At 73.0% G+C, this 55,376-nt stretch carries 56 protein-coding genes (1 of these 56 running past the window's edge); 34 read left to right on the top strand and 22 right to left on the bottom strand.

Translation table 11 applies throughout. The annotated features are described in order from the left end of the window. From AB0J80_RS33900 to AB0J80_RS33875, 6 genes are all read left to right on the top strand, one after another. Positions 1–1,038, top strand: partial view of an NAD(P)/FAD-dependent oxidoreductase gene (locus AB0J80_RS33900; protein ID WP_364713339.1) — the 3' portion only. It extends 99 nt beyond the left edge of the window; the window shows 1,038 of its 1,137 coding nt (coding positions 100–1,137); the start codon falls outside the window, past its left edge; its stop codon occupies positions 1,036–1,038. Positions 1,039–1,089: 51 nt separating this feature from the next. Then, positions 1,090–2,442 (top strand): extracellular solute-binding protein, encoded by a 1,353-nt coding sequence (locus AB0J80_RS33895; protein WP_364713337.1) that lies wholly within the window; start codon positions 1,090–1,092, stop codon positions 2,440–2,442. A 1-nt stretch (position 2,443) separates the two neighbouring features. Further along, complete coding sequence (locus tag AB0J80_RS33890; RefSeq protein ID WP_364713335.1) at positions 2,444–3,349, top strand: sugar ABC transporter permease; 906 nt, start codon at positions 2,444–2,446, stop codon at positions 3,347–3,349. Positions 3,350–3,353: 4 nt separating this feature from the next. Next, positions 3,354–4,175: a carbohydrate ABC transporter permease gene (locus AB0J80_RS33885; RefSeq protein WP_364713333.1), complete on the top strand. Its 822-nt coding sequence runs from the start codon at positions 3,354–3,356 to the stop codon at positions 4,173–4,175. Positions 4,176–4,262: 87 nt separating this feature from the next. Continuing rightward, positions 4,263–5,060 carry a universal stress protein gene (locus AB0J80_RS33880; RefSeq protein ID WP_364713332.1) on the top strand — a complete coding sequence of 266 codons (798 nt, stop codon included), beginning with the start codon at positions 4,263–4,265 and terminating at the stop codon, positions 5,058–5,060. A gap of 104 nt (positions 5,061–5,164) precedes the next feature. Continuing rightward, entirely contained in the window at positions 5,165–6,721 is a 1,557-nt protein-coding gene (locus tag AB0J80_RS33875) for a diguanylate cyclase (protein ID WP_364713331.1), read from the top strand. A 1-nt stretch (position 6,722) separates the two neighbouring features. On the opposite strand, the gene AB0J80_RS33870 is transcribed toward AB0J80_RS33875, so the two are convergent. The 4 genes from AB0J80_RS33870 to AB0J80_RS33855 form a co-directional block, all read right to left on the bottom strand. Further along, positions 6,723–7,544 (bottom strand): tyrosinase family protein, encoded by an 822-nt coding sequence (locus AB0J80_RS33870; protein ID WP_364713329.1) that lies wholly within the window; start codon positions 7,542–7,544, stop codon positions 6,723–6,725. A 41-nt stretch (positions 7,545–7,585) separates the two neighbouring features. Then, positions 7,586–7,969: a tyrosinase family oxidase copper chaperone gene (locus AB0J80_RS33865; RefSeq protein WP_364713328.1), complete on the bottom strand. Its 384-nt coding sequence runs from the start codon at positions 7,967–7,969 to the stop codon at positions 7,586–7,588. 292 nt (positions 7,970–8,261) lie between these two features. Then, the gene (locus AB0J80_RS33860; RefSeq protein ID WP_364713326.1) at positions 8,262–8,627 is read right to left on the bottom strand and encodes a ferredoxin family protein; all 366 of its coding nucleotides are present in this window, start codon (positions 8,625–8,627) and stop codon (positions 8,262–8,264) included. After that, positions 8,624–10,237 carry an FAD-binding protein gene (locus tag AB0J80_RS33855; protein ID WP_364713324.1) on the bottom strand — a complete coding sequence of 538 codons (1,614 nt, stop codon included), beginning with the start codon at positions 10,235–10,237 and terminating at the stop codon, positions 8,624–8,626. The genes AB0J80_RS33860 and AB0J80_RS33855 overlap by 4 nt, the downstream gene beginning before the upstream one ends. Before the next feature lie 240 nt (positions 10,238–10,477). On the opposite strand from AB0J80_RS33855, the gene AB0J80_RS33850 reads away from it, so the two are divergent. Next, the gene (locus AB0J80_RS33850) at positions 10,478–11,971 is read left to right on the top strand and encodes a serine/threonine-protein kinase (RefSeq protein ID WP_364713322.1); all 1,494 of its coding nucleotides are present in this window, start codon (positions 10,478–10,480) and stop codon (positions 11,969–11,971) included. Positions 11,972–12,264: 293 nt separating this feature from the next. Here AB0J80_RS33850 and AB0J80_RS33845 read toward each other — a convergent pair whose 3' ends face one another. Then, positions 12,265–13,494 (bottom strand): MFS transporter, encoded by a 1,230-nt coding sequence (locus AB0J80_RS33845; protein WP_364713321.1) that lies wholly within the window; start codon positions 13,492–13,494, stop codon positions 12,265–12,267. An 81-nt stretch (positions 13,495–13,575) separates the two neighbouring features. Between AB0J80_RS33845 and AB0J80_RS33840 the strand changes: the two genes are divergently transcribed. Together AB0J80_RS33840 and AB0J80_RS33835 are read left to right on the top strand one after the other, a co-directional pair. Then, complete coding sequence (locus tag AB0J80_RS33840) at positions 13,576–14,973, top strand: serine/threonine-protein kinase (RefSeq protein WP_364713320.1); 1,398 nt, start codon at positions 13,576–13,578, stop codon at positions 14,971–14,973. A 25-nt stretch (positions 14,974–14,998) separates the two neighbouring features. Then, positions 14,999–16,039 carry a medium chain dehydrogenase/reductase family protein gene (locus AB0J80_RS33835; protein WP_364713319.1) on the top strand — a complete coding sequence of 347 codons (1,041 nt, stop codon included), beginning with the start codon at positions 14,999–15,001 and terminating at the stop codon, positions 16,037–16,039. Here the strand turns inward: AB0J80_RS33835 and AB0J80_RS33830 are convergent. The 3 genes from AB0J80_RS33830 to AB0J80_RS33820 form a co-directional block, all read right to left on the bottom strand. After that, positions 16,008–16,769: a hypothetical protein gene (locus AB0J80_RS33830; RefSeq protein WP_364713318.1), complete on the bottom strand. Its 762-nt coding sequence runs from the start codon at positions 16,767–16,769 to the stop codon at positions 16,008–16,010. The genes AB0J80_RS33835 and AB0J80_RS33830 overlap by 32 nt on opposite strands. 75 nt (positions 16,770–16,844) lie before the next feature. Next, positions 16,845–17,123: a hypothetical protein gene (locus AB0J80_RS33825; RefSeq protein ID WP_364713317.1), complete on the bottom strand. Its 279-nt coding sequence runs from the start codon at positions 17,121–17,123 to the stop codon at positions 16,845–16,847. A 9-nt stretch (positions 17,124–17,132) separates the two neighbouring features. Beyond that, entirely contained in the window at positions 17,133–17,447 is a 315-nt protein-coding gene (locus tag AB0J80_RS33820) for a DUF2867 domain-containing protein (protein ID WP_364713412.1), read from the bottom strand. A 98-nt stretch (positions 17,448–17,545) separates the two neighbouring features. Between AB0J80_RS33820 and AB0J80_RS33815 the strand changes: the two genes are divergently transcribed. The 3 genes from AB0J80_RS33815 to AB0J80_RS33805 are packed head-to-tail and all read left to right on the top strand — an operon-like array spanning position 17,546 to position 19,779. Further along, positions 17,546–17,938 (top strand): GntR family transcriptional regulator, encoded by a 393-nt coding sequence (locus tag AB0J80_RS33815; protein ID WP_364713316.1) that lies wholly within the window; start codon positions 17,546–17,548, stop codon positions 17,936–17,938. Then, positions 17,935–18,786: an ABC transporter ATP-binding protein gene (locus tag AB0J80_RS33810; protein ID WP_364713315.1), complete on the top strand. Its 852-nt coding sequence runs from the start codon at positions 17,935–17,937 to the stop codon at positions 18,784–18,786. The genes AB0J80_RS33815 and AB0J80_RS33810 overlap by 4 nt, the downstream gene beginning before the upstream one ends. 3 nt (positions 18,787–18,789) lie before the next feature. Further along, positions 18,790–19,779: a transporter gene (locus tag AB0J80_RS33805; protein ID WP_364713314.1), complete on the top strand. Its 990-nt coding sequence runs from the start codon at positions 18,790–18,792 to the stop codon at positions 19,777–19,779. On the opposite strand, the gene AB0J80_RS33800 is transcribed toward AB0J80_RS33805, so the two are convergent. From AB0J80_RS33800 to AB0J80_RS33785, 4 genes are all read right to left on the bottom strand, one after another. Next, positions 19,780–21,420, bottom strand: a complete 1,641-nt coding sequence (locus AB0J80_RS33800) for a glycoside hydrolase family 27 protein (RefSeq protein ID WP_364713313.1) — start codon at positions 21,418–21,420, stop codon at positions 19,780–19,782. 108 nt (positions 21,421–21,528) lie between these two features. Continuing rightward, positions 21,529–22,698, bottom strand: a complete 1,170-nt coding sequence (locus AB0J80_RS33795; protein ID WP_364713312.1) for an EAL domain-containing protein — start codon at positions 22,696–22,698, stop codon at positions 21,529–21,531. Between the two features lie 74 nt (positions 22,699–22,772). After that, a complete protein-coding gene (locus tag AB0J80_RS33790; protein WP_364713311.1) occupies positions 22,773–23,708 on the bottom strand; it encodes a sensor histidine kinase in 936 nt (311 codons plus the stop codon). Beyond that, entirely contained in the window at positions 23,705–24,583 is an 879-nt protein-coding gene (locus tag AB0J80_RS33785) for an MEDS domain-containing protein (protein ID WP_364713310.1), read from the bottom strand. The genes AB0J80_RS33790 and AB0J80_RS33785 overlap by 4 nt, the downstream gene beginning before the upstream one ends. A gap of 93 nt (positions 24,584–24,676) precedes the next feature. On the opposite strand from AB0J80_RS33785, the gene AB0J80_RS33780 reads away from it, so the two are divergent. The 9 genes from AB0J80_RS33780 to AB0J80_RS33740 all read left to right on the top strand — a co-directional run bounded on the left by AB0J80_RS33780 (position 24,677) and on the right by AB0J80_RS33740 (position 32,029). Further along, positions 24,677–25,456, top strand: a complete 780-nt coding sequence (locus AB0J80_RS33780) for an FkbM family methyltransferase (protein ID WP_364713309.1) — start codon at positions 24,677–24,679, stop codon at positions 25,454–25,456. A gap of 43 nt (positions 25,457–25,499) precedes the next feature. After that, positions 25,500–26,360, top strand: a complete 861-nt coding sequence (locus tag AB0J80_RS33775; protein ID WP_364713307.1) for an alpha/beta hydrolase — start codon at positions 25,500–25,502, stop codon at positions 26,358–26,360. A 74-nt stretch (positions 26,361–26,434) separates the two neighbouring features. Continuing rightward, positions 26,435–27,034 (top strand): RNA polymerase sigma factor, encoded by a 600-nt coding sequence (locus AB0J80_RS33770; RefSeq protein ID WP_364713306.1) that lies wholly within the window; start codon positions 26,435–26,437, stop codon positions 27,032–27,034. Further along, entirely contained in the window at positions 27,028–28,062 is a 1,035-nt protein-coding gene (locus AB0J80_RS33765) for a CU044_5270 family protein (protein ID WP_364713304.1), read from the top strand. The genes AB0J80_RS33770 and AB0J80_RS33765 overlap by 7 nt, the downstream gene beginning before the upstream one ends. Positions 28,063–28,087: 25 nt before the next feature. Continuing rightward, entirely contained in the window at positions 28,088–28,648 is a 561-nt protein-coding gene (locus AB0J80_RS33760) for a hypothetical protein (RefSeq protein WP_364713302.1), read from the top strand. Then, complete coding sequence (locus AB0J80_RS33755; RefSeq protein WP_364713300.1) at positions 28,645–29,730, top strand: peptidoglycan-binding protein; 1,086 nt, start codon at positions 28,645–28,647, stop codon at positions 29,728–29,730. The genes AB0J80_RS33760 and AB0J80_RS33755 overlap by 4 nt, the downstream gene beginning before the upstream one ends. Continuing rightward, positions 29,727–30,392 (top strand): ABC transporter ATP-binding protein, encoded by a 666-nt coding sequence (locus tag AB0J80_RS33750; protein WP_364713299.1) that lies wholly within the window; start codon positions 29,727–29,729, stop codon positions 30,390–30,392. Before AB0J80_RS33755 ends, AB0J80_RS33750 begins: the two co-directional genes overlap by 4 nt. Next, positions 30,389–31,585, top strand: a complete 1,197-nt coding sequence (locus AB0J80_RS33745) for an ABC transporter permease (RefSeq protein WP_364713297.1) — start codon at positions 30,389–30,391, stop codon at positions 31,583–31,585. Before AB0J80_RS33750 ends, AB0J80_RS33745 begins: the two co-directional genes overlap by 4 nt. A 42-nt stretch (positions 31,586–31,627) precedes the next feature. Beyond that, positions 31,628–32,029 carry a helix-turn-helix domain-containing protein gene (locus tag AB0J80_RS33740; RefSeq protein WP_364713295.1) on the top strand — a complete coding sequence of 134 codons (402 nt, stop codon included), beginning with the start codon at positions 31,628–31,630 and terminating at the stop codon, positions 32,027–32,029. Here the strand turns inward: AB0J80_RS33740 and AB0J80_RS33735 are convergent. Genes AB0J80_RS33735 through AB0J80_RS33715 form a run of 5 tightly spaced genes read right to left on the bottom strand, consistent with a single transcriptional unit; the run spans position 32,026 to position 35,871 of the window. Continuing rightward, a complete protein-coding gene (locus tag AB0J80_RS33735) occupies positions 32,026–32,490 on the bottom strand; it encodes an SRPBCC domain-containing protein (protein ID WP_364713293.1) in 465 nt (154 codons plus the stop codon). The two genes, AB0J80_RS33740 and AB0J80_RS33735, sit on opposite strands and share 4 nt — an antisense overlap. Before the next feature lie 8 nt (positions 32,491–32,498). Beyond that, positions 32,499–33,143 carry a dihydrofolate reductase family protein gene (locus AB0J80_RS33730; protein ID WP_364713292.1) on the bottom strand — a complete coding sequence of 215 codons (645 nt, stop codon included), beginning with the start codon at positions 33,141–33,143 and terminating at the stop codon, positions 32,499–32,501. 1 nt (position 33,144) lies between these two features. Next, the gene (locus AB0J80_RS33725; RefSeq protein WP_364713290.1) at positions 33,145–33,483 is read right to left on the bottom strand and encodes a metalloregulator ArsR/SmtB family transcription factor; all 339 of its coding nucleotides are present in this window, start codon (positions 33,481–33,483) and stop codon (positions 33,145–33,147) included. Further along, a complete protein-coding gene (locus AB0J80_RS33720) occupies positions 33,476–33,814 on the bottom strand; it encodes a hypothetical protein (protein WP_364713289.1) in 339 nt (112 codons plus the stop codon). Before AB0J80_RS33720 ends, AB0J80_RS33725 begins: the two co-directional genes overlap by 8 nt. Positions 33,815–33,873: 59 nt before the next feature. Next, positions 33,874–35,871, bottom strand: a complete 1,998-nt coding sequence (locus tag AB0J80_RS33715) for a serine/threonine-protein kinase (protein WP_364713287.1) — start codon at positions 35,869–35,871, stop codon at positions 33,874–33,876. 123 nt (positions 35,872–35,994) lie between these two features. Here AB0J80_RS33715 and AB0J80_RS33710 point away from each other — a divergent pair, with 123 nt between their 5' ends. From AB0J80_RS33710 to AB0J80_RS33670, 9 genes are read left to right on the top strand one after another with little or no spacing between them, the layout of a single operon-like run. Further along, positions 35,995–36,186 (top strand): Flp family type IVb pilin, encoded by a 192-nt coding sequence (locus tag AB0J80_RS33710; RefSeq protein WP_364713285.1) that lies wholly within the window; start codon positions 35,995–35,997, stop codon positions 36,184–36,186. Beyond that, positions 36,183–36,608: a TadE/TadG family type IV pilus assembly protein gene (locus AB0J80_RS33705; protein WP_364713283.1), complete on the top strand. Its 426-nt coding sequence runs from the start codon at positions 36,183–36,185 to the stop codon at positions 36,606–36,608. The genes AB0J80_RS33710 and AB0J80_RS33705 overlap by 4 nt, the downstream gene beginning before the upstream one ends. After that, entirely contained in the window at positions 36,596–37,702 is a 1,107-nt protein-coding gene (locus tag AB0J80_RS33700; RefSeq protein WP_364713281.1) for a pilus assembly protein TadG-related protein, read from the top strand. Before AB0J80_RS33705 ends, AB0J80_RS33700 begins: the two co-directional genes overlap by 13 nt. 13 nt (positions 37,703–37,715) lie before the next feature. Then, on the top strand, positions 37,716–38,522 hold the full coding sequence (locus AB0J80_RS33695; protein ID WP_364713279.1) for an RcpC/CpaB family pilus assembly protein: 807 nt from the start codon (positions 37,716–37,718) through the stop codon (positions 38,520–38,522). A gap of 11 nt (positions 38,523–38,533) precedes the next feature. After that, positions 38,534–39,682: a P-loop NTPase gene (locus AB0J80_RS33690; RefSeq protein ID WP_364713277.1), complete on the top strand. Its 1,149-nt coding sequence runs from the start codon at positions 38,534–38,536 to the stop codon at positions 39,680–39,682. Position 39,683: 1 nt separating this feature from the next. Next, positions 39,684–41,054 carry a CpaF family protein gene (locus AB0J80_RS33685; RefSeq protein WP_364713276.1) on the top strand — a complete coding sequence of 457 codons (1,371 nt, stop codon included), beginning with the start codon at positions 39,684–39,686 and terminating at the stop codon, positions 41,052–41,054. Next, positions 41,051–42,973, top strand: coding sequence for a type II secretion system F family protein (locus AB0J80_RS33680; RefSeq protein ID WP_364713275.1), 1,923 nt, complete (start codon positions 41,051–41,053; stop codon positions 42,971–42,973). Before AB0J80_RS33685 ends, AB0J80_RS33680 begins: the two co-directional genes overlap by 4 nt. A gap of 1 nt (position 42,974) precedes the next feature. After that, positions 42,975–43,898: a type II secretion system F family protein gene (locus AB0J80_RS33675; protein ID WP_364713273.1), complete on the top strand. Its 924-nt coding sequence runs from the start codon at positions 42,975–42,977 to the stop codon at positions 43,896–43,898. Positions 43,899–43,922: 24 nt separating this feature from the next. Beyond that, complete coding sequence (locus AB0J80_RS33670; RefSeq protein WP_364713271.1) at positions 43,923–44,348, top strand: response regulator; 426 nt, start codon at positions 43,923–43,925, stop codon at positions 44,346–44,348. Here AB0J80_RS33670 and AB0J80_RS33665 read toward each other — a convergent pair. Then, positions 44,339–46,702, bottom strand: coding sequence for a hypothetical protein (locus tag AB0J80_RS33665; protein ID WP_364713270.1), 2,364 nt, complete (start codon positions 46,700–46,702; stop codon positions 44,339–44,341). The two genes, AB0J80_RS33670 and AB0J80_RS33665, sit on opposite strands and share 10 nt — an antisense overlap. A 153-nt stretch (positions 46,703–46,855) precedes the next feature. Between AB0J80_RS33665 and AB0J80_RS33660 the strand changes: the two genes are divergently transcribed. Then, a complete protein-coding gene (locus tag AB0J80_RS33660) occupies positions 46,856–47,479 on the top strand; it encodes a hypothetical protein (protein WP_364713269.1) in 624 nt (207 codons plus the stop codon). Between the two features lie 13 nt (positions 47,480–47,492). Here the strand turns inward: AB0J80_RS33660 and AB0J80_RS33655 are convergent, their stop codons facing one another. Continuing rightward, positions 47,493–48,248: an alpha/beta fold hydrolase gene (locus tag AB0J80_RS33655; RefSeq protein WP_364713267.1), complete on the bottom strand. Its 756-nt coding sequence runs from the start codon at positions 48,246–48,248 to the stop codon at positions 47,493–47,495. A gap of 154 nt (positions 48,249–48,402) precedes the next feature. Between AB0J80_RS33655 and AB0J80_RS33650 the strand changes: the two genes are divergently transcribed. Beyond that, positions 48,403–48,843 (top strand): DUF6188 family protein, encoded by a 441-nt coding sequence (locus tag AB0J80_RS33650; protein WP_364713266.1) that lies wholly within the window; start codon positions 48,403–48,405, stop codon positions 48,841–48,843. Here AB0J80_RS33650 and AB0J80_RS33645 read toward each other — a convergent pair whose 3' ends face one another. Next, positions 48,844–49,530, bottom strand: a complete 687-nt coding sequence (locus AB0J80_RS33645) for a hypothetical protein (protein ID WP_364713264.1) — start codon at positions 49,528–49,530, stop codon at positions 48,844–48,846. Between the two features lie 112 nt (positions 49,531–49,642). Continuing rightward, a complete protein-coding gene (locus AB0J80_RS33640; RefSeq protein ID WP_364713263.1) occupies positions 49,643–50,197 on the bottom strand; it encodes a pyridoxamine 5'-phosphate oxidase family protein in 555 nt (184 codons plus the stop codon). Positions 50,198–50,331: 134 nt separating this feature from the next. On the opposite strand from AB0J80_RS33640, the gene dacB reads away from it, so the two are divergent. Next, positions 50,332–51,939 carry a D-alanyl-D-alanine carboxypeptidase/D-alanyl-D-alanine-endopeptidase gene (gene dacB / locus AB0J80_RS33635; RefSeq protein ID WP_364713261.1) on the top strand — a complete coding sequence of 536 codons (1,608 nt, stop codon included), beginning with the start codon at positions 50,332–50,334 and terminating at the stop codon, positions 51,937–51,939. A 12-nt stretch (positions 51,940–51,951) separates the two neighbouring features. Here the strand turns inward: dacB and AB0J80_RS33630 are convergent, their stop codons facing one another. Beyond that, positions 51,952–53,856 carry an acyl-CoA dehydrogenase family protein gene (locus AB0J80_RS33630; RefSeq protein ID WP_364713259.1) on the bottom strand — a complete coding sequence of 635 codons (1,905 nt, stop codon included), beginning with the start codon at positions 53,854–53,856 and terminating at the stop codon, positions 51,952–51,954. Positions 53,857–53,991: 135 nt separating this feature from the next. Here AB0J80_RS33630 and AB0J80_RS33625 point away from each other — a divergent pair, with 135 nt between their 5' ends. Then, on the top strand, positions 53,992–55,215 hold the full coding sequence (locus AB0J80_RS33625; protein WP_364713257.1) for a carbohydrate-binding protein: 1,224 nt from the start codon (positions 53,992–53,994) through the stop codon (positions 55,213–55,215). The last annotated feature ends 161 nt before the right edge of the window (positions 55,216–55,376 follow it).

Here is a 55,376-nt window from a genome sequence, read left to right as displayed (position 1 = left end):
GGCGCGGGACCCGTGACGCAGTCGCGCGCCACCGACCTGCACAGCGCGACGTTGGAGGCCCTGCGGCCGAGCGGCCTCACCGACCTGCTGCTGCCCTTGGGCCGCCCGACGCACCGGGTCGCCGTGCACTCGCCCGCCGGTCCGCTCGGGGGCTACCGCACCGACCTGGTGCGCTCGCCGTACCCGTACATCCTCACGGTGCCGCAGTGTGCTACCGAGGGGGCGCTCGACGACCGACTGGCCGCCGTGGGACGGCGGGCGCGGCGCGGCACCAGGATCGACCGGCTGACGTGGCATGCGGACGGGGCGACCGCCGTCACCGGGGCCGGGGAGACGATCCACGCGCGCTGGGTGGTCGGCTGCGACGGCTTCGGCAGCCGGGTCCGTGCGGAGGCCGGCATCGCGTACCGGGGTACGACGTACCGGCACCGTTATGTGCTCGCCGACCTCCGCGCCGACTGCGCGCTCGACGCCGACACGCTGCACATGGTGCTCGCCCGGGCCGGACTGGTCGCCGTGCTCCCGATGCATCTGGCCGGCTGGCGCCGGGTGCTCGTCCAGCTGCCGCCGGGACGGCCGGAGCCGGACGCCGACCCGGTGTCCGGCCTGCTGCACCACGCCGAGCAGCGCGGGGTGTCGCTGCGGGTCACGGACGTACGCTGGCACAGCGCGTTCCGGATCCATCGCCGGCTGGCCGGCACGTTCCGCCGCGGCCCGGCCCTGCTCGCCGGCGACGCGGCACACGCCTGCAGCCCGATCGGCGGCCAGGGTCTCAACCTGGGCCTGCGCGACGCGGTGACGCTGGCGGAGGTGCTGGCCGGGGTCGTGCACGGCCTTGCGCCCGACCGGCACCTCGACGCCTGGGCCGCCCGGCGTCGCGCCCGGGCCCGGCAGGTGCTCGGCTGGACGGACCTGGCGACCCGCGGCACTACCGTGCGGTCCCGGCCCGGCCGATGGCTGCGCGACACGGGGATGGCGGCCGCACTGGGCACCACCGCGGGGCGCCGCCTGCTCGCCGGAACCGTCGCCGGTCGCTGAAGCGGACGCCGCCCGCATGCGCAACCATCGGCATTCTTCTATATTTTGACGATGGCCATCCGGGTGTGGCGCGCAGCGGTGGGTACGGTCCTGGTCGTCGCGCTGGCGGCGGGCTGCGGCGGAGTGGGACGATCCACTCCCAAGTCCGGCGGCGACGCCGTGATCCTCACGATGATGGGGTTCGGCACCGGCGACGAGATTGCCCGGACCCGTTTCGACGCGGCGAACGCGGCGATTGCGCCCGCCGCGGCCAAGGCGTCCGAGGGCAGCTTCAACGCCCAGCAGTTCCTGTCCGCGGTGGCGTCCGGCACCCCGCCGGACCTCGTCTACATGGAACGGCGCCTGCTCGGCACGTACGCCGCCAAGAAGGCGCTGATGCCGCTGGGCGACTGCGTCACTCGCGAGAACGTCGACATGAGCCAGTTCCGGGAGGCCGCGGTCACCGAGGCCACGCTCGGCGGCACGCTGTACGGCCTCCCGGACTTCTCCAACAACCGCGTACTGATGATCAACGACTCGGTGCTGTCGGCGGCCGGCCTGGACCCGGCGCGGTTCACGACCAGCGACTGGCCGGCGCTGTCCGCGGCCACCGCCAGGCTCACCTCGATCAGCGGCGGCCGGCTGCGGCGGATCGGCTTCGACCCGAAGATCCCGGAGTTCCTGCCGCTGTGGGCGCGGGCCAACGGCGCCGACATGGTCAGCTCCGACGGCCGGACCGCGCGCCTCGACGATCCCAAGGTGATCGAGGCGCTCACCTACACCGTCGGTCTGGTCAACGCGCAGGGCGGCTGGGCGCGGTTCAAGTCGTTCCGGGACTCGTTCGACTTCTTCGGGGCGAAGAACCAGTTCGCCACCGGCCAGCTCGGCGCCTTCCCGATGGAGGACTTCTACCTCAACGTGCTGGCGGAGAACTCCCCCAAGGTGAAGCTCACCGTCGCACCCTTCCTGGGCGTGGACGGCAAGCCGGTGGACTGGATCACCGGCAACGCCTGGGCGATCCCCGCGAAGACCCGGCACGCCGACCTGGCCTGCAAGTGGATCAAGACCATGACGGACAGCACCACGTGGATCGCGGCCGCCAAGGCACGTGCCTCGGCGCGGCTGGCTGCCGGCAAGCCGTTCACCGGCGTCTACACCGGCAACAAGAAGGCCGACGAGGTCATCTTCCGCGACGTGGTGAGACCCGGCGGCAACCCCGCCTTCGACACCGCCGTGCAGACCGTCCTGCGCACCCAGGAAGCCGGGTTCGCCACACCAGCGCTCGCCGCCGGCGAGGAGTTCAAGGCGGCCTGGCAGGACGCGGTCAACCGGGTGCTCGACGGCAAGCAGCAGCCCGCCGAGGCGCTCGCGCAGGCCCAGCGCCAGGCCCAGGCCGCGCTGGACGAGGCCCGCAGCGGATCCTGAGATGGCGGCCACGGCACGCCGCCGCGAGACATGGGCGGCGTTCGGCTTCCTGTCCCCGTGGCTCATCGGCTTCCTGGTGTTCATGGGCGGGCCGATGGTGGCCAGCCTGGTGCTGTCGCTCACCGACTACGACGTGCTGACCAGCACCCGGTTCGTCGGTGCGGACAACTACCGCGAACTGCTCGCCGACCCGAAGGTGCGTACCAGCCTCGCCAACACGCTCGTCTACACGCTGCTGCACGTGCCGGTCACCATGGCCGTGTCGCTGGCGCTGGCCATGCTCCTGGTACGCGCGGGCCGACGGTCCGCCGGGTTCTTCCGGACGGTCTTCTACCTGCCGACCGTCACGCCCAAGGTGGCCGTGGGCGTGCTGTTCCTGCTGCTGTTCAACGGCCAGGTGGGGCTCGTCAACGAGGTGCTCGGGTTCGTCGGCGTGAGCGGTCCGGACTGGACCTCGGACGGGCCGTGGATCAAGCCCGGCCTGGTGCTGATGGGCGCCTGGAGCCTGGGCAGTACGGTGATCATCTATCTGGCGGCGCTGCAGGACGTGCCCCGGGACCTGTACGAGGCGGCCGAGATGGACGGGGCCTCGCCGTGGGCGCGGTTCCGGGCGGTGACCGTACCGATGATCAGCGGAGCGTTGTTCTTCACCCTGATCATCAACACGATCAGCGGGCTGCAGACGTTCGACGAGGTCTACACGGCCTTCTACGGCAGCAGCAACCAACAGTCGTACGGCAACGACGCGGCCCTGTTCTACGTCGTCTACCTGTTCCAGCAGGCGTTCCAGTTCCTCCACATGGGATACGCGTCGGCCCTGGCCTGGCTGCTGTTCCTGATCATCGTGGCGATCACCCTGGTGCAGGTCCGGCTCAGCCGGCGCTTCGTGTACTACGAGAGCGAGTGACACCATGCCGCGCCGCTGGGCCCTGTGGACCGCTCTCTCCATCGCCGCCGTGGTCTTCGTGTACCCGTTCCTGTGGCTGGTCAGCGCCTCACTGAAGCCGCGCCCTGAGGTCTTCGACAACGCGCTGGTACCCCACGACTGGGCGCCCGGGAACTACGCGACCATCTGGTCGGCGGCACCCGTGCTGACCTGGCTGGTCAACAGCGTCGTGGTGGCGCTGGCCGCCGCGGTGGCGGTGACCGTCTCCAGCGCGATGGTGGCGTTCGGCTTCGCATACTTCCGGTTCCCGGGGCGCGGTCCCCTGTTCGCCCTGGTCGTCGGCACGATGATGCTGCCGGGCGCGGTGACGGTGATCCCGACGTACCTCATCTGGAACGAGCTGGGGCTGGCCGCCACCCAGGTGCCGCTGTGGGCCGGGAACCTTTTCGGCAGCGCCTTCTACATCTTCCTGATCCGCCAGTTCTTCCTGGGCGTGCCGCGCGAGCTGTTCGAGGCCGCCCGGGTGGACGGTGCCGGCTACGGACGGTTGTTCTGGCGGATCGCGGTGCCGCTGTGCCGCCCGGCGCTGATCGTGTCGTTCGTCTTCGAGCTGCGCGCCAGCTGGTCCGACCTGCTCAAGCCGCTGATCTACCTGCGGGATCCCGAGCTGTTCACGATGCCGCGCGGGATGAAGGCCGTCCTCGACCAGTTCGGCCAGGCGGGCGAGGCGCGCTGGGAGGTGGTGCTGGCCGGGGCGGTGCTCACCACCGTACCGATGATCATCGCCTTCTTCCTCTGCCAGCGGTACTTCGTGGAGGGTGTGGCCACCCAGGGTCGCAAGGGATGAAGCCCTCCCCCGGCGGCCTTGCCAACGGCACCGGCGCGCGCGATTCTGAGGCTGTGCCGACATGCCCTGCCGGTCGAGGAGGGGGCCATGATCAAGCCACGCATCGTCGCCGGGGCCGACGGTTCCCCCGGAGCGCTGGCGGCGGTCCGATGGGCCGCGGCCGAGGCGCGGCTCCGGGAGGCGGACCTGCGGGTGGTGACGGCGTACCACCGCATCGAACCGCAGCCGAACCAGGCGCCTGACGCCGTCACCGCCACCGTGCTGCACGAGGCGGTGGCAGCGGCCCGGGCAGCCGCCCCGGAGGTCGACGTCCGCGGGCTGGCCCTGCCGGGATACGCGGTGCCCGTGCTGCTGCACGCGGCGGAGGTGGCCACCCTGCTGGTGGTCGGCTCCCGCGGCAACCGCCGGATGCCGGGGATGCCCTCGGGATCGGTCGGGAACCAGGTGGCCACCCAGTCGCTGGGCTGCGTCGTCGTGGTGCGTGGCCGCGCGGACGCGGACGACGGGCCGGTGCTCGTCGGCGTCGACGACAGCACCGCCGCGGGACCGGTCATCGGCCGTGCCTTCGAGGAGGCCGCGCTGCGCCGGGCCCCGCTGCTCGCGATCACCGCACGTGACACGGCGGGCGAGTCCGTGGCCCGGGCCGCGCTCGGCAGCGAGCTCGACGACCAGCTCGACCCGTGGCGCGAGAAGTACCCCGAGGTCCGGGCCGAGCGCGAGATCGTCGCCGGCCGCCCCGACCGGGTGCTCGCCGAACGCTCCCACCAGGCCCGGCTCGTCGTGGCGGGACCGCGCCGGCACGGCTTCGAGGGAGTGCTCCTCGGCGAGGTCGGCACCCGCCTGCTGCATCACGCCGGCTGCCCGGTGCTCATCGCCCGGTCCTGACCGCCTTCGGGTGCGGTTCGCGCCATCTGAGTTGCCGACCCGGTGCAGCGCTTCAGCACGGGCCGGGGGCGCCGATGAGGTCCGGCGGAAGGAGCCGGCCCGTGATGAACGTCGAAGAAGTCTCGATCGCCCTGCTGGCGATCGAGGACCGCATGATGTGGGACGCCCCTGCCACCTTCCGGATCGCCACCGAGCTGGAGCACCGGGCCGCGGCCCTGGGCGACGAGACCCTGGTGGTGCGCGCCCGGCTCTGCCGGACGAACATGCGGCTGCGGATGGGCGAGCTCGCCGGCGCCAACCGGGAGATCCTCGAGATCCACGAGTGGGCCGTCGCGCACGGCGACCGCATCCTGCAGGCGCGTACGCACCTGGTGTGGGCGAACATCCACCGGCTGCTCGGCGACGCCGCCAGGTCGCTGGAGCACTCGCTCAGCTCGGTGGAGCTGCTCGACGGGACCGCCACCGCGCACATGCAGGTCTGGCACGTCACCAAGCTGGCCGACGCGCTGGGCTTCACCGCGTCGATGGCCGACGCCCGGGTGCGCTACGACCAGGCCGAGCAGATCGCCCGCGAGCTGAACGAGCCCTGGCTGCACATGCAGGTGCTCAACAACCACGCCTACCTCGAGCACATCACCGGTAACCCGGAGCGCGCCGAGGAGGTCGTGCGGCGCCTGCTGCAACACGCCGACGCGCACGGCTTCGAGGTCGACGCCGCGATCCTCGACACCGTCGCGGCCATCCAGATCACCAACGGCCGGTTCGCGGAGGCCGAGCAGACCATGCAGCTCTGCCTCGCCCGGCACGAGACCGGCGAGCGGGACGACGCCGACGCGCTCGCCGAGTACTTCCTGACGCTGGCCAAGGCACAGCGCGGGCTCGGCGAGACCGACGACGCTCAGCACAGCCTCAACGCGTCCCGCGACGAGTGCGTGCAGCGCGGTCTGCACGAGGTCCTGGTACGCGTCCAGCAGGAGCAGGCCGAGCTGTACGCCGCCCGCGGCGACTTCGCCGCCGCGTTCGCCGAGCACAGGGAGTTCTTCGAGGCGCACGAGCGGCTGCGCTCGCAGCAGCAGGAGGCGCAGGCCCGTACCCGCCAGGCGATGTTCGAGACGGCCGAGGCCCGCGGCGAGGCCGAGCGCTTCCGCGAGCAGGCCCGCCGCGACCCGCTCACCGGGCTGCGCAACCGGCGCTACGTCGACGAGGAGCTGCCCCGGCTCATCGCCTCCGACGCCCAGCTGACGGTCGCGATCGTGGACCTCGACCACTTCAAGCAGATCAACGACCAGCTCTCGCACGACGTCGGCGACCGGGTGCTGGTGCAGGCGGCCAAGATCCTCGACGCCGAGGTGGCCCAGGTCTGCCCGGAGGGCTTCGTGGCCCGGCTGGGCGGCGAGGAGTTCCTGCTCGTGCTGCCGCGTACGCCCGCGGACCTGGCGGCCGCGCGGCTGGAGCAGGTACGCCTGGGCGTCGGCTCGTTCCCGTGGGAGGAGACCACCGACGGGCTGCCCGTGACGGTGAGCATCGGCGCGGCCGGCGTGCGCGAGGCCGCCGACCGCACCCAGCCGCACCTGCTCTCCATCGCCGACCGCAACCTGTACGCGGCCAAGCGCGCCGGCCGCGACTGCGTCGTGACCGGCGCGCTGCTCGAGGCCGCCTGAATCAGGCGTAGGTGTACCAGGCCTTGTGGTCCAGCAGGTCCGCCGGACGCACGGTGTTCCACGGCGCCATCGTGTCGTTGAGGTCGACGACGTCGGGCGTGTTGCCCCTCGGCAGATAGCCGGAGCCCGGGTGGGCGGCCTGCCAGTCCGACCAGATCTTGTCGATGTGGCAGTGGTGCAGCCAGAAGACCGGGTCGTTGGGGGACGTGCCCGAGGTCATGTCGCCGCCGACCCAGACGTGCACCCGGTTGTGCAGGTTCGCGCCCCGCCAGCCCTCGACCTGGTTGCGGAAGCCGGTGGCCGAGGTGCTGTTCCACGGCGCCACGTCGTACGTGCTCACCGCGAGGACGGTCTGCAGCTGGGCGGCGGTGGGCAGGCTCTGCCCGTTGGCGCCCAGGGCCCGGCGCAGGTAGTTGCGGCTGTCGGTACGCACGTTGATCGTCCAGTTTCCGGCACCGAACGCGAACGGGCCGGTGGTGACCCGGCCGTCGCTGCTGCGGCCGTTGCCGCCCAGGAAGTCGGCGGCCCACAGCGACGACGTGGTGTCCCGGTCGACCGTCCAGTTCCAGTACGGCAGGTTCACGCTCGGGTCGACGGCCTGCAGGGCACGCTCGAAATCGAGCAGGAACTGGCGGTGCCAGGGCAGGAAGGACGGCGACCGGTGGCCGACGCGGACCCCGTCGTCGCTGTCGCTGAGGATGAAGCTGTTGTGGGTGCGGACGAACTCGTCGTACCGGCCACTGCGCTTGAGCGCCAGCACGGCGTTGACGAAGCTGCGCTTCTCGGCGGCGGTCAGGTCACGCTGGTTCTTGCGTACGCCCATGGTGTCGAGGCCTTTCGTGGTGTGCGGAGGTCGCGGTGGGATCAGCGGTGGTGCAGGGGCACCAGCTGGGCGCCGTCGAGCTGGTCGACGGCGGCGCGGGCGACCGCGCGCAGGGACTTGAAGGTCTCGTAGTGGTTCGACACGCTGGTGTACGTGCCGTCGCCGTTGACCATGACGTGCAGCGGCTTGCCGTCGATCAGCACGTGCGGCATGGCCGGCGCGGCGTCACGGCTCTGAGCGCGCAGGCCGGCCGGGGCTGCCTGGATGCGGCGGCCCTTGTACGTCTCGTCGAGGCCGGCCGGGTCCTCCACGGCCGCCTGCGAGCCGCTCGTGGTCAGGACCTGGACGGCCAGCGCGCCGGTGCCGACGGCGACCGTGCCGGCGGCCGCGAACTTCAGCAGCTCGCGACGGTTGATCGTGCTCATGTCTTCCTCCCCCTGAGTGACCCGCCGCGCAGAAGATTCTTAGGCAAACGTCGAGTTAGACGTCTATTTCTGCAGTGAAACTCGGCTCGGTCCGAAGTTTCTTCGGCGGGTCAGCGCGGCGAAGGTAGCAACGTGATCTTGGGCCAGCAACCCCGCGGCACGGCCGGCGACTGCGGTCAGTTGCTTGCGGTCTCACGTATCGATACATGGAAACGGGAAGTGGCCGATGGACGGCACACTTCCCGTGATCTATTTCCATGTGTGGATGTAACGGCTGGTGTGGTGAGTTACCTCACGGAGCGTTCTCCGAGGCGGGAGTGATGCGGGCTCGGCCGAGCTCGGGCCCGACGGCGAGCCGGGCGCCCGGCTTGCGTCCGCGCCCCCAGCCGATCTCGCGACGGTAGCTGCCGAGCAGCCCCGCCTCGGCGAGATGCACCTCGTCCCGCAGCGGGGAGCCCTCCGGAGCGGGGTGGGTCAGCGGCGCGACGAAGAGGGCGTCGGCCGGGCAGTGCGCCTCGCACATGAAGCAGGTCTGGCAGTCCCCCTGCCGGGCGATGACGGGTACGCCGCCGGGGCCGGAGTCGAAGACGTTGGTGGGGCACACCGCGATGCAGACGTCACAGGTCACGCACCGCTCACCGGAGACGACCTCGATCACGACGCCACCGCCAGCTCCCGCGGCGTGCGGCCGGTCGCCGGCTCGGGCCGGACCCACAGCCGGTCCAGGCCGCCGACCGCGAGCCGGTGGTACTGCTCCGGGTCGAGCTCCGGGAACTCCTCGCGCCGGGCCATGCCGCGGCTCTCCGTCCGCGCGAGCGCACTGGCGTACATCCATCGGGCGTGCGCGACCATGGCGGCAGCCTGCCGCAGTCGCGGCAGCCCGGCGCCCTCGGCCGCCGCACCCGATCGCAGGGCGGCCCAGACGGCGTCCAGATCGGACAGTGCGGGCCGCAGCCGGTCGCCGTGCCGCAGATAGTTCTTGTCGTACGGGTGCACCTGCCGCCGGACCACCTCGAGGGCCTCGGCACCACCCGCCGTCGCAGCGCCGCCGGTGGGCCGCATCCCGGCGCCGCCCGCGCCGGTCAGCCTGCGCTTCGCGGCAGCCGCGCCCAGGCTCCTGGCGAACGTCGCGGCGCCCCGCCCGGCGAACGTGCCGGACGACATCGCCCACGCCGAGTTGTGGCTGCCGCCGCCGGTGAAGGCGCCGCAGACCAGCTCGCGGGTGGCGGCGTCGCCGGCCGCGTACAGGCCTGGGACGGTCGTGGCGCAGTCGTCCGAGACGATCCGGATGCCGCCGGTCCCGCGCACGGTCCCCTCGAGCAGCAGGGTGACGGGGAACTTGTCGGTGAACGGGTCGATGCCCAGCCGGTCGAAGGTGAGGAAGAAGTTCGGCTGGCCCAGCCGCATCTGCCGGCGCATCTCGGGCGTGACCTGGTCGATCTGGCAGAGCACGGTGCCGGTGCGCAGCAGCTCCCGCGCGATGACCGAGCGGCCACCCTGGCTGCCGGCCCCGGCCAGCGGCGTGCCGTCGGCCCGGAAGAACGTCGCGAAACCGTAGTAGGCGGTCTTGGTGACCGACGTGAAGGTCGGGGCGATCCCGTACGCGTTGGAGAACTCCATCCCGGACATCTCCGCCCCGGCCTCGGCGGCGAACAGCGCCCCGTCCCCGGTGTCGACGTCGCAGCCCAGCGCCTTGCTGAGGAAGGCGCAGCCGCCGGTGGCCAGCACCACCGCGCCGGCGCGTACGCGGTAGTCGACGCCGTGCTGGCGCCGGTGCCCGCGTACCCCCGCCACCGCGCCGGAGGCGTCGGTGAGCAGCTCGGTGACCGGGCTGTGGTCGAGGATGCGCACCCCGGCCCGCTTGATCCAGGAGCGCATCCGGCGCATGTACTCGGGCCCCTGCACGCCCCGCTTGTACGGCTCCCCGTCGACGATCGGGAACGGGTAGCGGGCCTCGGTCCCGAGCCGGTTCATGTTCTCGTACGTCTGGTCGAGCACGCGCGCCATCCAGCGGCGGTCCTGCAGGAAGCCCCCGAGCGCCTCCCGGCTCGCCATGGCCTTCTCCCGGTCCGCGGGGTCCGGTTGCACGTACCAGACTCCGGTGCCGCCGGAGGCGGTCGGGCCGCTGGTGCCGCAGTAGCCCTTGTCCAGCAGCAGGACGTCGGCGCCGGCCTCGGCGGCGGTCAGCGCGGCCCAGGCGCCGGCGGGCCCGCCGCCGACCACGACGACGTCGGCGGTGAGATCGAGACTGGTGGCAGTGACGGTCATATCTGAAGGCTTAACCCCGTAATCCTATCTGTCAACTAGGTCTTTCATGCCGGGACGTCGCTCACTGTGCGTGACTTTCCGGCCGCCGCCCGCTGCCTGGTTGAACTCTTCCCAGGTCGGGTACGATGCACGGCATTCGCAGGACGCGATCGCCATCGTGACGCCGCGCCCCGCGAGCACAGCCTTGGGCGCATCCACACGGTGAGTAGTGGCGCCGAACAACGAACGGGAGGGGTCACAGTGCGATCTCTCGCCGGGCGTTACAAGGTCGAGGAAGCGGTCGGCCGCGGCGGCAGCGCGGTCGTGCACCGCGGCTACGACCGCACCCTCAAGCGCCAGGTCGCGATCAAGCTGTTCGCGCCGTACCGGCCGGGCAGCACCGAGCCCGCGGTGGACGTGCTGCGCGAGGCCCGCACGGCGGCCGGCCTCAGTCACCCGAACGTGGCCCGGGTCTACGACTACGGCGAGGCGCTCGAGGGCGACCGCCGCACGCCGTACCTGGTCATGGAGTTCCTCGAAGGCGACACCCTCGCCGACGAGCTGGCCCGCACGGGCGCCCTCGAATGGCGCCGCGCCGCCGCCGTCTGCCGGGACACCGCGGCCGCGCTGGCCGCCGCCCACGAACGCAACCTCGTCCACCGCGACGTCAAGCCGCGCAACGTCATGCTCACCCCCGCCGGCGTCAAGGTCCTCGACTTCGGCATCGCCGCGGCCGCCGGCCAGAACAGCTTCGACACCCACGGACGGCTCTGGGGCACCCCCGCCCACCTCGCGCCCGAACAGCTGCGCGGCGAGCCCACCTTCCCCGCCGCGGACGTCTACGCGCTGGGCCTGCTCCTCTTCGAATGCCTGACCGGCACGCGGGCCTGGCCCGGCACCAGCGTCGGGGAGATCCTCGCCGCCCGCCACGAGCGCCGGGCACCGCGCCTGCCGCGGATCCCCGGGCTCCCCCGCGAGGTCATCCGGCTCTACGACGCCTGCGTCGCCGAGGACGCGGCCCAGCGCCCGTCGGCCGCCACCGCCGCCGAGATCCTGCGGCGCGCCGCCGCCCCGGTGCCCACGGTCCGCCCGCCGGTCGCGGTCATCGGCAGCGTTCCCGCGGTGGTACGCCGTACGCGCTCGCGCCGCCGCGCCGCCGTCACAGCCTCGATCGCCGTGGCCGCCGCGGTCTTCAGCATCGTCGGCCTGCAGGTGGCCAACGGCTACGCGACACCGGGCGGCCGCCAGGCGGAGGCGGCCGTCGACGGCGGCACCGGAGCCGGCACGATGCCCCGCAAACCGCAGATCCCCACGACCATCGCACCACCGCCGGCCTCGTCCGCCCCGGGCCGCGACGAGCCCGTGGACGCCGAGCCTCCGCTCCATCGGCGCACCACCGCACCGGCCCCGGAAACGACCACGACGACGGCGGACACACCGACGCACCCGGAGCACTCCTCGGCGCCGGAGCCAGGCCCGCGCCCGACCACGACCACGGCGCCGACCACGACACCGACCAGAAACCCGCCGCCGACACCGACGCGCACCCCGACCCACCCGCCGACGACCACGACGGCACCGGATCCAGACCCGGAGCCGACGACGACCGCGCCGACGACCACGCCGCCCACCGAGTCCACGACCACCCCGCCACAGTCACCCGAGCCGGAGGACCCGCCGTCGACGTCCTCGACGACGGGCACCACGTCGACGACGCCGATCCTGGAGATCATCCTGGCCGGGTCCGGCCGCTGACCCACAGCACGAGGCGTCGCCACCCCCGCGCCGCACCGGCGGTCGGCGCTATGAACAGCGCCGCGCTCGGCGGGGTCGCGGTCGGCAAGGTGGCCGCGGCCGTCGCCGGCTGGGTCACGGGCGGCACTACGCCACAGCCGCCCCTGGCTGGGTCACGGGCGGCACTGAGGCTGCAGCCGTCGCCGGTTGATGGATGACAGTCGCGTCGCGACGACCCCCCCTCGGCCCGCGACCGCCGCCGGCTGATCGCGGCCGGCGATCCGCCGGTCCAGGAATGGCCGCACCCGTCGGCGCTACGGCGCTGAGGTCGCGGCCGGTGCCGGCGGTGGATGGCCGGTGCTTCTGCCTCGCAGGATGCCGGCGGAAAGAGCGACGACCGCCGCGAGCAGGACCGGGATGCCGAGCGCTACCGGCAGGCCCACCGCACCGGCAGCCAGGCCGATGAGCACCGGTCCCGCCAGGAACCCGGCATATCCCATGCTCACCACCCGGGCCAGCGCTCGGCCCGCCTGACCGGGGTTGCGATCCCCGGCGACCGAGAAGATCTGCGGCGCGATGCACGACAGCCCTGCACCGAAGCACCCCCACCCGAGCGCCGCCGCCCAGGGCTCGCCGACCAGCAGCGCCCCGCCGAGGCCGGCCGCCGCGAGCAGGCCGCTCCCCCACACCAGCCGCACGGCTCCCCAGCGGGCGACGAGGGGGTCGCCGACCAGGCGTCCGGCCGTCATCGCGCCCGCGAACGCCGCGTATCCGACGGCCGCCGTGCCGGCGCTCGCGTGCAGGTCGTCGCGGAGGTGCACCGCGCTCCAGTCCGCGGCGGCGCCCTCGCCCACCAGCACGCAGAACGCCAGCAGCCCGAGCGCCACCACCCCGCGCAGCCGCCCCGCCGACGTCTCCTCCCGGCCCGGCGAATCCCGGCCCGGCGAATCCCGGCCCGGCGAATCCCGGCCCGGCGAGAGCTCGGCCGGCGCCCGCCATACGAGCCGCACCGCGACCGCCGCGACGAGCAGGACGGCCGTGCCGACGCAGAGGAAACTGGCCCGCGCGCTCACCCCGGCCGACGCGAACAGGCCACCGATCGCCGCCCCGGCGAGCCCGCCGATGCTGTAGACCGCGTGGAACGACGAGATGATCGGCCGGCCCCGGGCCCGCTGCAAGGCGAGCGCCTCCGCGTTCATCGCGATGTTGAGCGCTCCGTGGCCGACGCCGAAGACGACCAGGGCCAGGGCGAGCGCCGCCACGCCGGGGGCGTACGCCGTCGGTATGAGCAGCGGGCCCTCGGTGAGGGCCGCCGGGACGAGCACCGCCCGGGGCCCGAAGCGGTCGACCAGCCACCCGGCGAGCTGCATCCCGGTGATGGCCCCGGCGGCGAGGCCGAGCAGCGCGATGCTCAGCCGCCGGTCGTCGACGCCCAGGTCGTGCTTGATCGCCGGGATCCGCGCGGTCCACGCCCCGAGCGTGGCCCCGAACAGCAGGAAGACGACCGACGTCGCCGCCCGCCACGCCATGATCGGTGTCCGCACGGGCTCACGGTACTGGCCCGGCGGGGCTGTGCGGGTGCCTGTACCTTGTGTTCGGCGTATCGACGGGCATGGTGAGGCGTGGTGACGGGTCGACCGGGGGCGGAGGTCGCGCCGCTGCTGCCGCGCGACCCGGCGAGCGTCGGCCCGTACCGTCTCGCCGGGCGGCTCGGCGAGGGTGGCATGGGCACGGTGTATCTCGCCACCGACCCGCAGGGACGCCGGGTGGCCGTGAAGGTGGTCCGTAGCCACCTCGCCGCGGACCCGGAGTTCGCCCGGCGGTTCCGGCGCGAGATCGACGGGGCCCGTCAGGTGCCGCCGTTCTGCACCGCCGAGGTCCTGGACGCCGATCCCGGGCACGACCCGCCGTATCTGGTCGTCGAGTACGTCGACGGGCCCAGCCTGGCCGACGTGATCAGCCGGGACGGCCCTCTGACCGCCGCCAACCTGCACGCGCTCGCCATCGGCGTGGCCACCGCGCTGACCGCCATCCACGGCGCCGGGGTGGTCCACCGGGACCTGAAGCCGCGCAACGTGCTGCTGCCGCCGGGCAGCCCGAAGGTCATCGACTTCGGCATCGCCCACGCCCTGCGGTCGAGCCGGCTCACCGCGGAGAACCAGCTCGTCGGCACGGTCGGCTACATGGCGCCGGAACGCTTCAACCCACGCCCGGAGGCCCCCGTCGAGCCCTCCGCCGACGTCTTCTCCTGGGGCGCGGTCGTGACCCTCGCCGGTACGGGCCACGAGCCCTTCCGGGCGCCCTCGGCCATGGCGACGGCGGCCCGCATCATCTCGGAGGAACCCGACCTCGACGGCCTGCACCCTCCGTTGCGCGACCTGGTGGCCGAGGCCCTCGCCAAGGACCCGGCGGACCGCCCGACGGCGCGGGAGCTGCTGGACCGCCTGCTGGACGCCGGCACGGTCGCGCACGACACGACGGTGCTGCAGGACCAGCCCGACCTGCGGGCCGCGGTGGAGGCCGTGACGTGGCGCCACACCATGCCCGGCTCCCGGGTCCGCCGTCGCCGCCGGATCGCGACAGCAGCCGTCGTGGTCGTCCTACTGGGCGGGGCGGCTGCGGCCGTACCGTTGATCCGGGATCGTCGCTCGCCGGACCGGCTCGCCGCGCCGCCGGCGACCTCCGCCACCCCGTCCGCGGCCCCTTCCCCCTCGGCGTCGGCGGGGACCGAATGGATCGGTGAGCTGCAGCAGAGCTTCGGCAGCGACGAACCGGTGCACCTGCGCTTCGCCCTCGACGCGGACCGGGGCACGATCCGCTACCCCCGGCTCGGATGCTCGGGAACCGTCACCGTGACGCAACGGACCAGCGAGAAGATCGTGCTGGCCGAGCGCATCGACAAGGGGCACTGCAGTGCGCGCGGCGACATCGTGCTCTGGCCTACCGGTCCGGCGTCGATGCTGCTGGACTACAAGCCGGCGGGCGGCCGCTACACCGCCCGGGCCAGGATGACGAAGCAGTAGCTCGCCGGAGTGGAACGGAGCACCGATGCGCGCAGTCTGGATCACGAAGGCGGGCGGCCCCGAGGTCCTCGAGGTGCGCGAGAGCGCCGACCCCCGGCCGGCCCGCGGCGAGGTGCGCATCGCCGTCCACGCCGCCGGGCTGAACTTCGCGGAGGTCATGGCCCGGCAGGGGCTCTACCCGGACGCGCCGAAGCCGCCGTGCGTGGTGGGATACGAGGTGGCCGGCGTCGTCGACGCTCTCGGCGCGGACGTCACCGGCCTCGCGGTCGGGCAGCGGGTGCTCGCCCTGGTGCGCTTCGGCGGCCACGCCGACACCGTGTGCGCTCCCGCCGAGCGGGTGCTGCCCATGCCCGACGACCTCGGCTTCACCGAGGGGGCCGCGCTGCCGGTCAACTATCTGACGGCGTACCACATGCTGTTCCGCGTCGCGAACCTGCGCCCGGGGGCCCGCGTGCTCGTGCACATGGCAGCCGGCGGGGTCGGCATCGCGGTGCTCCAGCTGTGCCGCACGGTGCCGGGCGTCGTCACGTTCGGCACGGCGTCCGCTGCCAAGCACGACGTGCTGCGGGAGGAGGGCTGCACCCACCCGATCGACTACCGCACCGAGGACTACGCCGCGCGGGTGCGCGAGCTCACCGGCGGGAAAGGCGTCGACCTCGTGCTGGACGCGCTGGGCGGGCGCGACTGGAAACGCGGCCTACGGCTGCTGCGGCCGGTGGGGCAGCTCATCGCGTATGGTTTCGCCAACGCGAGCACGGGCGACCGGCGCAGCATCCGCCGCCTGGCCGGCCAGCTCACCGGCGTGCCGGTGCTGACCCCGTTCGGCATGATGAACCGCAACCACACGGTGAGCGGCGTCAACCTCGGGCACCTGTGGGACCGCTCGGACCTGCTCCGCGAGGAGCTGGCGGCGCTGCTCGAGCTGTGGCGCGAGGGCGTCGTCAAGCCGCGCGTCGACGCGGTCTTTCCGTTCGAGGAGGCCGCCGCGGCGCACCGGCGGATCAGCGAGCGCCGCAACATCGGCAAGGTCGTCCTCATCCCCTCGCCGGGAAGGGACGGGCAGTGAACGCTCCGGAGCGAGCGGTACGCCGGCTGGGGCCGGCTCCGTCCGCTACGGCGGTGGCGGCGACCTCACGCTGCAGATCGTCGCGGGTCCGGCGAGCCAGTTCGGCGTCGTGCCAGGCGGTTCGTTCCGCGGCCGTCGCCTGCTCGTAGCGCTGCCTCAGCCACGCCGCCGAGGCGCGGGCGATGACCACCTCCTGGTCCGCCGGGTGCAGGCGCGCGTCCCAGCCGTTGCGGCCCGCCTGCGCGTCGGCCACCGCCTCCGGCGGCAGGTCCCCGCGGGCGACAGCGGCTGCCACGGTGCGGTGCAGGAAACGGTCGCGGTCCGCGTACTCCTCGCAGGTTCGCGCCGTGGCGGGCGTACCCCAGGCTGCGGCGGCGCGGACGGCTCGCAGCCGCGCGTCGGCGGCCAGCCAGGACTGCCAGGCCGCGTCCACCTCGTCGACCGAGCGCTGCCAGACCTGCTGCCAGCGCTCGGCGCTGGCCGCGGCCCGGCCGGCGGCGACGTGCAGCTCCTCGGCGAAGCGCGCTGACTGCGCCGCCTCCTCGGCCTGCAGGCGCAGCTGTTCACGGTGCCGGCGCAGCGCCGCGACCAGCTCCCGCGCGGCCTGCCGGGGCTGCCGCATGCCCTCGGGGCTGCCCAGCAGCAGCAATGCCGGCAGGGTGAGCACCGTCAGCGTCGCCCAGATGACCGCCGGGGCGGGGGTGAGAAGCATGTCCGCGACCACGTTCATGGTGGAAGATCCGTCCGCTCGAAGTCCGATGACGAGCTGCGACCACCGGGCGGCCGGAGCGGCCGGGTCGGGTGGTCAGGCGGACGCGGCAGGCGGCGCGCGGGAACCGCGGACACCCGCGGTGAACTGAGCGATCAGGACGGTGGCGCCGTCGGCGGGCGCCACCTCGGCGTCCCCGGTGGACTCGGCGTCGGACTGCTCGGGGGCGGCCTCGGCGGGCGTGGCCGCACCGGCGACGGCGGCCCGCGGCGCCGCGGTCGATCGCGGCGGCGCGGCGACCAACGCCAGCAGCACGATGAGCAGGGCAGGCAGCAACGCGGGAAGGAGCGCCTTGCGCAGCCCGTTCGCAGCCATGCGTCCACTCTAGCGACTCATCGGCAGGTCTCGCTCGGCCACGGTCCTACGCCCGGCGTGGCGCAGCATGGCCCGGACCACCAAGGGATGCACCAACCGGACGACCGCGAGGTAGGCGCTCCCCGCCAGGGACTGCGGCGTGGCCGGCGTGGACACGGTGATGGTGGTGCCGTCGTCGTCCGGTTCGACCAGGACGCCGGCCCGGAAGTCGAGATGACCGGCATCGGTGCCGAGGAGCACCTCGTGGTCCGTACGGGTGATGGTGTCGAAGGCCGACTCGTCGCCGCGCTCGATGCCGAACGGGACGACGAGCCGGTTGCGCAGCGGCCCTGCAGGCGCCGGCCAGCTGGTCGCCCCCTAGCCCGAGGCGGTCGCGTGTACTACAGTCCTAGTACATCGCGACAATTCTTGGAGGCATCGGCGTGTTCGCGTTTCGCCTCGACACCCGCTCGGGGGTGCCGACCTATCTGCAGATCGTCGATCAGGTACGCCGGGGGCTGCTGCTCGGCTACCTGCGCGACGGCGACCAGCTCCCACCCGTCCGCGAGGTCGCCGCCGCCCTGGTGGTGAACCCGAACACCGTCGCCAAGGCGTACCGGGAGCTGGAACATGCCGGCCTCGCCGCCGCGCGCGCCGGTCACGGCACCTTCGTGACCGGCAGTGTCGACCAGGTGCCGGCCGCCACCTACGCGCGGCTGTCCCGCGGCCTGCGCACCTGGGTGAACGGTGCTCGCGAGGCCGGGCTCAACGGCGACCAGGTGCACGCCCTGGTGACCGCGGTGCTCGACGACGACGCGGCGGAGCGGGCGGCATGAGCGAGCCGGCGCTGCGCACCGAGCGCCTCGGCAGACGGTACGGCCGCAGCACCTGGGCGCTGCGCGACTGCACGCTGGAGCTGCCCCGCGGCGCGATCATCGGCCTGGTCGGCGCCAACGGTGCCGGGAAGTCGACCCTGCTGCACCTGCTGATCGGCCTCCTGCAGCCGACCGAGGGTGCGATCTGGACGTTCGGCGAGCCGCTGCGCGCGAACCGGCCCGACGGCCTGGCGCGCATCGGGTTCGTGGCCCAGGACCATCCGCTCTACCGCACCTTCACGATCGAGGACCTGCTGCGCTTCGGCCGGCATCTGAACCCCCGGTTCGACGTCGCCGGCGCGCGTCGGCATGTCGAGGAGCTCGAGATCCCGCTGGACCGGCGGGCCGGCGCCCTCTCCGGCGGGCAGCAGGCGCAGGTGGCCCTCGCCCTCGCCCTGGCGAAGCAGCCCCGCCTCCTGGTCCTGGACGAACCCGTCGCCAGCCTGGACCCGGTGGCGCGGCGCCTGTTCATGCGCGCCCTGGTGGGGGCCGTCGCCGACCGGGACCTGACCGTGCTGCTGAGCTCCCACGTCGTCACCGAGCTCGAGCAGGTCTGCGACCACCTGGTCCTGCTGCACTCCGGCCGGGTACGGCTCGCCGGGGCGCTGGACGACCTGCTCGCCGGCCACCGGATGCTCGTCGGCCCCCGCCACGACACGGCGGACGTCGACGGGCTGGTCGCGGCGACGCACGGGGAACGGCACAGCAACCTGCTGGTCCGCCGGCCTGCCGGGGCACAGGACCACCCGCGCTGGCAGACCCACCCCGTGGGTCTCGAAGAACTCGTCGTCGCCTACCTGGAGAACTGACCGATGCTGTGGCTCACCTGGCGCCAACACCGCGCGGAGCTCGCCGGCGCGCTCATCCTGATCGCCGCTCTCGCCGTACCGTTGATCCTCACCGGCCTGACCATGCGGGAGGCCTTCGACAGCGGCGGGCTCGCCGCCTGCGCCGGAGCCGGTTCCGGGCCGGAGACCGCTTGTACCCGAGCGCTGAACGTCTTCCTCGGCGAGTACTCCGAGTGGGGCACGCAAGTGATCTGGGTGCAGCTGCTTCCCGCCGTGGCGGGGGTGTTCGTGGGCGCCCCGCTGCTCGGGCGGGAGTTCGAGCACGGCACGTGGAAGGTGGCGTTCACGCAGAGCGTCACCCGTACCCGCTGGCTCGGCGTGAAGCTGGCCGTCGTCGGGCTCGGCGTGGTGGCCGTCTTCGCCGTCCTCGCGGCACTCTTCGCGTGGTGGCGCACGCCGCTGAACGCGGTCGAGGGGCCGATGGAGCCCAAGGCCTTCAACGTGCAGGGCGTCAACCTCCCCGCGGCCGCCCTGCTGGCCTTCGCCGTCGGTGTCCTCGCCGGCGCGGTCCTGCGCCGGACCGTTCCCGCCATGGCGGTGGCCCTGGTCGCGTTCGTCGCGATCCGCGTCCCGATCGAGCTGTACGCCCGCCCGCACTACCTGCCGCCCGTATGGGCCACCGCGGACCCGGTCACCGACAGCGCGGGCGCCTGGATCGGCTCGCCCACCGACTGGGTCCTCGACACCGGCTACGTGGACGCCGCCGGGCACAAGCTGACCGAGGCCGAGGGGTTGACGATCCTGCGCGGCGTCTACGGCGACGGCACTTCCCTGCACGGGCCCGGTTCCCCGCTCGAGCGCTATCTGGCCGGCCACGGGTTGCGCCACCTCGTCGAGTACCAGCCGGCGGCGCGGTTCTGGACGTTCCAGCTCATCGAGGCGGGCATCTACATCGGACTCGCGGTCGTGCTGCTCGCCGCGGCCGTGTGGTTCATCCGCCGCCGGACGAGCTGATCACTCGATGCGGAGGAAGTCGCCGACCCAGCGGGTGCCGTCCCACGATCCGCCGTTCGCGTTCAGCTGGAGGTTGACGGTGCCGGAGAGCAGGCTCAGGTCCTCGTAGTCGTAGTGCGGCTGCCCGTCGATGGTGAAGGAGACGTGGACGCGGGCGCCGTAGATCGGGCGTGGGTCCGTACGGTTCACGGTCACCACGGCGGGCCCGGCCGCGCTGCCGGCGGTGCGCAGCAGGTCGCCGACCCAGCGGGAGCCGTTCCACGTCGCGCCGTTGCCGTCCAGGTTCAGGGTGGTGGAGTGGTCGAGGGTTCCGGTCTCCTCGAAGTCGTCGTGCCACTCGTCGTTGATGAGGAACTCCGTGCGGACCTGCAGGCCGGTGACGGTTCGGGGGTCGGTCTTCGTGATCCGTACGGCGTCCGGAGTCTCGGCCCCCGCCACCCGCAGCAGGGCGACGCCGTGCGACGGCACCGTCGCGGTGTACCCGCCGGTGAAGCTGCCGCGGTCGGCTCGCGCGTGCAGGTCGCGGACGGTCGCCGCTCCCCCGCCGAGCCCGATGTCGCGCCAGTCGACGCGGATCGTGGCGGCCGAGGCGCCGCGGTTCCACAGGGCGACCACCCGTACGCCGGAACCCTGGACCTTCTTGGACCACACCTCCCGGTCGCCGAGGTCGCGGACCCGGCGGCCCTGCACCCCCAGCGGGTCCTGGTCGACGGCGATGACCTCGGGGTTGGTGAGGATCGCCCGGGTGGCCGCGTTCATCGCCGTGAGGTCGTTGCCGGCGATCAGCGGCGCCGACATCAGCGCCCACATGCTGAAGTGAGTCTGGTACTCCGTGTCGGTCATGCCCTTGCCGTTGGTGCTGCCCGTGCCGTAGTTGCCCACCTGGAGCATGTCGGGGTCGTTGAAGTAGCCGGGGTGGGCGTAGTTCGCGTACTCGTTGTTGAGGTCGATGATCCGGTCGACCGGCAGCAGCCAGTTGTCCGGGTTGTAGGTGTAGTCGTCGCCGATGTCGCCGGTGGTGCGCGCCTGGTGTCCGGTCTTGGGCTGCCAGGGTTTGAACTCCCAGGCGCAGATGCTGTAGACGATCGGACGGCCCGAGGCGGCCAGCGCGTCGCGCATGGTCTCGTACTGGGACTGCTGGTCCAGCTGGGCGTTGCAGTTGTCGTACTTGAGCAGGTCGACGCCCCAGGACGCGTACGTCCGCGCGTCCTGGTACTCGTAGCCCTGCGAACCGGGCCGGCCGGCGCAGGTCTGGGTTCCGCGGTCGGAGTAGATACCGAACTTCAGGCCGCGCGCGTGGATGTAGTCGCCGAGCGCCTTCATGCCGCTGGGGAACCGGACCGGGTCCGCGACGATGGTGCCCGAGGAGTCCCGGCTCGACTGCCAGCAGTCGTCCACGTTGATGTACCGGTAGCCGGCGTCGCGCAGGCCGTTGGCGACCATCGCGTCGGCCTGGCGGCGGACGAGCGCCTCGTCGATGTTGCAGGCGTAGCGGTTCCAGCTGTTCCAGCCCATGGCCGGGGTGCGCCCGAGGCCGTTGTCCCAGGCGGCCGCCGGCTCGCGGTGCGCGTCGAGGGCGGTCGCGCCGGCGAGGGTCAGTGACGTGAGCAGGACGCAGATGACGGCACGGCGAATGGCCACCGGGAACTCCTCACGTCGATGAACGTCGATGTCCCGTAGTGTGCCCGACTCCACAAAGGTGCACAAGAAGCGTCATGGATGACGGTCGAACTCGTGCAGTGGTGTGTGTCAGCGGTGCCTGTTGAGCAGTACGCGGGCGATCGTCGCCACCGTGGGCAGGTGGTCGAGCGCCACCAGCTCCGTCGTCCCGGACGACTGGATGCACACGGCGTATCCGTGGCCGGGGCCCAGCACCACCGCGGCGAACTCGCCCGGGATCGGGTCGTCGAGCACGATCAACGATCCGGCGCCCTCCGCCCACCGCGCCGGCGAAGCGTCGACGCCGGTGCCCGCGAGCGGCTGGGATGTCACGACGACGGAGGCGGCGTCCGCGGCGACGGTGTCACGGAGCCTGGCCATCGCCACCGCCACAGCGCCGGGATCCGCGGTGACGACCGGGCCGTGCCCGGCCGCGATCGAGAACGGCGTCCCGGCCGGCTGGTGGAAGCCGGGACGCGCCTTCGGCAGCACACCCGCCGCATCGACGTCGAACCGGTCACCGGCCTGCTCGATCGGCACCGGCCGGCCGAACAACCAGCCCTGACCCCAGTGCGCCCCGAGCTCGCGGGCGGTGCCGAAGTCCTCCTCCGTCTCGATGCCCTCCGCGACCAGGATCGCCCCGGTGCGGCGCGCCTGGTCGCGCACCACCTCGCAGGTCGCCCGGGTGGCGGGGGCATCGGGGTTGCGGACGATGCTCATGTCGAGCTTGATCACTTCGGGTTCGACGAGGGGCAGGAAGGCCAGCGACATGGGGTCGGCGCCGACGTCGTCGAGCGCGAGGCCGTTACCCCACCGGTGCACGATGCCGGCCACCCGCAGCAGGCTCCCCGGTACGGCCGGCAGCGCCCGCTCGGTGAACTCCAGGATCTGCCGGAACGGGAACCCGTTGCGCAGCAGCTCCACCAGCCGCGGCGACAGCGGCTGGTCCAGCACCCCCGACTCGGCGTTCACGAACAGCAGCGGCGGCGGGTTCGGAGCCGCGACCGCGACCTCCAGCGCCCGCTCGGAGCAGAGCATGTCCAGCTCGCCGAGCCGGCCCGCGGCCCGGGCCGCGCCGAACAACCGGTCGGGGAACTCCAGGTCCGTGCCGGCCGGACCGCGCGCGAGCGCCTCCAGCCCCACCACCGTACGGGTGGAGAGGTCGACGATCGGCTGGAACAACGGGCGCACCAACCGTCCCGCCAGCACCTCGCCGACCGTCAGAGCCGGTGCCGGTGCCGGTGCATGGGGTGCGGGCATCTCTGCGACTCCCTGCCTGACAACAGACTCCCTCCTCCTATCGGCAGGGAGACGGCCGGCTGAAGGATATGGAGTCAGCAGTGCTTGTGCAGGCGGATCGTCGTTCCCGTCGGGCACGAGTGCACGCGTACCAGGTCGCACAGGTCATGGGTCAGGATCAGCCCGTAGCCGCCCTGCCGGTCGCGGCCCGGCAGCATCCGGCCGGCGAGCGGATCGGTGAGCAGGCCGGCGTCCTCCACCTGGCAGACGAGCATGCCGGGCTCCGACCAGACGGTGATCCGGCCGCGGCCCGGGGTGTGCTCGATCGTGTTGGCGGCCAGCTCGTTCGCGGCCAGCACCAGCTCCTCCGTGGCGTCCGCGGACAGGTACTCGGCCGCGTGCCGGCGCACGAAGGCCCGGACCGCCGCCAGCGACGAGTGCTCGCCGTAGGAGAGGGTCTCGGCGTCCGCGGGCGGTGCCGGCAGCGCCTGGTTGAAGGACGAGGCGGTCTCGAACGGGTCGGCGTACCGGTCGCTGGCCCGGATCGCCCCGAACTCGATCATCGTCGGGTGGGTGCGCCAGGCGTCCTCGATCACCGAGCGGTGCAGCCGCCCGGCGTCGTACGGGCACAGGATCGCGGCGTCGCGGCCGGCGAAGACCGCGTTGATCATCGCCTCGTGGGCGGCGCAGGCCGGGTACTCCAGGTCAGTGCGACCGTGCCAGATGGGCTCGCCGATGATCGCGACCCGGCGGCCCGGGTGGTCGCCGGCGAACTTCGACAGCACCCGGGGGATGATCCGGCCAGGGTTGCGGCCGGCCACCGCCATGTCGGCGAAGACGACCCGGTCGGCGACGCCGAGGAGCGCCTCGCGCAGCGCGCCGAGGTTGGGCCCGGGCACGGCGACCAGGACCGGGCTCTCCTCCGCCACCGCGGACCGGACGAAGGTGGTGGTGCCGGCGAGGTACTCCTCGGCGCTGCGGTACAGCAGCGCCGGATGGTCGAAGCTCGAATCGGGCCTGCGGCCGGTCATGCAGTGTCCCTCTCGGCGTCGCCGTTGCGGTCCCGTCCGAGCCGGCTGCCGTGGAAATCCAGCAGCCGCAGCAGGGCCGGTGAGCAGCCCATGAGCCGGAGCCGCCCGCCGGCACGGTCGCCGGCCTGCGACAGGATGCGAGCGGCCGCCGTGTCGGCGAACCGGAGCCCGGACACATCGACGTGTATCACCGTACCGTCGTCCGGGAGGTCGTCCACCAGCCGGGCGATGACCGAGCTCAGCGCCTGCCGGTTGAACATGTCCGCCTCACCCTCCAACCGCAGGCCGTACGGGTGCCGCGTGCGCCGCATGCGCAGCGTCGAGCCCGGATCGAACGGCATGCCGGGCCCGGCGGCGCTCGGATGGGCTCCGGCGTGCCGGCGCAGGCTCAGCGGATCGAAGAGCCGGCGGTCGTACGCACAGATCCCCAGCAGGTAGCCCTCAGAGAAGAACGAGTTGAGCCCGGCTTCGTAACGGGTGACCTGGTCGGCGCCCGGCAGCGAGCGGCTCGCCCACGACATGTCGGTGATGACGCGCAGGCCCGAGTACTTGTCCTTGCGGGCCCGCGCCTCCTCCTCGCGCAGGAACGACAGGGCCGCCGCCGGTTCGAACACTCCGGAGCACAGCAGGGACCCCTCGGCTGCGGACACCCGCAGGTTGCCGGAGGCCACCGCCTCGGCGGCCGGCACGCCGCGGTGCCCGACGCCGGCCACGAGACCTTCGGGGTCTTCGCCGCAGTAGACGACGCGGTCCCGCGCGCGCAGGCCCGCGAGCACGACACCGGCGAGCGTGTCCAGGCGCGACACCTCGTCCTCGACGATCCAGCAGACGTGATCGCCTCGAGTGACTCGTTCCAGCAGCGCTGACCCGGCCACGGCCCTCCCTCGCCGTCACGGAAGTGTGCGCTCGAAGGTACCCGCCGTACGGAACGACGGCGGTAGCTCGAAAGAGTGACTTAGGATCGCCGGATGACCGCCGACCTCGCCGCCCTGCGCAGGCTCCGGGCGGAGCCCGGCATGTCCTCGCTGCACCGCTCGCTCGAGTACTACTACGGCGACCCGGCCCGCGACGCCGCGCTCGACGCCTTCCACGCCCGTTTCGTCTCCCCCGGCGACCTGGTCCTCGACATCGGCGCGCACGTGGGCGACCGGGTCGGCAGCTTCCGCCGGCTCGGGGCCCGGGTGGTCGCCGTGGAGCCGCAGCCGCTGTGCGTCGAGGCGCTGCACGCCCTCTACGGCACCGACGACGAGGTCACCGTGGTGGCCGCGGCGTGCGGGGCCGAGCCGGGCCGGGTACGGCTGTACGTGAACTCGGCGAATCCCACCGTCTCCACCGCCTCGCCGGAGTTCGTCCGGGCCGCCGACGGGGCGGGCGGCTGGGAGGGCCAGGTGTGGGACGGCGAGCTCGAGGTCCCGACGGTGACCGTCGACGCGCTCGTCGCGGAGCACGGCACGCCCGCCTTCGTCAAGATCGACGTGGAGGGGTACGAGGACGTCGTCCTGGCCGGCATGAGCGACCCGGTGCCCACGATGTCCTTCGAGTTCACGACCGTGGAGCGGGCGGTGGCGCTGCGGTGCCTGGACCGCGCCACGGCTCTGGGCTTCGAGGGCTTCGACGTGTCGCTGGGCGAGTCCCTGAGCTTCGCCCACGGACGGTGGCTGCCCGCCTCGGCGATCGCCGCCTACCTGTCCGAGCTGCCGCACGAGGCGAACGCGGGCGACGTGTACTGCGTACCGAAGATTCCCTAAAGCTCTCTATCTCTAGAAGGATAGGGAGCGATAGGGTAATGGCGTGCGCATCTATCGCTCGGCCGCCGGTGAACAGACAGTTCGGCAGCACTATCGCGACCTGCTGGACCGCTGGCCCGTACCGAACACCCGGCAGACCCTCCCGACCCGCCATGGCGACACCTTCGTCATCACGTCCGGCCCGGAGGCCGCGCCACCGGTGATCGCCCTGCAGGGATCGGGTGCCAACTCGGCGATGTGGCTGCGGCAGATCGGGACCTGGGCCCCGCACCTGCGCGTGCACGCCGTCGACGTCATCGGCGAGCCGGGACTCAGCGCGCCGGCCCGCCCGCCCCTCGAATCCGGCGCGTACGCCGAGTGGCTCGACGACGTGCTGGCCGGCCTGGGACTCGACGAGGTGGCGATGGTCGGCGTGTCCCTCGGCGGCCGGCTCGCCGTCGACTACGCGACGCGGCGTCCGGGCCGGGTCGGCCGGCTCGTCCTGCTGGCGCCGAGCGGGATCGGGCAGCGCCGGATCGGGGTGCTGCTCGCCGCCGCGCTGCTGCGCCCGCTCGGCGAGTGGGGGCTGCGGCGTACGATGCGGCTCGCGCTCGGCCCGGCCGCCGCCCGCCGTACCGAGGACGCCGGACCGGTCGGCGCCCTGGCGCTTCTGATCTTCCAGCACTTCTCGCCCCGGAGGGATCCCGTGCCGACCTTCGACGACGACACACTGCGCCGGCTGACGATGCCGGTGCTCGCCGTCGTGGGCGGCCGCGACGCGTTCCTCGACTCGGCGGGAACCAGGCGGCGCCTCGAGGCGGTGGCACCGAGCGCGACGGTCCGCTTCCTGCCGGAGGCCGGGCATCTCCTGCCGGACCAGGCGCTCGCGGTGCTGCAGTTCCTGACCGGCGCCGGACGGCGCTGAGCCGGAGAAGTCGCGTGAACTCCCGTCGGCCGAAGTGGAAAGAAGGAGGTGACAGCGACACGACGGGAGGTTCGGTGGTTGCGACCCGAGGTCTGGACGTGGCGGCGGTGACACCGGCGGACGCGGAGCCGTCGGTCGCGCCGCCGCTCGATGCGGACGGGTTCGCGGCGCTCTACGAGGCGCACGCGGCGGCCCTCTACCGGTACGCCTACCAGCGTGTAGGCGAGCAGACCGCCCAGGACGTGGTGGCCGACACGTTCCTGGCGGCCTTCCGGCAGCGCGAGGCCTACGACGTGCGGCGCGCTCCGGTCCGCCCGTGGTTGTTCGGGATCCTCACACGCAAGCTCGCGCGTCACTACCGGACGGAGAAGGCGCGGTACCGGGCGCTGGCGCGGACCGCCGCCGACGCCGTGCAGGACGGCCCGGCGGACGCGGTGGCGGCACGGGCGAGCGCCGACGCCGTACGGGCACCCCTTGCCAAGGCGCTGCGCCGGCTCTCCCAGGCGGACCGCGACGTGCTGCTGCTGATCGCGTGGTGCGACCTCACGTACGAGGAGGTCGCCACGGCGCTCGACGTACCGATCGGGACCGTCCGGTCGCGGCTGCACCGCGCCCGGCGCAAGGTCCGCGACGCCCTCGGCGGGACCGACCCGACCCGGGAGGAGCTGTGCTGACGCCCGACCTGGATCCGGTACGCCGGCTCGGCGAGCTGCTGGGCCCGCCGGCCGCCGCTCCCCCGGACGAGCTGCGCCGCCGCGTGCTCGACGGCGCGGCGCCGGTTCGGCCGGCCGCGTACCGCCCGGTGCGGCTGCGCCGGGCCGCACTCGCCGGTGCCGCCCTAGCGGCCCTGGTGGCGGTGGCGGCCGTGGTCACACCGTCCGGCGGCGGCAAGCGGCCGGGAGCGGTGCAGTTCTCGCCCGCCGGCCCGGCCGTCGACCGAGCGGTCGACGTTCTGCGCCTGGCCTCGAAGCACGCGGCCCTTGCGCCGGTCGTGCGGCCGCGGCCGGACCAGTTCCTCTTCACCGAGTCCATCGTGGAGGTCCAGAACGTCCCCCTGGACCACCGGCCGGCGCAGACGCTGCCGATCCGGGTCGTGCGGGAGTGGCGGTCGGTGGACGGCACCCGCAGCGGCCTGAGTCAGTGGCGCCGCCGGGACGCTCCGGACGGCGCCTGGACGAGCACGTGGAACCCCGGGTGCCGCCACGGGCGTCCGACGTTCCTCGACGGCCCGAACGCGGACCGCACGTGTACGCCCTCGCCGATCTCGGACGACTCCCTGCCGACCGACTCCGAGGCGATGCACCGGTACCTGTACCGGCCGCCGGCCGACGACGACGGGGCCGTGGCGGCGCAGCGGTCGCCGGACGACCTCGCCTTCTCCCGGGTCGGTGAGCTGCTCGGCGAGGGGCGGGCGACACCGGCCGTGCAGCGTGCGCTCTTCGCCGCGGCGGCCCGCATCCCGGGCGTCACCGTCCGGTCCGGGGTGACAGACCTGGTCGGCCGGCCCGGCGTGGCGCTGGTCCGTGCCGGTACGGACGTCACGGTCGAGATCCTCCTCGGGGCGGTGAACTACGAGTACCTCGGCATGACGTTCCGGCTGGGCGACGCGGTCGCCGACCACGAGCACCTGATCGTCCAGATCCACAGCCGGACGGCCCTGCGGCGAGTCGCCTTCGTGGACCACGCTCGCGACCTTCCCTGATCGCTCACCGCTCATAAGGAGAACGATGACGATGCGCCGTGCCCTGCTCCTGACCGCTCTCGTACCGCTGCTCGCCGCTGGTTGCAGCGAGCCGCACAGTCCCGCGGTGGCCACCGCCGGGACCGGCGGCTCGACGGCCACGTCCGGCACCGCGGCGCCGCCGGTGTCCGCGCGGCCCAAGGAGAGCGACTACGACAAGGCGCTGAGATACACCCGCTGCATGACCGAGAACGGCGCGAAGATGCCGGATCCGGTGGAGGGTGAGCCGTTGATGACCGGCGACGTGGTGGTGGCCGACGAACCGATGTCGGCTGTGGAAGCGCGCTTGGCGGCCTTCGGCAAGTGCCGACAGCTGATGCCCGCGACCTGGCCGGTGAAGGCGGACCCGAAGGAGGTCGCGCGGTCGGCCGCGTACAACCGGTGCATGAAGCAGCACGGCGTACCGGTGTACGAGCCGGAGGCCGACGGCATGTGGCACGCCCCGACGAACAGCGACTACATGCAGACGCCGGAATACCGGGCCGCCGAGCAGGACTGCCGTCATCTGGTGGACGATCCCGCGAACGACACGCCGGAGAACCGATGACGCGGTGGCGCGTCGTCACGGTGGTCGTGACGACGTCCCTGCTGGGCATCGGCGCGCTCGCCGTACGCTTCCTGCACCACGGGCCGGCCACGGAGGCGGCCCCGCCTCCGCCCGCTACCACCACCATCACCCGGCAGACGCTGGTGGACGTCGTCACCGCGAACGGCAAGCTGGCCAACGGCCCGGAACAGCCCCTCGAGAGCCGGCTTCAGGGCACGGTCACCGCGCTGCCGGCGGTCGGCGCGACGATCGCCCGGGGGCAGTCGCTGTTCCGGATCGACGAGCGACCGGTCGTGCTGTTCTACGGTGGCGTTCCCGCGTACCGGCGGCTGACGGCGGGCCGGGTGGCTGTCGCGGCCGACCCGCGCACGGGCCGGGCCGCACAACCCGCGATCGCGGCGAGTGCCGGCAAGGACGTCGAACAGTTCGAGCGCAACCTGCGCGCCCTCGGGTACGGCGGCTTCACGGTCGACGAGCAGTACAGCGCTCAGACGGCCGACGCGGTGCGCCGCTGGCAGCGGGATCTGGGACTGCCACGGACGGGCGTGGTGGAGCTCGGCCGGGTGTTCTACGCGCCGGGCCGGATCCGCGTCGGCTCCGTCAAGGCCATTCTGGGCGCGGTGCCACAGGGTCCGGTGCTGACCTACACGAGTACGAAGCAGCGCGTGACGGCGACGCTGGGCCCGCAGGACCGGGCGGTGGCCAGGACCGGCGGGAAAGTGACCGTGGTCCTGCCCTCGGGCCGGCGGATACCCGGCACGGTGGAGTCCGTGCGCAGCAGAGCCGACGATCAGGAGGGCGGCGGCGAGCCGGGTCTCGAGGTGGTCGTCGCGCCGACCGGTGTCGGCGGCCGCGACGAAGGGCCGGTACGCGTGGAGTTCCCCGGCGAGAGCCGCAAGAACGTGCTCGCCGTGCCCGTCGGGGCGCTGCTGGCGCTCGCCGAGGGCGGATACGGCCTGGAGGTTCTCGGCGACGGACCGGCCCACATCGTGACCGTCAGGAGCGGACTGTTCGCAGCCGGCCGGGTGGAAGTCTCCGGCCCCGGCATCAGGGCGGGCCTCACGGTGGGAATGGCGCAGTGACCGCGCCGGTCGTGGAGCTGCGCGGCGTCACCAAGGCGTACGCCGGGGGCGTGACCGCGCTGCGCGACGCGGATCTGCGCATCGAGCGGGGCGAGTGCGTGGCGATCGTCGGGCCGTCCGGATCGGGCAAGTCGACGCTGCTCAACATCGTCGGCACGCTGGACCGGCCCAGCTCCGGCGAGGTACGCGTCGCCGGCACGGAGGTCAGCGCGTTGAGGGACCGGGAGGTCGCCGCGTTGCGCGCCACCACGATCGGCTTCGTCTTCCAGCAGTTCCATGTCGCGCCCGGCCGGTCCGCCCTCGACAACGTCGCCGACGGGCTGCTCTACGCCGGGGTGCGGCGCCGTGCCCGCCGGAGCCGGGCGGCCGACGCGCTCGCCCGCGTGGGGCTGGGACACCGCGCCGGGCACCGCCCGCACGAGCTCTCGGGCGGCGAACGGCAGCGGGTCGCCATCGCCCGGGCGATCGTGGGCGAGCCCGCCCTGCTGCTGGCCGACGAGCCCACCGGCAACCTCGACTCCGCTTCCGGCCGGGCGGTGCAGGACGTCCTCGAGGAACTGCACCGGGCCGGCACGACGGTCGTCGTGATCACCCACAATGCCGAGCTGGCGGCCGACCTGCCGCGCCGGATCGCGGTACGCGACGGGCGGGTGAGCGCGTGAGCACGCCCCGGCGGCTTTCCCTGGCGGACGTCCTGCACCTCGGTGCGGTGGGCCTGCGCACCCGCCCGCTGCGCGTCATGCTGTCCGCGTCGGGCATCGCCATCGGCATAGCGGCGATGCTGGCCGTGGTCGGCATCTCGGCGTCCGGCCGGGCGGACCTGCAACGCACCCTCGACCGGCTGGGCACCAACCTGCTCGTGGTCAGCGGCGGCGACGAGGCGCAGGGCGACAGCGTGGCGCTGCCCGCCGCCGCGGTACCGATGATCGAGCGGATCGGGCCGGTGCTGAGCGCCGCTGCCGTCAGCAGGCTGCCCGACGACGTCCATGTCTACCGCAACGACCGCATCCCGGCCGAGCGCAGCGCGGGGATCACCGCCTACGCCACGGACCTGGACCTGCCGGCCGTCGTCGGCGCGCGGATGACCGCGGGTGCCTGGCTCAACCCGGCCATGGCGGCGTACCCCGCCGTGGTGCTCGGCGCCGACGCCGCTCACCGGCTGGGCATCCGGACAGTGGACACCCGGGTGCTGGTCCACATCGGAGGCCGCCGGTTCGCGGTCGTCGGCATCCTCGCCAGGACGCCGCTGGTGTCCGCGCTGGACAGCGCCGCACTCATCGGAACCGCCGCCGCCCGGCGGTACCTGGCCGCCGCTGGCAGTCCCACCACGGTCTTCCTCCGGGCCGCCTACGACCGGGTGCCGGCGGTCCGGGACGTGCTGGCCGCCACCGCCGACCCGGCGACGCCCTACCGCGTGGTGGTCTCCCGGCCCTCCGACGCGCTCGCCGCCAAGCTGGCCACCGAGCGGACCCTCAACGGGCTGCTGCTCGGTGTCGGCGCGGTGGCGCTGCTGGTCGGCGGCGTCGGCGTCGCCAACACCATGGTCATCTCGGTGCTCGAACGGCGGACCGAGATCGGCCTGCGCCGGTCCCTGGGCGCGACCCGCGGCCAGATCCGGCTGCAGTTCTGCACCGAGTCGGTGCTGCTGACCACCCTGGGCGGCGCCGGCGGCCTCGCGCTGGGCATGGTGGCCACCGCCGGGTACGCCCTCAGCCGCGGCTGGCCGACGGCCACCCCGGGATGGGCCTTCGCCGCCGGCCTCGGCGCGACCGTCGCCGTGGGCGCCGTGGCCGGGCTCTATCCCGCCGTCCGCGCGGCGCGCATGACGCCCGCTGAGGCCCTCGCCGAGGTGTAACGGCACTCAAGCTTCCCCAACCGGCGCTGTTAGAGTCCCTTTATGGCGCAGGAGCTCTACTCCGTCGAGCAGGTCGCTGAGCGGCTCGGGCTCCACGTGCGGACCGTTCGCAACTACGTCCGGGACGGGCGCCTCAAGGCGGTCCGGATCGGCAAGCAGTACCGGATCGCGCACGCCGACCTCCAGGCTTTCACCGGCGGCGGAGACCCCGGGGCCGGCTCCGCCGGCGCGCCGAGCGTCGAGGTCTCCACCGTCGTGGCCATCGACGACGTCGGGCGCGCCGCGGCGGACCGGGTGAGCAACACCGTGATCGCCGCCGCGGCCGGCCTGCGCGTGCAGGCGATCTACGACGAGGACCGCAGCCACCTCAAGGTCGTGATCTTCGGCGATCTCACCGCCACGGCCGACCTGCTGCGCATCGTCCACACCCTGGTGGCGGACTAGCGACCCAGGTACTTCCCCAGCGCCTCGAGCAGGCCCCGGGTGCCGCCCTCGCGGTTCGGCCCGTCGTCCCCGAACTGGTCGAAGAAGGCGCCGTGCTCGACGTGGGTGAACCGGGTGCCCTCGTCGACCGGCTCGAACTCGAGCGTCGCCACCGACGTCGACATGTGGGTCCCGTCCAGCCACATGTCGTACGTCGTGACGATGCGGACGTGCTCGACGATGTCGGTGTACGTGGCCTCGTACCGCGAGACCGGGCCGTCGTGGAACTTCCCCTCGGCGATGTCGCGTCCGCCGACGCGGAAGTCGAAGGACCACTCGCGGTGCTCCATGGCGTCGCCGGCGCCCCACCACGACAGCTTCTCCTGCTCGTCGGCGAAGGCGGCCCAGACACGCTCGACGGGAGCGGGGTAGTCGCGGGTCAGGGTGAAACCGGAGTGGGCGATACGGCGTTCGATCGTCATCAAAGGTCCTATCGCGTGAAGGTGACGTGGATCGTGCCGCTCTCGGCCACTTCCGTCGCCACTTTGTGGGTGAGCTCGAGGCCGCGCAGGTCGTCCCAGACCCGGACGCCGCGGCCGAGCAGGATCGGGGCGATCATGACGTGCAGGTCGTCGACCAGACCGGCGCGCAGGAAGTCGCGCCCGGTGCTGATCCCGCCGCCGACGCGCACGTCCAGGCCGCCGGCGGCCTCGGACGCCTCGGCGAGCACGTCCCCGATGGCGGCGTTGCGGAAGTGAAACGTCGTTCCGCCCTGCATCGGGATCGACGGACGCGGCGCGGTGTGGGTGAGGACGTAGACCGGGGTGCCGAACGGTGGCTGATCGCCCCACCATCCCTTCCAGTCCGGGTCGTCGGGGAACGTGTGCAGGCCGAACATGGCGGCGCCCATGATCTCGGCGCCGACGCCCTCGAAGTGTGCGGCGGCGTGGGTGTCGTCGACGCCGGTCGTACCGTTGCCGCTGGTGTCGCCGAGGATGCGCTCGCGGAACGTGCGGGTCGCGGTGTAGGCCGCCGTGAGGGGCCCCCAGTCCTCCCCCATGGGATTGTCCGGGGCCTGGCCGGCCGACGTGTAGCCGTCCAGCGAGGCGAACAGGTCGATGCGAACGCGGGTCATGTCAGGTTTCCTTAGCGCTGGTACGGGTCAGGTGGATGCCGAGCCGGTCGGCCTGGCGTTCTGCCGGGGTCCGCTGCTCGTCGAGCCACAGGTGCAGGACGTCGAGCGCGCCCGGTCGCAGACTCACGGTGCGGACGCGTCCCTGCTTGCTGGATGTGACCAGCCCCGCCTCCTCGAGCACGCGAAGGTGCTGCATCAGCGACGGCAACGCCATCGCAAACGGTGCCGCAAGCTCGGACACGACGGCCGGGGACTTCGCCAGCCGCTCCACGACGGCCCGGCGCGTGGGATCCGCGAGAGCGCGGAGCACGGCGTCGAGCTCGTCGTGATACTTAGGCACGCGCCTTACTATTGTCGTCGGGAGGGGATTCGTCAACCACGCTCGCGGCATCGGTGGGCTTGCGGCGGCGGGCCCGTACCCAGGTGGTTCCGGCACTGACGCCGGCGAGGAGGATCAGCGCGACCTTGAACCCGGCCTTGCCGAAGGCGAGATAGCCGAGTCCGCGCACCGCCGCCCCCGCCCACCAGGACCCGTCGGCCCAGCTCCCCCAGTCGGCACGGATCCGCCAGCCGACCACCCACCAGCCGAGGGCCACCAGGGCCAGGCCGGCCGTACCGGCCAGCACGGCGGCGATCACAAGACGTCGGTGGTTCGCAGTGTTGTCGGCCATGGCTTCACGGTACGAAGCGGCGTCGCGCCTGCCATCGGACCTGGGACGGAAGCCGATCCCTATCGGAGGTTGGACAGGGGGTACGCGACGGCGGCGCTGCCCATGCTCGCCACCAGCATCGTGGGGGCGGCGTCGAGGCGGCTCGCGGGCCCCGGCGTGGACGTCGACCACAGCGTCGTACCGGTCGCGGGGTCCAGCTCGTGCAGCACCGAGTCGTGGGCACCGGCGAACAGCCGCTTCCCGCCGGCCGCGACGACGGCGGGGTTCAGCAGCGGGCGGTGCCACCGCACAGCGCCGGTGCGGGCGTCGAGGGCGGTCAGGCCGGCGTGGCGGAGGGTGAGCTCCTCGCTGGTGACGCTCACGACGACGGCGTCCGCCACGGTGGCGAGCCCGGTGACCTCGATCGTGACCTGCGAGTCCTGCTCCGTGATGCCCCGCAGCGGCGCGCCCGGATGCTTCACGAGCTGAGCGGTCCACGCCACCTTCCCGGTGCGGTTGTCGACGGTGATCAGGGTCCATCCCTGGTGGTCGAGCACCACCGCGTACACCCGGTCCCCGCCGCCCCACACCCGCACGCTGTGGTCGGTGGCCGTCGACAGGCGAGTTCTCCAGTGGACCGTGCCGTCCTCGGTGCCGAAGCCGTACAGCCACGACTCGTCCTCGCGGCGCGCCGACACGCAGAGGACTCTCGCGGAGCCCCCGACGTACTCGTAGACGCCGTAGTCGCCGATCTGCCCGCGCCAGCGCCGGCGGCCGGTCGTGGCGTCGTACGCGATCAGGAAAGGATCTCCAACCGGTTGGATGACGAAGAGCCCTTCCACCGCGGTGACGCTGCTCGCCTTCACCGGGCAGCGCCAGCGCAGGGCACCGGTGTCGGCGGCGAGAACCTGGTCCCGCTCGGCGCCCTCCACGAGCACGAGGTCGGCGCCGAGCGCGCTGACCCCCCAGCAGTCCCGGGGGCCGCCACGCCAACGCTGCTTTCCGGTGGTGGTGTCGACGGCCAGGACCCCGTCGGTCTGCTTGCTCACCAGCGTCGAACCGGCAAGCTGCGGGTACGGTACGTCGTCGCGCTGCCAGGCCAGGGCGCCCAGTCCGACCGGGCGTGCCGAGGCGGTGGGCTCGGGTGCGCGTGCCTCCCGGGTGCGCCGGGTGCCCCACCAGACGCCGCCGATCGCGGCGGCCGTGGTCGTGGCCGCGCCGGCGAGCACGAGCCGCCGCGACAGCCCCGGCCGCCGGTTCGCATCGCCGAGCAGAAGCGCGCGGCTCTCCTCGGCGGTGGGCCGCTTGCCCGGATCGGCACTCAGCAGCCTCAACAGCACCGGGCCGAGGTCGCCCGCCCGCTGCGGCGGCCGGATCTCATGCCGGGTGTACGCGACCAGCATCGGCAGATACCCGTCGCGGTGGAACGGCCCGACGCCCTCGATCGCGTGGTACAGCGTGGCACCGAAGCCGAACACGTCGGCGGCAGGCCCCGGAGGCAGTCCCTTCGCCTGTTCCGGCGCCAGGTAACCGGGGGTGCCGAGGGCCACACCGGACTCGGTGAGCGTCTCCGCGTCGGGCAGCACGGCGAGCCCGAAGTCGGTCAGCCGTACCCGGTCGCCCTCGGAGACCAGCACGTTGGCCGGTTTGACGTCGCGGTGCGTGATGCCGGCCCGGTGCGCCGCCTGCAGCGCCGAGAGCAGCTGCAGGGCGATGCCGACGGCCCGGTCGACGGGCACCGGCCCCTCCTCGGCGACCAGGTCCTTGAGCGACCGTCCGGACACGAGCTCCATGACGATCCAGGGGCGGCCGTCGTGCTCGACGATGTCGTACACGCTGACGATGTTCGGGTGGTCCAGCGCCGCGGCGGCCCGGGCCTCGCGGAGGCTGCGCTCCCGGCCCTCGGCCACGGTCCGGTCCGAGCTGCCCCAGCCATGCCGCAGCTCCTTGACGGCGACCCGGCGGCGCAGCACCTCGTCGCGGCCGGCCCAGACGACTCCCATGCCGCCGCTGCCGATGCGCTGCAGCAGCCGGTACCGGCCGGCCACGAGGGGATGGTGATCGGCGGGGGTGGGCACGAGACGCCAGGCTAGCCGACGGCCGCCAGCCGGGAAGTCTCAAGAAAAGATCAAAAAACCGCTCATGACTTTGGGTTGCAGGACGACTACAAAGCGCAACAACGAAGCACCCGAGGAGTTCTCATGGTCACTCGAATCGTCCAGACCCTGGTCAACCCCGCCCCCGGCGACGACGAGGGCGCCACGGCCGTGGAGTACGGCCTCATGGTGGCCCTCATCGCGGTCGTCATCATCGGCGCGGTGATCCTGCTCGGCGACAACCTCAGCAGCATGTTCGGCGGCGTGGCCGACCAGGTGCAGGCGCCGACCCCGTGAGCCGGGAGGGACGTGGCCGGCGCGCGCGGCCGGCCACGCCCGCCCCCGGTGACGACGGAGCGGCGGCGGTGGAGCTGGCGCTCGTCCTGCCCCTGCTGCTGCTCCTGCTGTTCGGCATCATCGACTTCGGCCGCGCGTTGAACGCCCAGATCACCCTCACCGAGGCGGCTCGCGAGGGCGCCCGGGCCGCGGCCCTCGGCCTCGACGGCCGCGCGCGTGTCACCTCCGCGGCCGGGTCGCTCCCCGTCCAGTCCGTGCAGGTCACCCCGTGCGCCGGCGACCTCAGTGCCGACGCCGTGGTGCGCGTGTCCCACGCCTTCCGCCCCGTGACCCCCGTCGGCTCGCTGATGAGCCTCTTCGGCGGCGGGTCGGACGGGTCCTTCACCATCGTCGCGCGAGGAGTCATGCCATGCGTCGGATGACCGTACGCCGCCGCCCGCCTCGCGGCGACGAGGGCGCGGTCGCCGCCACCGTGGCGATCGTGCTCGGCGTCGGCGTGCTGCTCGGCGTGGCCGCGGTCGTCGTCGACGTCGGCCGCCTCTACGCAGAACGCGAGCAGCTTCAGAGCGGCGCGGACGCGGCGGCGTGGGCGGTCGGCGAGGGCTGTGTCACCACGCCCGAGCGCTGCGCCGGCCAGCTCACCACCGCCCGCGGGTACGCCGACGACAACGCCGCCGACGCGACGACGACCGTCACCGCGATCTGCGGCAGCGGACCCGGCCTGCCCGGCTGCCCCGCCCCGGCGGCGAACCGGACGAGCTGCCTGGGCACGGTCCCGCCGGCCGTCCCGTACGCCGAGGTGCGGGTCGAGACCCGGCTGCCCGACGGCGCGACCGCACTGCCGCCGGTGTTCGCCGGCACGCTGAGCGGCGGCCACGACGGCACCACCGTCGGCGCCTGCGCCCGGGTCGCCTGGGGTCCGCCCCTGGTGGCGGAGGGCTTCGCCGTGACGTTCTCCCTGTGTGAATGGCGGGAGCTGACCGGCAACGGCACCGCGTTCTGGCCGGCCCCGGCAGCGGGCCTGCCACCGGCCACGGCCGAGCGGATCGTCCGGCTGAAGGCCGCCGGCGGGCTGAGCACCTGCCCGGCCGGCCCGTCCGGCTGGGACCGGCCGGGCGGCTTCGGCTGGCTCGACGACCCGGCCGCGTCGTGCGCGGTGACCGTCGAGGCGGACGGCACCTTCGGCGGCAACACGGGCAACTCGGCGTCGCAGCCGTGCCGTTCCGCCATGCGCGCGGCCCTGGAGGCCCACAGCGTGGTCCTGATCCCGATCTACGACACCGTCCGGTCGCAGGGTGCCCGCACCACCTACCACCTGGCCGGCTTCGCGTCGTTCGTCCTCACCGGATACCAGCTCTCCGGCTTCTCGGCGCCGTCCTGGCTCAGCGGGCGGCGCCTGTGCGGCGGCGCCCAGCGGTGCCTCTACGGCTACTTCGTCCGCGGCCTGGTCCGCACGACCGGCGCCCGGATCGGCGGGCCGGACCTCGGCGCCGCGATCGTCAACCTGGTCGGCTGAAGGAGGGACAGAGATGAGACGGCGACTTCTCGCGGTGCTCGTGGCGGCCGTCCTCGCCGGCGCGGGCTGCGTGGCGGTGGTCGCGTACGTGCGCGGCGCCGACCGGCGCGCCCTCGCCGGCCGCGAGGCGGTGTGGGTGCTCGTCACCAAGCAGCTGATCCCCGCCGGTACGAGCGCCGCCGACATCCGCGACGGCGGGTACGCCGAACGCGTGGCCATGCCGGCGGCGACCGTGCCGGGCACCGCGCTCGGCGAGGTGGACGAGCAGCTCGACATGCTGGTGCTCACCGCCGACGTCGCGCCGAGCCGGCTGCTGCTGCGCGGCATGTTCGCCGAGCCCAGCCAGGTGACCGGCGGTCTGGCCGTACCGGACGGCAAGCTCGCCGTCAGCGTGCAGGTGACCGCCGCCGCGCGCGTCGCCGGCTACGTCCGCCCGGGCTCGCGGGTCGCCGTCTTCACCACGTTCACGATGCGCGAGGGGCGCGGGCGGGTGCCCGCCGGCGACGGCCTCAGCAGCGGCCACGACTACAACCAGGCCACCCGCATGCTGCTGCCGCGCGTCGAGGTGATCGCGGTGGGTGAACGCGGCGCCGCCGGGGCCGCGACGGCGGGCGACTCCCCCGCCGCGGACCCGGCCGCCGCGGCGGGCTCCGGCGCCAAGACGGCCGCCGGCCTGCTGGTCACCGTCGCCGTGACCCAGGCGGAGGCGGAGAAGCTGCTCCACGTCTCGCTCACCGGTGTGCTGTCGCTGGCCCTGCTGGACGACACCGCGACCGTGGAGCCCGACGAGGGCGTCGACAACAACTCCCTGTTCCCGTGACGGCGTGGGCGATGACGATGACCATCTACTGTGAACCCGGCCCGGAGCCCACGTTCCCCGGTTCGGCCGAGCCCGCGTACGCCGTAGCGGAAGCATCGCAGCTGCCGGCGCTGCTGACCGAGCGTCCCGACGTGCAGCTGGTCGTGCTGGGTCCCGGCGTACCGCTGGCCGAGGCCGTCGCGTTCACCACCCGGCAGCGCGTCGAGCGGCCCTCGCTCGGCGTCGTGCTGCTCCGCGACCACGTCGAGGTCACCGTGCTCGCCGAGGCCCTGCGCGCCGGCGTCCGAGACGTCGTCGCGGCCGGGGACCGCGACGCCGTGGACGCCGCCTGCGCCCGCTCCCTGGAGTTGACGCGCCGGCTGAACCCGGAGGCACCCGCGGCGGGAGCGCAGGTGGTCACTGTGTTCGCCGGCAAGGGCGGGGTCGGCAAGAGCACCGTCGCCACCAACCTGGCCGTCACCCTCGCCGGCGGCGGGCGCCGCCGGGTCTGCCTCGTCGACCTCGACCTGCAGTTCGGCGACGTCGGCATCCTGCTGCAGCTCCCGCCGGAGCGGGGCCTGGCGGACGCCGTGGGCATGGCCGGCCGGCTGGACGAGGACGGGGTCCGCTCGCTGCTCACGCCGTACCGGCCGGGGATGGACGCGCTGCTGGCCCCGGCCGGCCCCGCCGAGGGCGACCAGGTCGACCGCGAGCTGGTCGCCGAGCTGCTCGAAGTGCTGCGCCCGATGTACGACTACATCGTCGTGGACACCCCGCCGTACGTCAGCGACCAGGTGCTGGCCGCGCTGGACCGTACCGACTGGTTCGCCCTGGTGGTGACGCCCGACCTGCCCTCGCTCAAGAGCGCCCGGCTCACCCTCACCACCTTCGAGATGCTCCAGTACCCGGCCGACCGCCGGCTGATCGTGCTGAACCGGGCCGACTCGGAGGTCGGCCTCACCGTCGCGGACGTCGAGAAGGCGCTGGGACAGCCGACCGCGGTGCTGATGCCGTCGTCGCGGGACGTGCCGCTGTCGGTCAACCGCGGGGTGCCGCTCGCCGCCGACCGCCCCGCGCATCCGGTGGCCCGGGCGATGGCCGAGCTCGCCGCCCGCTGCGGCGCCCGCGACGACGACCGGGCGCGGCGCCCGCTGGCCCGGCTGTTCGGCCGGAGGCGCTGAGATGGGCCTCAGCGAACACCTGTCCCAGCGGCAGCGGCCCGCGGAACCGGCACGGCCCGAGAGCGGCCCGGCACGCTCCGCCGCCGGCCGCCCGGCCCCCGACCCGCTCGCCGACGTGCGGCTGCGCATCCAGCGCCGGCTGGCCGAGCTGCTCGGCCCGAAGCTGTACGACGACATGGGCGCCGCCGACGAGCTGGAGCTGCAGGTACGCCGTACCGTCGCCGAGCTGCTCGCCGCCGAGGAGACCCCGCTGACCAGCGCCGACCGGGCGCGCATCACCCAAGAGGTGACCGACGAGATCCTCGGGCACGGGCCGATCGAACCGCTGCTGCGCGACCCGAGCGTCAACGAGGTGATGGTGAACGGCCCCCACCGCATCTACGTCGAGCGCGGCGGCCGCCTCGAGACCGCCGCGGCCGAGTTCGCCGACGAGGCCCATCTGCGCCGGGTCATCGACCGCATCGTGTCGCGCGTGGGCCGCCGCGTCGACGAGGCGAGCCCGATGGTCGACGCGCGGTTGCCCGACGGCAGCCGGGTGAACGCCGTCGTGCCGCCCATCGCCCTCGACGGCTCCTCGCTGACGATCCGCAAGTTCTCCCGGGACCCGTTCTCCGTCGAGGACCTCATCTCCTTCGGCACCCTCACCCGCCAGACCGCGGATCTGCTGCAGGCCTGCGTACGCGGGCACCTCAACATCGTCGTCAGCGGGGGCACCGGCTCCGGCAAGACCACGACGCTCAACGTCCTCTCCGGGTTCGTGCCGGCCGAGGAGCGGATCGTCACCGTCGAGGACGCCGCGGAGCTGCAGCTGCACCAGGAACACGTGGTACGCCTCGAGTCCCGGCCGCCGAACGTGGAGGGCCGCGGCGCGGTGACCACCCGGGACCTGGTCCGCAACGCCCTGCGGATGCGCCCGGACCGGATCGTCGTCGGCGAGGTCCGCGACGGCGCCGCGCTGGACATGCTGCAGGCCATGAACACCGGCCACGACGGGTCGCTGACCACCCTGCACGCGAACACGCCCCGCGACGCGCTCGCCCGGCTCGAGACGATGGTCCTGATGGCGGGCATGGACCTTCCGGTACGCGCCATCCGCGAGCAGGTCGCCTCGGCGGTGCACCTCATCATCCAGGTCAGCCGGTTGCAGGACGGCAGCCGCCGGATCACCCACGTCACCGAGGTCGTCGGCATGGAGTCCGGCATCGTCACCCTGCAGGACCTGTTCCTGTTCGACCTGCGGGCCGGCACCGACGCGGCCGGGCGGTTCCGCGGCAAGCTGCAGCCCACCGGCCTGCGGCCACGGTTCCTCGACCATCTCGCCGCCCACGGGGTGACGGTCCCGGTCGAGGTCTTCCAGGCGGGTCCGCGATGATCCGGCGCCTGCTCGCCGCGGCGCTGCTGGGCGTCATCCTGCCGACCGGGACCGGGGCCGCCGCTGCTCCGGCCGCCGAGCCGGGAATCGTGGTCACGGGCGTGCAGCCGTCGCCCGGCGCGGTGGAGTTCTTCGTCTCCGGCCGGCACCTGCCGTCCGGGGTCACGCTCGCCGGTGCGCACGTCAGCGTCACCGCCGACGGTGTCACGCTCGCGGCGCAGACCCGTACCGTCGCCGGCACGTCCGGGCAGGCACCGGCCCGCGCCGTGGTCCTGGTCCTCGATACCAGCGGGTCCATGAAGGGTGCCCGGCTGGCCGCGGCCCGCGCGGCGGCGCTCGACTACGCGGCGGCCGCACCGGCGGAGGTCCGGCTCGGGATGGTCACCGTGTCCGACGACGCCGCCGTGGCGCTGGCGCCCACCACCGACCGGGCCGCGTTCGGCGTGACGGTCGCGCACCTGGCCGCGAAGGGCCGGACCGCCCTCTACGACGGCATCCGCACCGCCCAGGACCTGCTCGAGTCCCAGGACGTGCTCGAGCGGCGCATCGTCGTGCTGTCCGACGGCGCCGACACGTCCTCCGGCGTGGGCGCGGACCGGCTGCTGACCACCATCGCGCGAGCGGACGCCACCCTGGATGCGGTGGCGTTCGGGGCGGAGGCGGATCGCCAGCGCCTCGCCGGGTTCGCCGGGGCCACCGGTGGGCGCGTGCTGACCGCCGCCGACGCCCCGGCGCTGCGCGCGTCCTTTCGCGACATGGCGGAGAGCCTGTCGGCACCGATGGTGGTCCGGGCCGGCGTGCCGGCGGAGCTGGGTGGGCGGACGGTGCTGCTCCGCGTACGGATGAAGCTGGGGTCCCGGGATCTCGAAGCCGGTGCTCCGGTGACCTTCCGCGCCGACCCGGCCGCGGGTTCGGGTCCTCCACCCGTCCTGTCCTCCGGCTCCGGCGCGCCCGGGCCCGCGCCCACGCTGGCCGTGGTGGCGGTGGCGATCTTCGGCCTGACGTTGCTGGCACTGCGTCCGCTGCTCAGCCGGGGCCGGGTCCGGCGGCGCCTGCGCGAACTCGACCGGTTCGTGCCCGCCCGCGGCGGCCCACCGGCGGAGAGCGGCGCCGGTGGCAACGGACTCGTCCGCGCCGTGATGGAGGTCTCCGAGCGCGCCGTGCAGCAACCCGACCGGCACCAGCGCCTGGAGCTGATGCTGGACCGCGCCGGCAGCTCGCTGCGTCCGGCGGAGTGGCAGCTGATCCGGTTGGGCCTCGCGGTGGGCGCGGCGATCGCCCTGGTGACCGTGCTGCCCTGGTGGGTCGGCCTGCCCGGCGGCCTGCTCGCCGGATGGGGCGGGGCGGGCCTGTACCTGAGGCTGCGTGCCACCCGCCGGGCGCGCTCGTTCGGCGGCCAGCTGCCCGACGCGCTGCAGCTGCTGGTCGGCTCGCTGCGCTCGGGTTTCTCGCTGCCGCAGTCGCTGGACGCGCTGGTGCGCGACGGCGCCGAACCGATCGCCGGCGAGCTCGGCCGGGCCCTCGCGGAGACCCGGCTCGGCGGGGACCTCGAGGAGGCGCTCGAACGCGTCGCCGAACGCAACGCGAGCCAGGACCTCTCGTGGCTGGTCATGGCGATCCGCATCCAGCGGGAGGTCGGCGGGAGCCTCTCGGAGGTGCTCGAGACGGCGGTCGGCACCATGCGCGAGCGCGCCCGCCTGCACCGGCACGTCCGCGCGCTCTCCGCGGAGGGACGGCTGTCGGCGCTGATCCTGTTCGGCATGCCGATCGTGCTGGCGGCGTGGATGTTCGTGTTCCGCCGCGAGTACCTGCGCCCGCTCTACACCGAGCCGCTCGGGCTGCTGATGCTCGGCGCCTCGGTGATCGGCGTGCTGATCGGCGGCCTGTGGCTGCGCAAGCTCATCAAGGTGGAGGTGTAGCGTGCCGCCCTCGGTCCTCCTCGGCCTGGGCCTGACCGCCCTGACCGGCGCCGTGCTCGTGCTGGCACTCGCCTTCGCCGGTGCCCCGGCCGGCGCCGCGGTGGCCCGGCTGCTCGAGTCGGTTCCCCGGCCCGACCCGGCCACGTTCGTGGCGCCTCGCGACCGGCCGTTCGCCGAGCGGCTCGGCGGGCCGCTGGGGCGCCGCCTGGGCCGGCTCGGCACGGTGCTCACCCCGTCCGCCGTGGTCGCGCGGCTGCAGCGGCACCTCGACTACGCCGGAAACCCACCGGCGCTGCCGCTGCAGCGGGTCGTGCCGCTCAAGGGCGTGGCCCTGGTCGCCGGGACGGTGCTCGGCGCCGGCTTCGGTGGCCTGCTCGGCGCGGTGGGCGGTGCCGTCGTCGGCGGCGCCGTGGGCGCGGCCGCCGGTTTCCACGGGCCCGACCTGCTGATCTACAACATGGCGCTGAAGCGGCAGCAGGAGCTCCTGCTGTCCATGCCGGACGTGCTCGACACCCTGGTCATCAGCGTCGAGGCCGGCCTGGCCTTCGACGCCGCGATGGCGCAGGTCGCCCAGCACGGCCGCACCCCGATGGCGCGCGAGCTGCTGCGGGTGCTGCAGGAGATGCAGCTCGGCGTCGGGCGGGCCGCCGCGCTGCGGGCGCTGGCCGCCCGGACCACCGTCCCGGAGCTGCGGACCTTCGTCACGGCCGTCGTGCAGGCCGGCGAACTCGGGATCCCGATCGCCGCGGTGCTGCGCGAGCACGCCGGCGAGATGCGGGTACGGCGCCGGCAGCGCGCCGAGGAGATCGCCCAGAAGGTGCCGATCAAGATCCTGTTCCCGGTGCTGTTCTGCCTGTTCCCCGCCCTGTTCGTGGTGATCCTCGGGCCGGGCGTCCTGCAGATGATCCACGCGTTCGCGCGCTGACTTCTTTTCCAGGAAAGGATGTTCATGGCCAAGGTCCTGGTGGTCGACGACGACCCCGCCATCCGGCAGCTGCTGAGCGACGTGCTGGAGCTCGACGGCCACGAGGTGCACGTCGCCGTCGACGGCGCCGACGGCGTCCGGGCGTTCGCGAGCCTGCGGCCCGACTTCGTCGTGCTGGACGTCATGATGCCGCACCTCGACGGGTACGGGGTCCTGCGCAGCATCCGCGTCGAGGCGGCGTCCGCGGTCCCGGTGCTGCTGCTGACCGCGGCTCCCGACTGCGCCGCGCGCGGCCGGGAGAGCGGGGCCAGCTACTACCTCGCCAAGCCGTTCACCGCCGACGAGGTGCTGTTCCTCATCGACGGTGTGCTCGGGCACGAGACCCCGATAGCCGACGTCCGCGCCGCCGTCGATGTGGCGCGCGGACGTGGCTACTCCGGTTACAGCTGAGCGCTGGACATCGTCGAGTTCTCGGCCGCCGTGTACGCGACCACGTGGTAAGCCGCCGTCTTCGCGCGCGGCTTCGGGTCGGTCCACTGCTCGGTTCGCGTACCGGCGACCAGCCCCAGCCGGTCGACCAGGTGCACCTCGTCGGCGACCGTGCCCTCGATGAGGTACCAGGCCTGGACCGACACCGCGTCGGCCGGCACCTGGTACGAGTAGCTGCTGGTGATCCAGCCGGTCGCCGAGTCGGTCGTGGCCCGGTTGCCCGTCGCCAGGTTGAGGACAGTGCCGGAGGCGGTGGTGACCTGCAGGCCCGCGCGCACCCAGCGGCCGGCGCCCTGCGCCTCCGCCGAGATGACCGACGTGTACACCTGGCCGGGCGTGGCGGACAGCTTGCGCCCGGCGAAGCTCACCTCGCCGGTGCCGCTGGACTTGACCGACATCGCGCCCGTACCGTTCGCGCCGCCGCCGCCGACCCGGACGAGCGTGGTGCGGAACCCGGCGGTCCAGCCCGAGGTGCCCGCGGCGGCGGTCTCGAAGCCCGACTCACCGGCCGTGAGCAGGTTGCCCGGGATCGTCGCGCTGCCGACGGGCAGGTCCCCGACCATCTCGTCGTCGCGGTACACGCGGTATCCGGCGATCGGGCGGCTTTCCAGCGCGTACGACTCCTCCCAGCTCAGGGTGGCGCCGCTGCGGGTGAGGCCGGCCGGGGCCTCGGGCGCCGCGGCCACGGTGCGGTAGGCGGAGGCGATGACGTCGGAGACCACGTTGGTCTCTCCGGCGGGCCCGGTCAGCACGGTGTTCGACGGTACGGTGGGCGCGCGGCGGGCACCGAGGTGGATGCCGTACCAGGTGGACTTCTGCGAGGGCTTGTCGGCGACGGTGTTGCCGTAGATCCGGTCCCCGTCGCCGATCGACAGGCCGATGCCGGCGGTGTCGAAGAGCCCGGCGCCGGTGTCGTAGCCGGTGGAGCCGCCCCACCCGGAGTTGCGGACGGTGTTGCCGGTGATGGTGTCGGCGGCGTCCTTGGCGTGGCCGTAGCTGCCGATCACCAGGATGCCGGAGCGGCCGGCGTACTCGACGACGTTGTCCCGGATGACGTTGTTGCCGCCGGGCCGCACGATGTGGTCGGTCGCCGCCGTGCTCCTGTCGTCCCAGCCGCCGACGGTGCCCACCGAGGCGTCGGCGTCGCGGTAGTCGTCGTAGACGACGATGATTCCCGCCTCCCCGGCGTAGCTGATCCGGTTGCCCGACACCACCGAGTCGCGCGGGTTCGTGATGTCCTTGTTCTCGCCGCTGTGCTCGTAGCCGCCGTTCGTCTTCAGGCTGATCTGCGCGCCGTACAGGACGTTGTCGGCGACCGTGGCCTGCACCAGGCCCTCGAGGTACATGTTCCCGGAGCCCGACGTCTCGCCGCGGGCGGCAGCGACCTCGCCGTCGGAGCTGACCGTGTTGTGCCGCACCGTGGTCCGGATCGCGTTGGTGAAGTCGAAGCTGTTGCCCCGGATCGTCTTGTCGAACTGGTTGTCCTCCACGACGACGCCGTCGTTGCGGCTGCCACCGCCCACGTTGTCCTCGTCGCCGGACTCGGCGCCGCCCCAGTTGTCGAAGCGGTTGTCGACGATCCGGACGTCCTTCACCCCGTCGCCCACCCACACCTTGAAGTACTCGAGGTTGGTGAAGCGCACCTGGCGTACCGTCCACCGGTCCCCGACCGCGATGCCGCCGCCGGCGTTCGTGCTGGCGAGATCACCGCGGGGCCCGCGGAAGTCGCAGAACTCGCCGGGCCGGCCGGGCAGGTCTCGCCGGACCGGAGCGCCGGCACCCTCCCGGCAGTTGCCGTTGACGGTCAGGTCCGACACCAGGTTGCTGCTGCCGGCCTCGCGGCTGTGGTAGTCCCAGCTGATCAGATACCCGTAGGTGAAGTTCTGCCAGTACGCCGTGAGCATCGAGACCGTGGTGTCGGTGATGCCCCGCCCGCGCAGGTTCACATTCGGCGGAAGCTGCAGGCCCCGGCTCAGCCGGTAGGTGCCGGCCGCGAGCAGCACCGTGGCCGGGCGGGCCGGCGTCACCACGGCACCGTCGGCGTCCAGCACGGCGGGACGCACCAGAGCCGCCGCCTGCGTGACCGCGCCCTGCAACGCCAGGTAGTCGTCGCCACCGGAGGGGTCCGCGGCGAAGACACAGGTCGGGTCGGCAAGGCAGCCACGCGCCGTCATGGCCGCCGGGGCGACCGTCGCCTCCAGCGAGTACTTCGGCGGGTGCGCGGCGGCTGCCTCCGCGGGCCGGGCGGCCAACAGCGGAAGCGACACGAGCGGCAGAACGGCGGCAGCGGTCAGCCGCCTGGCGGTGGACGTCATGCAGGCCACTATCCGGACCGAACCTCAACCAGGACTCAACGCACCGTCAGGGTTCCGTGCCCGGTCCCGCTACCGAGCCGCACCCCTCCCGCACCCGCTCTGCACCCAGGCGACCGGAGCCTGGGCAGCTCATCCTCACGATCGGAGTCCCGCGTGTCGGAAGGCGAGTTCCACGCCTATGTCGCTCTGCTCGCCTTCAGCGGTCTCGTGCTGTCGATCATCGCCGTACGCGGCTTCGGGCTGTCCATGGGAGCCCGGGTGGTGGAGGGCCTCTTCAGCGTCGGCTTCCTGAGCTACGCCACCTACCTCTTCGTAGCCGAACCGGCCGAGTTCTGGATCTTCTACTACGCGTTCGCGGCGCCGGTCTGGGCGGTCATCCATGCGCTGCGGGCGCGGAAGGCGACCCGCGTGTACCGGGCGGCGCCGCCCGTCGCGGCGGGATACGGCCACCACTACGCACCGGCCGGCCCGCAGCACACCGCCGCCTTCGACGGCGGGTATCCGACGCAGCCCGCCACGCCCGCCTTCGACGGCGGATATGCGGCGCAGCCCGCCACGCCGGCGGCCGGAGTCACGTATCAGGACGCCTACCCGGTAGCCCCGGCCAGCTCCTATCAGGACCTGCCCTCGGGGCTGATGGGGGCACCGGCTCCCGCACCCCAGCACGCGCCCTACCCGCAAGCCGCGCCGTCGCATCCGGCCTACCCCGACCCGGCGCATCCGGTGCACGGGACGCAGCCCACGACGCCCGGTCACTGGGCGCCGCACGGCGCGTGACGAGCGTGGCGCGTCAGCTCAGGAAGTCCAGGATGAACGGGAGCGTGCGCTCGAGCGGCCCGCTGTCCACCGCGGCGGCGAGCTCGCCCAGGTAGTCCCCGTGGTTCCCCGGCACGATCAGCGTCCGGGCGTTCGGGATGAGCGAGCCGAGCAGAACCGTGTGCTCGGTCCGCACCACGTCCCGGTCGGCCGCCACGACCAGGGTCGGCGCGGTGATCGAGGCGACCGTGGCCTCGGGCCAGTCGGTGAATCCGGTGAGCATGAGCTCCCGATCCAGCTCGAACATCCGCTCGGCGTGCGCGGGGTCGCCGCTGACCGCGAGATCCGCGTCCCGGTACGGCTGGGGAAGGTCGGCGAAGGTCGCCGCCGCCAGCCCGTCCCAGAATCCCTCGATCATGCCGTCCCGGCGGAACGGCGCGGAGGCGACGACGAGCCGGCGTACCGCACCGGGATGCCGGACGGCCAGCTGCATCGCGACCTGCCCGCCGTTGCTGAAGCCGAGCACGTCGACCGGCCCGGCGCCGAGCTCGCCGAGCAGCCGGGCGACACCGTCCGCCGAGCCCTCGAACGACGCCGGCCCGTCGCCAGGACCTGTCCGGCCGTGCCCCTGCAGCTCGACGGCCAGCATGCGCCGTACGTCCTCCAGCGCCGGGATGAGCCGCCCCCAGTTCGACTCGATGGTCGAACCGCCACCGTGGAGGAGCAGCAGGGGCGGGTGGGAGCCGCCGGACCTGCCGTGCCATTCGTGGTAGAGCGGGAGGTCATCCATGGCCGCCAGCATAGCGACGCGCATTCCGGGCATAAACGCCCGAACCGCTGTGAGAGTGGTTCACGAATTGCTCTGGCGTTGTTAAGGCTCTCTTATGGCGGCCGGAGCTACGGTCCTGCCGTCAAAGATCCGACGAGCCCGAACGAGGTACGTCATGTTGCCAGTCATGGTCGCCGACAAGGGCGCCGGACGCCGTCCACGGCAGGCACGGTCGATCGACCTGCTGGCCGGAGCGAAACTGCAGTATGTCAGGCTCGGTCACGCCTTCGTCCTCGCCTTCTCCGGCGGCTACCAGGTCCTGATCGAGACGGTCACCCAGCTGCACGGTCCGCGCGGCCGCGTCGACGTCGAACCGGGGGAGAACCCCTCCGACGCCCTGGCGACGCTGCTCGGCGACGTCGTCGAGAGCGCCGGTACGCGGGCGGACGGCGAGCTCCAGATCACCTTCCGCAGCGGCTCGCACCTGCTCGTCGGCGTCGACGCCGACTTCGAGTCCTGGGCGGTCACCGGCCCGGACGGCCTGCTGATGGTGTGCCTGGCCAACGGGGAGGTCGCCATCTGGGGCGACGGCCACGCCACCCCGGACCTGCACTGATCACGCCGCGCGCAGCACGCGCCTCCGGTGACGAAGGAGCCGGCCGGCGGCGCCCAGGGCGAGCAGTCCACCGGTCGCGAACACGACGCCGACCATCACCTTGTAGCGGCTGTACTCCGTGTGGATCCGTGACAGCTCCCGTTCTCGCTCCCGCCGGCTCGCCAGGAGCTGCGTGCGCGACCTCTCGTCGATCACGGCTGTGACGCGCTGTTCCGCAGCGCTCAGCCGGTCCGACTGCACGGGAGAAGGCGTCGTGCGGGTGTCCGCGTCCAGCTCGGCGAGGGACACCTCCCGCAGCTGGTCCCACGCCTGTTCCAGCTCGGCCAGCGCCGGGTCGCCGCCGGTGGGCATCGCGGCGGGGCAGTCGCGCAGCATGATCTGATAGGGATTCCGTCGTCCCGCTTCCCTGATGAAGCGACACGAGGACTGGCGGACCTCGCTCCGGCTGAGGGCCTTGCCGGCACTTCTGTCCAACGGCGCCATCTCGACGACGTAGCGGATGTGTTCCACCTCGGCGCGTAGTCCGCTGAGGTTCACTGACGCACCCCCCTCGTTCGATCGGTACATCGCGTCGAGCCTCTGGCCGGCCTCGGCGAGGCTGATCGCGCCGACGCTCACCACCGCCGCCAGGAACGACAGTGCCGCGGCGACCGCCAGGAGGATGATGCGGCGGACACCCGGAAGCATGTGCTCTCTCCTCGCGGCTCATCGGCCGCCGGCGGTCCCGGCGACGAGCCTGCGATCGGCGGGCGCGGCCGCGGGTGCAGTGGTCCTGAGGAAAGCTGAGCCGCTCTTGAGATCAGTCGGACATCGCCGGGAGGCCGTCGATGCTCCGGCCGTTACGGGTACGCCGATAGTCCGCCAGCTCGGCGTCGCTCTTGCGTTCCGCCCACCGCTCGAGCAGGTCGCGGTCCCCGGCGTACTCCATGAGCGGCACCTGGTAGCCGCAGGAGTCGCTGATCCGCTCGACCGTCACCTCGATGATCGAGCGCAGTCCGCGGGCCGGTTCCTGCGGGAACAGCGCCAGCAGCTCGGCGAAGCCCGCGTCGGACGGGAGCACCGCCCGGCCCTGCCCGTGCAGCCGGACGATCTTCGGTGGTCCCTGGAACGCGCACAGCATGAGGGTGATGCGGCCGTTGTCGCGCAGGTGGGCGATCGTCTCGGCGCCGCTGCCGGTGTAGTCGAGGTAGGCGACGCGGCGCTCGTCGGCGACCGCCAGGCAGCCCGCCCCTCCCTTCGGGGAGATGTTGACGTGCCCGCCGGAGCCGCTCGGTGCGGTGGCGACGAAGAACACGGGCTGTCGGAGGATGAAGTCGCGGAGCCGGCCGTCGATCGCTTCGTAGAGCTTGCCCATGCCGGTGATGGTCGCAGCACGGGCCGTCCCGCGGCCAGGGCGGTGTGACGGGTGCCCCACCCGGAAGCGGCTTTCGTGCGAGGATGTGCGCCGCCGCCTTCCGGCGCTTCCGACGAGAGCAGAGTAGAGGGTCCATGCGTAGAGTGCGCACCAAGCTGCCGATGCTGCCGGCTGTGGCGGTGGTCGCCGTCGCCGTCGCCGGTACGGCGTTCGCCGTCGGCACCGCTTCCGCCGAGACGACGACGACCGCTTCGGACGCGGCCCTGGTCGCGACGCTGGACCAGGTGCTCGCCAACTCCCGGCTGGCGGGCTCGACCACGGCGCTGCAGGTCCGGGACGCCACCACCGGGTCGGTCGTGTACTCGCACAACGCCGACCAGCGGGTCATCCCGGCGTCGAACGAGAAGCTGATGACCTCCGCCGCCGCCCTCGAGGTGCTCGGGCCGGGCTACAAGTTCCACACCGTCGCCCGCTACTCGGGCACGAAGAGCGGCACGACCGTGTCCGGCAACCTGTACCTGCGCGGGCAGGGCGACCCGACGATGACGTACGCGCAGTTCGACGCGATGGCCGCTGCCGTCGCCCGGGCCGGCATCAAGAAGGTCACCGGGTCGCTGGTCGCCGACGACTCGTGGTTCGACCGTACGCCGCTGGGCCTGGACTGGTCGTGGCAGGACGAGACGTACGCCGACAACGCGCCGATCTCGGCGTTGACCGTCGCCGCGGACGCGAACTTCAACGCGGGCGCCGTCTCGCTGGTGACGAAGCCGGGCAGCGCCGCGGGCAAGGCGGGCGTCGTGGCGGTGACGCCGGCGAACTCGGTCGTGAAGATCGTCAACAAGACGGTCACCGGCGCCGCCGGCTCGGCCACGAGCATCTCGGCCACTCGCGGGCACGCCACCAACACGATCACCCTGACCGGTTCCATCCCGCTGCGCGGCGCCGCCAAGACGAGCCTGGTCTCGGTGCAGGATCCGGCCAAGGTCGCCATCGGTGTGTTCCGGGACGCCCTCAAGCGCAAGGGCGTGACGGTGGCCGGCGCCACCACCACCGGCACCACGCCCAGCTCCGCGAAGACGATCACCGATCACGCGTCGATCCCGCTCAGCCAGCTCCTGCCGTACTTTCTGAAGCTGTCCAACAACGGGCACGCCGAGCTGCTGACCAAGGCGATGGGCCGGGCGAAGACGCCCGGCTCCGCGGGCAGCTGGAGCACCGGCCTGGCCGCCGCGACCGGCGCGCTCCGGACGCTGGGCGTCGACACCGGCAAGATCACCATGGGTGACGGCTCGGGCCTGACCCGCCGGGACTGGCTGACGGCCGCGCAGATCGCCAACCTGCTCCAACGCGCTCAGGCCCGGCCGTGGTTCGCCACCTGGTACGCCGCCCTGCCCATCGCCGGTGACCCCAGCCCCCTGGTCGGTGGCACCCTGGCCAGTCGCATGCGCGGCACCCCGGCCGCCGGCAACCTGCACGGCAAGACCGGCACGCTCACCGGCGTCAACGCGCTGTCCGGGTACGTCGCCGACCGCAGCGGGCGCAAGCTGCTGTTCTCGTCGGTGTCGAACGCCGCGCAGTCCAACGTCAGCGACATCCTGGACACCGCCGCGGTCGCGATCGCGAGCTCCGGCGGCCCGTCGGCGGCGAACCTGAGGGCGCGGCAGCTCCCGCCGGTCCCGCGGCACGTCGTCACGCGCAACGGCGAGGACGTCGAGTGCTCGTGGGTGCCGGGCGCCTGCTAGCCCGGTAGCGGGTCAGGAGGGTGGCGGGATGCGCCGGCGCACGTCGTCCACGGTGGCGGGCCCGGGTTGCCAGCCCGCCACCCACGCCTTGTCGCTCGGCGGCGTGACCGTCCCCTCCTCCAGGAACGCGTAGCGGCCGTCGAGGACGCGCCGGGCGGCCTTCACGTCCAGCGCGTCCGTGTTGTCCCAGAGCGCGGCGAAGAGCGCCTCGGCGCGGAGCCGGGCCTGGCGGCAGAACAGGTCGGCCAGCTCGGCGCCCTCCGGCCGCTCGCGCCGCTCGGCCCGGGCGCGGACGCACACCGCCGACATCGCGTACAGCTCGGCGCCGATGTCGACGATGCGGCCGAGGAATCCCTGCTTGCGCTCGAGTTTGCCCTGCCAGCGGGACATGGCGTAGAAGGTGGACCGGGCCAGCTTGCGGGAGGCGCGCTCGACGTACCTGAGGTGGGCGGCGAGCGGTCCGAACTCGGCGTACCCGGCGGGGGTCTGGCCACGGCCGACCGCGAGGGTGGGCAGCCACCGCGCGTAGAAGGCGCCGGCCCTGGCGCCGGCGCGGGCCTTGCGACCGAGGCCCGCGTCGGGGTCGATGATGTCTCCGGCAACCGACAGGTGGGCGTCGACCGCCTCGCGGGCGATGAGCAGGTGCATGATCTCCGTGGAGCCCTCGAAGATGCGGTTGATCCGCAGGTCGCGCAGGATCTGCTCGGCCTCGGACGGGCGCTCGCCGCGCGCGGACAGCGAGTCGGCCTTCTCGAAGCCGCGGCCGCCGCGGATCTGGACCAGCTCGTCGGCCACCTGCCAGGCCATCTCGCTGGCGAAGAGCTTCACCAGCGCCGCCTCGATGCGGATGTCGTTGCGGTCGTCGTCGGCGATCAGGCAGCTGAGGTCCAGCATCGACTCCATCGCGTACGTCGTCGCGGCGATGAAGGCGATCTTCTTGGCCACCGCCTCGTGCTGCCCGACCGGCCGGCCCCACTGCACCCGCTGCGCGGACCACTCGCGGGCGATGCCCAGCGACCGTTTGCCCGCGCCGACACACATGGCGGGCAGCGAGAGCCGGCCGGTGTTGAGGGTGGTCAGCGCGATCCGCAGGCCCTTGCCGAGTCCGCCGATGACGTTCTCCTCGGGCACGAACACGTCATGGAACCGGGTCACGCTGTTCTCGAGCCCGCGCAGGCCGAGGAACTCGTTGCGCCGTTCGACCGTGATGCCGGGAGCGTCGCCCTCGACGACGAACGCGGTGATGCCCTTGTCGGGCACCCGGGCCATCACGACCAGCAGCGTGGCGACCGTACCGTTGGTGGCCCAGAGCTTGACCCCGTTGAGCCGGTAGCCGCCCTCGACCGGTTCCGCGACGGTGCCCAGGCGCGCCGGGTCGGAGCCCACGTCGGGCTCGGTGAGCAGGAAGGCGGACACCTCGCCGGCCGCGAGCCGGGGCAGGAAGGCCTTCTTCTGCGCGGGACTGCCGAAGATCTTGAGGGGTTGCGGCACGCCGATCGACTGGTGCGCGGACAGCAGCGCGCCGACGGCCGGGCTCACCGAGCCGACGAGCGTGAGCGCCTTGCAGTAATGCAGGTTGGACAGCCCGAGGCCGCCGTACTCCTTGTCGATCTTCATGCCGAAGGCGCCGAGCCGGGCAAGGCCGTGGAAGACCTCGTCCGGGATGCGGGCGTCCCGCTCGATGGCGGCACCGTCCATCTCGGAGCGCACGTACGCCTCGAGCCTCGCGAGGAAGTCGTCGGCATCGGGGCGTGGCTCCGGGCCCGGCCAGGGATCGATGAGATCGAGCCGGAAGCGCCCGAGGAAGAGCTCCTTGCCGAAGCTGGGCTTGCGCCACTCGGACTCCCGAGCCGCCTCGGCGACCCGTCGCGCCTGCTTCTCGGAGACGTCGGCCGGCTTGCGCTGCGTCGTGGTCACGGTCTACCCCCTTGACCCGGGTACGGCTACCGCCACGCTACCCACCTCAGTTACCGCGCGGTAGCTCTGCGCACCTGCCGATGAAATGTTTAAGAGTGTTGACAATAAGTCAAAGCATCGACAAAGCTCAATTGCATGAGAACTGTGCATCGATGGGTGGCACTGGCGGCGGGTGCGGCCACCGTGGCAGCGGCGATGACGACCGCACCGGCGAGCTTCGCCGCGACCGGCACCGGCGTATCGGTGCTCGTAGCGTGCTCGAACGCTCCGCTCTGGGCGGAGGGCACCGCGTACCCGGTGGGCGCCCGGGTGATCTACAACGGACGGCTCTACGAGGCGCTGGTGGCACACACCCCGCCACCGGGCGCGGGCTGGACCCCGGTCGCCGCCGCCTCGATCTGGCGCGACCTCGGCGCCTGCGACGGCGACACCCCACCGCCGCCGCCCACCACTCCCCCGACCGGGCCGCCCCCGCCGGCCACCGCCGGACTGGCCACCGCACCGTACGTCGACATGGGCGCCTGGCCCACGCCGACCCTGTCGACGATGGTGAGCAGCGGCAACCTCAAGAACGTCACGCTCGCCTTCATCACCGCGTCGGCGTGCAAGGCCATGTGGTTCAACGCGTACGACCCGCGGGCCGGCTGGGCCAAGGACCAGATCGACGCCGTCCGGGCCCGCGGCGGGGACGTGAAGATCTCCTTCGGCGGCGCCACCGGCATCGAGCTGGCCCAGGCCTGCACCTCGGTCGCCGCGTTGCAGGCCGAGTACCAGGCGGTGGTCAGCGCGTACAACCTCAAGTACATCGACCTGGACATCGAAGGGTCGGCCACCGCGGACCCCACCTCGGTCAACCGCCGGTCGCAGGCGCTCGCCGGGCTGCAGCGCGCCAACCCCGGCCTGCGCGTCTCACTGACGCTGCCGGTGCTGCCCGAGGGCCTCACCGCCGACGGCCTCGGCGTGGTCCGGTCCGCCCGCGACGCCGGCGTGAGCATCGACCTGGTCAACGTCATGGCGATGGACTACTACCGGGCCGGCGACTACGGCGACCTCGCCGTGCAGGCCGCGAACTCGACGTTCGCCCAGCTGAAGTCGCTGTACCCGGACCGCACCGACGCCCAGGTCTGGCGGATGGTCGGGGTCACCCCGATGCTCGGCCAGAACGACGACGGCCACGTGTACGACCAGAACGACGCCCGCCAGCTCGTGTCCTTCGCCCAGGGCAAGCACCTCGGCATGCTGTCCTTCTGGGAGCTGACCCGCGACCGCAACGCCTGCACCGGGGCGCTCTACATGTGCACCAACATCCCGCAGGCGCCGTACGACTTCAGCCGGATCTTCGCCGGCTACACCGGGTAGGGCGTGTTCTGCCGGTCATGGCGTCGCCGAGACGGAGTCCAGGTTTCGTCTCGCAAGTGGGCCGGGCGGCCGGATACCGGGGATGCCCCTATGGATTGTCGAGGGGTTGGTGCAGCAGTGGGTAGAGCTCGCGGGCGACGTAGCGTTTGAGGCAGCGGATG

This window comes from Actinoplanes sp. NPDC049548, from assembly GCF_040676695.1.
In the GTDB taxonomy this organism is placed as follows: domain Bacteria; phylum Actinomycetota; class Actinomycetes; order Mycobacteriales; family Micromonosporaceae; genus Actinoplanes.
Note: the sequence above shows the minus strand (reverse complement) of the source record. Positions and strands in the feature narration are given on the sequence as shown.

Excerpts from the sequence above, each read along its gene's own strand:
- AB0J80_RS33680 (WP_364713275.1), top strand. The coding sequence starts at position 41,051 with ATGATCCGGCGCCTGCTCGCCGCGGCGCTGCTGGGCGTCATCCTGCCG.
- AB0J80_RS33695 (WP_364713279.1), top strand. The coding sequence starts at position 37,716 with ATGAGACGGCGACTTCTCGCGGTGCTCGTGGCGGCCGTCCTCGCCGGC.
- AB0J80_RS33625 (WP_364713257.1), top strand. The coding sequence starts at position 53,992 with ATGAGAACTGTGCATCGATGGGTGGCACTGGCGGCGGGTGCGGCCACC.
- AB0J80_RS33690 (WP_364713277.1), top strand. The coding sequence starts at position 38,534 with ATGACGATGACCATCTACTGTGAACCCGGCCCGGAGCCCACGTTCCCC.
- AB0J80_RS33740 (WP_364713295.1), top strand. The coding sequence starts at position 31,628 with ATGGCGCAGGAGCTCTACTCCGTCGAGCAGGTCGCTGAGCGGCTCGGG.
- AB0J80_RS33665 (WP_364713270.1), bottom strand. The coding sequence starts at position 46,702 with ATGACGTCCACCGCCAGGCGGCTGACCGCTGCCGCCGTTCTGCCGCTC.
- AB0J80_RS33700 (WP_364713281.1), top strand. The coding sequence starts at position 36,596 with ATGCGTCGGATGACCGTACGCCGCCGCCCGCCTCGCGGCGACGAGGGC.
- AB0J80_RS33875 (WP_364713331.1), top strand. The coding sequence starts at position 5,165 with ATGAACGTCGAAGAAGTCTCGATCGCCCTGCTGGCGATCGAGGACCGC.
- AB0J80_RS33655 (WP_364713267.1), bottom strand. The coding sequence starts at position 48,248 with ATGGATGACCTCCCGCTCTACCACGAATGGCACGGCAGGTCCGGCGGC.
- AB0J80_RS33795 (WP_364713312.1), bottom strand. The coding sequence starts at position 22,698 with ATGCCCGCACCCCATGCACCGGCACCGGCACCGGCTCTGACGGTCGGC.
- AB0J80_RS33670 (WP_364713271.1), top strand. The coding sequence starts at position 43,923 with ATGGCCAAGGTCCTGGTGGTCGACGACGACCCCGCCATCCGGCAGCTG.
- AB0J80_RS33895 (WP_364713337.1), top strand. The coding sequence starts at position 1,090 with ATGGCCATCCGGGTGTGGCGCGCAGCGGTGGGTACGGTCCTGGTCGTC.
- AB0J80_RS33710 (WP_364713285.1), top strand. The coding sequence starts at position 35,995 with ATGGTCACTCGAATCGTCCAGACCCTGGTCAACCCCGCCCCCGGCGAC.
- AB0J80_RS33865 (WP_364713328.1), bottom strand. The coding sequence starts at position 7,969 with ATGAGCACGATCAACCGTCGCGAGCTGCTGAAGTTCGCGGCCGCCGGC.
- AB0J80_RS33810 (WP_364713315.1), top strand. The coding sequence starts at position 17,935 with ATGAGCGAGCCGGCGCTGCGCACCGAGCGCCTCGGCAGACGGTACGGC.
- AB0J80_RS33760 (WP_364713302.1), top strand. The coding sequence starts at position 28,088 with ATGACGATGCGCCGTGCCCTGCTCCTGACCGCTCTCGTACCGCTGCTC.
- AB0J80_RS33730 (WP_364713292.1), bottom strand. The coding sequence starts at position 33,143 with ATGACCCGCGTTCGCATCGACCTGTTCGCCTCGCTGGACGGCTACACG.
- AB0J80_RS33885 (WP_364713333.1), top strand. The coding sequence starts at position 3,354 with ATGCCGCGCCGCTGGGCCCTGTGGACCGCTCTCTCCATCGCCGCCGTG.
- AB0J80_RS33825 (WP_364713317.1), bottom strand. The coding sequence starts at position 17,123 with ATGGCTGCGAACGGGCTGCGCAAGGCGCTCCTTCCCGCGTTGCTGCCT.
- AB0J80_RS33640 (WP_364713263.1), bottom strand. The coding sequence starts at position 50,197 with ATGGGCAAGCTCTACGAAGCGATCGACGGCCGGCTCCGCGACTTCATC.
- AB0J80_RS33870 (WP_364713329.1), bottom strand. The coding sequence starts at position 7,544 with ATGGGCGTACGCAAGAACCAGCGTGACCTGACCGCCGCCGAGAAGCGC.
- AB0J80_RS33855 (WP_364713324.1), bottom strand. The coding sequence starts at position 10,237 with ATGACCGTCACTGCCACCAGTCTCGATCTCACCGCCGACGTCGTCGTG.
- AB0J80_RS33805 (WP_364713314.1), top strand. The coding sequence starts at position 18,790 with ATGCTGTGGCTCACCTGGCGCCAACACCGCGCGGAGCTCGCCGGCGCG.
- AB0J80_RS33790 (WP_364713311.1), bottom strand. The coding sequence starts at position 23,708 with ATGACCGGCCGCAGGCCCGATTCGAGCTTCGACCATCCGGCGCTGCTG.
- AB0J80_RS33645 (WP_364713264.1), bottom strand. The coding sequence starts at position 49,530 with ATGCTTCCGGGTGTCCGCCGCATCATCCTCCTGGCGGTCGCCGCGGCA.
- AB0J80_RS33650 (WP_364713266.1), top strand. The coding sequence starts at position 48,403 with ATGTTGCCAGTCATGGTCGCCGACAAGGGCGCCGGACGCCGTCCACGG.
- AB0J80_RS33755 (WP_364713300.1), top strand. The coding sequence starts at position 28,645 with ATGACGCGGTGGCGCGTCGTCACGGTGGTCGTGACGACGTCCCTGCTG.
- AB0J80_RS33835 (WP_364713319.1), top strand. The coding sequence starts at position 14,999 with ATGCGCGCAGTCTGGATCACGAAGGCGGGCGGCCCCGAGGTCCTCGAG.
- AB0J80_RS33735 (WP_364713293.1), bottom strand. The coding sequence starts at position 32,490 with ATGACGATCGAACGCCGTATCGCCCACTCCGGTTTCACCCTGACCCGC.
- AB0J80_RS33830 (WP_364713318.1), bottom strand. The coding sequence starts at position 16,769 with ATGAACGTGGTCGCGGACATGCTTCTCACCCCCGCCCCGGCGGTCATC.
- AB0J80_RS33720 (WP_364713289.1), bottom strand. The coding sequence starts at position 33,814 with ATGGCCGACAACACTGCGAACCACCGACGTCTTGTGATCGCCGCCGTG.
- AB0J80_RS33780 (WP_364713309.1), top strand. The coding sequence starts at position 24,677 with ATGACCGCCGACCTCGCCGCCCTGCGCAGGCTCCGGGCGGAGCCCGGC.
- AB0J80_RS33890 (WP_364713335.1), top strand. The coding sequence starts at position 2,444 with ATGGCGGCCACGGCACGCCGCCGCGAGACATGGGCGGCGTTCGGCTTC.
- dacB (WP_364713261.1), top strand. The coding sequence starts at position 50,332 with ATGCGTAGAGTGCGCACCAAGCTGCCGATGCTGCCGGCTGTGGCGGTG.
- AB0J80_RS33880 (WP_364713332.1), top strand. The coding sequence starts at position 4,263 with ATGATCAAGCCACGCATCGTCGCCGGGGCCGACGGTTCCCCCGGAGCG.
- AB0J80_RS33685 (WP_364713276.1), top strand. The coding sequence starts at position 39,684 with ATGGGCCTCAGCGAACACCTGTCCCAGCGGCAGCGGCCCGCGGAACCG.